Below are 57,671 nucleotides of genomic sequence, written 5' to 3'. Positions count from 1 at the left end.
AGGTCGAGCAGCAGCTCGGCGTTGCCGGCGAGACCGTGGCACTGTGCCGCCCCGCTGCGGCCGGCGGCGGCCAGCACCGCATTGCCGGCGCGCCGGGCGTACCGGCCGAACTCCTCGTCCCCGGTGACCCGGTGCAGCCGGGTCAGGAAGGTGCCGACGCCTGCCGCTCCGTGGCACCAGTGCGGGGCGGTGGCCTGGTCGCCCGTCCCGGCACCCCACTGCACGAGATCGCCGGCCGGGATGGCGTGGCCGAGCAACGCCTTGCCGACCCTGCGGGCCACGTCGAGGTAGTCCGTCCGCCCGGTCGCGGTCGAGGCGACCAGCAAGCTGTAGGCCACCCCGGAGCTGCCGTGCGCGAAACCGTAGTAGCGGCGCCCGGCGAGCTGGGACAGGTGTTCGGCCGGGGTGCCCCAGCTCAGCCCGTCCGGCCCGTCCTCGGCCGCGGCGACCAGCGCATCGGCCGACTCGATCGCCTTGGCCAGCAACGTTTCGTCCCCGCTGAGGCTCCACAAGTGCAGCAGCGTCAGCACGATTCCCGCCGTGCCGTGCGTGACGTCCGGGTTGACGGAGGCCGCGGGTAGCCCCCGGGCGGCTTCCAGCCCGGCGTCGGCGAGCCGGTCGGCGCCGATGGCCACGCCCGCGTCGTACAGCGCCCAGGCCATGCCCGCGGTGCCGAAGTACAGGCCGGGCGGACGGCCGGGCGCGTCCCGCCGCGCGACGATCCAGTCGCCGATCTTCCCGACTCCCGGCCGGAGCCGCTCGTCCGCACTCGCCCCCGTGACCACCGCGCGGGTGAGCGTGCCCAGCACCCCCGCCGCGCCGTGCTGCACGCTGCACGGATCCGGAGCACCGTGTGCGCACGAGAGGGGCCACAACCGCTCCTCGTCCGGGGACATGGTGTCCAGCAGGTGCCCGATCACGCCGTCGACGTCGTCGCGCCAGTCGCTGTCGGGAAACCGGACCGCCCCCGGCGACCCGGGATTCGCCGCGCGCGTGACCATGCCCGACAGCACCTCCCTGGCCCGCCCGGAATCCGGCCGGCGACCGGGATCGGGGTGCATCAGCCCCAGGATCAGCTCGGCCAGCTCGGCGGGCATCCCGGTGTCCGGCCATCGTTCGGTGAGCCATTCGGTGAGCGCGGGACGAGGCGGATCCGCGGCGGGAACGTCGTCGGCCTGGTACGGGACCGTCCCCAGCACGAGAAAGCACAGCGTCGCACCCAGGCTGTAGTAGTCGGCGGCCAACGCGGGTGCGGCACCGCCGAGCTGCTCCGGCGCACTGAACCCCGGTGTCCCGACGTGCCGTACCGCGTCCCCGGCATGCTTCGCCCGCACCGCCAGTTCGAGATCGATCAGCCGCAGCTCGCCGTCCGGCCGGACGATGATGTTGCTGGGATTGAAATCGCGCAGCACCAGGCCCGCCCGATGGGCCCGGGTCATCAGCCGCACGACCCGCATCGCCACCGGCAGCGCCGAAGGTACCCCCGCCCGCCAGCCGTGCGCCCGGATCCGGTCCGGTACCCAGTCCCGCAGCGGACTGCCCGGAACTTGTTCCTCGGCAAGGAAAAGATGGCCGGCCTGTTCGAACAGCCCCAGCAGCTCCGGCGCGGCCGCGCGCCCGCCGAGCAGTTCCAGCGCGGCCGCCTCGGCGCGCAGCCGGTCCTGCTCGTCCCGGCCGTCCCGGCCGGTGCCCACGTGCGGCCGGGCCTCCTTGAGCACCACGGCAGCCCCGTCGGAGTCCTGCGCGCGGTACACCCCGCCGCGATTGGTGTGCCGGATGGCCTCGCGGACCAGGAACCGTTGTCCCACCAGCACTTCCCGCGCCTCGGTGGTCCCGCCCGGGCCGCGGGCGTCCCGGGGGAACGGGCTGACCACCCACGGCGGCGGCGTGTACCGGCCGGTCCGCCGGTCCTCGACGAGGTTGCCGTCGGGATCCTCCAGCACCCAGGAGTAGAAGCCGTCGGGGGTGAGCAGCCGCCGTTCCACGAAGGCGCCGTAGCGGTAGTGCACCAGGCTCCCCGGCCGGTAGGGCCGGTCGGACAGGATCCGCGGCCCGGCGAGGCCGGTGGTCACGCGGTCCAGCTGCTCGGCAAGCCGCACCGCGGTTTCGTCGCTCTCCGGGTACACGGTCAGGAACTTGCCCGAATGCCCGCGGGCGGTGTGCCGGGCGTTCAGCAGCGCCACCTGGTCCAGCGTGGCGGCGAACTTGAACGGCGAAGCCTCCTTCAGCAACACCGGCAGCGCGCGGGCAAGCACCTCCCCTGCCGACGCGATGGTCGCCGAGACGTGCAGCTTCCAGCCCTGTTTGCCCCGGAAACCGGCCACCGGGTCCACCGAGCACCACGGCGAGCCGATGCGCAACGCCCACCTCTTGCCCGCCCCTCCGGATCGCAAGCCCCGGCGGGCCACCTCGATCAGCACCGAACTCCCGAGCGAATCCGAACCGACCGCACCGATGACACTGAAGTCGAACTCAGCCATCACGCCTCGCCATCCCACGCCGCGGACCATCAGCACAACCGACCGGCACCGTCGGCTGTGCTGCGCAACGTTAGGAACCGGGCTGCCCCATCGCCTTACGGTCGGCTTAAGGCCCGCCGGACGGACGCGGTGCCCCGGTCCGGCGAAGCAGGTCAGCCCGCCGGAAACGACGGCAGTCGGCTGTTCAGGTGAATCCGGGCAACCGCGTCTCCGGGCCTCAGGAAAGGCCGAGCTCGTCGTCGAGAAGGCGGAAGACGTCGTCGTCGGTGGCCTGCTCGAAGTCGAACTCCGGGGTTTCCCCGCCGGGCTCGGAAACCCGGCGGGAAGCCCACTGGGTGCGGAGGACGTCCAGCCGTCCTTCGATCTTCTTGAACAGCTGTTCGTCCACCTCGTCCACTGTCGCCGCGGCGAAGGCGGTTTCCAGGCGGTCGAGTTCCCCGATGAGGGACGTGGTTCCGGTGCCGGTGGTGCCGAGCTCGCCGCGGAGGTACCCGACCAGTTCGGCCGGAGTCGGGTAGTCGAACAGCAGCGTGGCCGGCAGGCGCAGGCCCGTGGCGGTGTTCAGCCGGTTCCGGAATTCGACCGCGGTCAGCGAGTCGAAGCCCAGGTTCCGGAATTCCCGATCGGGCTCGATGCCGCTGTGGCCGGCGTGGCCGAGCACCAGCGCGGCCTGGCTGCGGACGAGATCGAGCAGCACCTCGTCACGGCCGGCGTCGTCGAGGCCCGCCAAGCGGCTGGCCAGGGTCTCCGCGGTGACCTGTCCGGCCGCTGCGGAACGCCGTGCCGTCCGGATCAGCCCGCGCAGCAGGGCCGGGACCTCGCCCTGTGCGCGCACCGCGGCGAGGTCCAGCCTGGCCGGCACCACGGTGGCCGCACCGGTGGTCAGGGCCGCATCGAAGAGCGCGACACCTTCTTCCGGCGAGAGTGCGGGCATTCCGGACCGCCGGAGCCGCGCGAGGTCCGAGTCGCTCAGCGACGCGGTCATTCCCGAACCGTCGGCCCACGGGCCCCAAGCCAGCGACAGCCCCGCCAGGCCGTCAGCCCGGCGCCGGACGGCCAGCGCGTCGAGGAACGCGTTCCCCGCGGCGTAGTTGGCCTGGCCGGCACCGCCGAAGGTCCCGGCGACCGAGGAGTACGCGATGAACGCCGCCAGCGGCCACTCGCGGGTCAGCTCGTGCAGGTTCCACGCAGCGTCGACCTTCGGCCGCAACACGGCGGAAATCCGTTCCGGTGTAAGCGATTCGACGACACCGTCGTCGAGCACTCCGGCGGTGTGCACGATCGCGGTCAGCGGGTGCCCGGCAGGCACGCCGGACAGCAGCGCGGCCAGTGCAGCTCGATCAGCCACGTCGCACGCCGCCACGGTCACGTCGGCGCCTTGTTCGGTCAGCTCCTCGACCAGTGCCTCGACGTTCTCGGCGGCGAGGCCGCTGCGGCTGGCCAGCAGCAGGTGGCGAACCCCATGCTCGGCGACGAGATGCCGGGCCAGTACCGCGCCCAGCCCGCCGGTGCCGCCGGTGATCAGCACGGTGCCTTCCGGGTCCCACTTGGGAGATTCCCCGGCGGCAACCCGGACCAGCCGTCCCGCCAGTACCGTCCCGCCCCGCACGACGACCTGCGGCTCGTCCGCACCGAGCGCGGCCAGCAGCACCGGCCCGGACGCCGGGCCGCAGTCCAGCAAGCCGAACCTGCCCGGATGCTCGGACTGGGCCGAGCGCACCAAGCCCCACACCGCTGCGGCCGCGAGATCTCCGCCGTCGACGGCGCCCTCGGTCGCAATGACCAGCCGCGAAGCCGCGAACCTCTCGTCGGCGAGCCACTGCTGAACCAGGGCCAGCACGCGCGACGACAACTCGTGGGCCGAAGCGGGCACGTCGGCCGCGTCGCCGCGGACCGGAAGCACGACGACCTCGGGTACCTCGCGGTCCGCGAACGCCGCCAGGTCCGCTACTGCGCACACGTCGTGGCCGCTCAACGCCTCGACGAACGCGGAGCCCTCCGTGCCGAGTACGGCGATTGCCCCCGGAAGCACCGGATCCGCGGCCACCGAGACCCAGTCCACCATGAACAGCGCGTCGTCCCCGGCATTGCGGAGCTGCCCGGCGGGGACCGCCCGGACGCGCAGCGAGTCCACTGACAGGACCGGGTTTCCGGCGGTGTCGGCCACCGCGATGGCCATCGATTCGGTCGAGGTGCGGGTGAGCCGTACGCGCACCTCGGACGCACCGGATGCTTGCAGCGCAATGCCTTCCCAAGAGAACGGCAGCCCGCCGCCCTCATCGGCGGCAAGCAGCGAGGCGTGCAGCGTGGCATCGAGAAGCGCCGGATGGATCCCGAACGCGGCCGCGCCGGGCCCGGCCGCCTCGGGTAACGCGACGTCGGCGAAGATCTCCTCGCCGCGCTGCCAGACCGCGCGCAGGCCCTGGAACGCTGGCCCGTACGCGAATCCGGCGTCGGCGAACTCCTCGTAGCAGTCCGTCAGCGGCACCGCGGCGGCGTCGGCGGGCGGCCACTCGGTCACCGCAAAGCCGGGCGAACCGGTCTCGACGCTCAGCATCCCGCTCGCATTCTCGGTCCACCCCAGGTCGCCGTCGAGCCGCGCGTGGACGGTCATCGGACGGCGGCCGGAATCGTCGGCGTCGCCGACCCACAGCTGCAGCTGCACCGCACCCGAGGCAGGCAGCGCCAGCGGCGCGGCGAGGGTCAGCTCGTCGACCCGGGCGCACCCGGTCTCCTCGGCCGCCCGCAGTGCGAGCTCGACGAACGCGGTACCGGGCACGAGCACGGTATCCAGGACCACGTGGTCGGCGAACCAAGGGTGCGTGCGCAGGGAAAGCCTGCTGGTGAACAACATCCCGGCGGTTCCGGCGAGTTCGACGGCGGCGCCGAGCAGGGGGTGCCCGGCCGCACCGAGCCCGGCGGCGATGACGTCGCCCCCGGCGAAGCCCGGCGCCGGCCAGAAATGCTCGTGCTGGAAGGCGTAGGTCGGCAGGTCGACGCGCCGGGCGCCGGGGAAGAACGCGGAGAAGTCCACTTCGGTACCGCGGACGTGCAGTCCGGCCAGCGCCGAGGTCAGTGCCCGCACCTCGGATCGGTCCTTGCGCAGCGCCGGAAGGGCGACCTCACTGCCGGAGAGGGTTTCGCGCACCATTGCGGTCAGCGCAGCATCCGGTCCCAGTTCGAGGAAAACCGTGACCCCGTTGCCCGCCAACGCTTCGACCCCGTCGGCGAAGCGCACGGCCTCGCGCACATGACGGACCCAGTAGTCCGGGGTGCACAGCTCCCCCGGCGCCGCGGCACGGCCGGTCAGGTTCGAGATGACCGGGACCGCAGGTTCGGTGAAGGACACCCCTTCGAGAACCGTCCGGAAGCTCTCCAGCATCGGCTCCATCAGCGGTGAGTGGAAGGCGTGGCTCACCGGCAGCCGCTTGGTGCGCCGTCCGTTGCTCTCGAAGCGCCGCGCAATCTCCTCGACCGCGCCGGTCTCGCCGGACACCACGACCGACAGCGGCCCGTTGACCGCGGCAATCCCGGCTTCCTTCTCGTGCCCGTCGAGCATTGCGGCGACCTCGGCTTCGGACGCCTGGACCGCCAGCATCGCCCCGGTGGCCGGGAGCTCCCGCATCAGGCGCGCTCGCGCGGCAACCACCGCGCAGGCGTCCTCGATGGTGAACACTCCCGCGGCATACGCGGCGGTGAGTTCGCCGATCGAATGCCCGGCGAACTGGTCGGCGGTGATCCCGAAGGAGTGCACCAGCCGGAACAGCGCGACCTCGACGGCGAAGAGCGCGGGCTGGGTCCAGCCCGTGTCATCGAGCGCGCCGGCGTCCTCGCCCCACATCACTTCGCGCAGCGGGCGGTCCAGATGCCGGTCGAGTTCCGTGGCGACCGCGTCGAAGGCCTGCGCGAATGCCGGGAACCGGCTGTACAGCTCCCGGCCCATGCCGAGCCGCTGCGATCCCTGGCCGGAGAAGAGGAACGCGGTCTTCCCGCTGACGGCCGATCCTTCGATCAGCCCGGGGTCCGGCTCTCCCGCCGCGAGCGCGGTGAGGCTGCGCACGGCGTCCTCGTGGTCCTCCGCCAGCACCACCGCACGGCAGCCGAAGCGCGACCTGTTCCCGGCGAGCGACCATCCGACGTCGACCGGGCGCAGACCGTCCACTCGCGACAGCAGACGTCCGGCCTGCTGCCGCAGCGCCGCCGGGGTCCGGGCCGAGAGCACCCAGGGCACGAGCCCGTCCGCAGCGGCCTCCGCGGGGTCGAGGGGGGTAGTGGGTTGTTCGATGATCGTGTGGACGTTCGTCCCGCTGATGCCGAACGACGAGATCCCGGCCCGGCGCGGCCGATCGGCCTGCGGCCACGTGACCTGCTCGGTGACGAGCTCGACGTCGCCTGCCGCCCAGTCGACTTCACCCGACGGCGTGTCCACGTGCAGTGTCTTCGGCACCACGCCGTGCCGCATCGCCAGCACCATCTTGATCACGCCCGCCACCCCGGCCGCCGCCTGCGTGTGCCCGAAGTTCGACTTCACCGACCCCAGCAGCAACGGGGTTTCCCGGCCCTGTCCGTACGTCGCCAGCAGAGCCTGTGCTTCGATGGGATCGCCGAGAGTCGTGCCGGTGCCATGCGCTTCCACCACGTCAACGTCCGAAGTGGACAATCCAGCACTGGCCAGGGCCTGCCGGATCACCCGCTGCTGCGACGGACCATTCGGCGCCGTAAGACCATTCGACGCCCCATCCTGATTCACCGCCGAACCCCGCACCACGGCAAGAACCTCGTGCCCATTGCGCTCCGCGTCCGACAACCGTTCCAGCACCAGCATGCCGATGCCCTCGGCCCAGCCGACGCCGTCGGCCGCCGCCGCGAATGCTTTGCAGCGCCCGTCCGGTGACATCCCCTTCTGCCGGGAGAACTCGACGAAGGTCCCGGGGGTCGACATCACTGTCACCCCACCGGCCAGCGCGAGCGAGCACTCGCCACTGCGCAGCGCCTGCGCCGCCCAGTGCATAGCCACCAGCGACGACGAGCACGCCGTATCCACCGTGACCGCGGGGCCTTCCAGCCCGAAGGTGTAGGAAACCCGGCCCGAGGCAATGCTTCCCGCGCTGCCGTGGCCCTGGTAGCCCTCGTATTCCTCCGCCGGCAACGCTGTGCTGTAGTCGTTGTACATGACTCCGGCGAACACCCCGGTCTGACTGCCCCGCAACGAAACCGGGTCGATCCCGGCCCGTTCGAATGCCTCCCACGACACCTCGAGCAGCAAGCGCTGCTGCGGATCGGTGGTCATCGCCTCGCGCGGGCTCATCCCGAAGAAGGCCGGATCGAACTGCCCTGCGTCGTGCAGGAACCCGCCCGAACGCGTATACGACGTACCCGGGTGGTCCGGATCGGCGTGATACAGCCCCGCCACGTCCCAGCCGCGGTTTTCCGGGAACCCGGAGATCGCGTCGACGCCGCCGGTGACCACCTGCCACAGGTCTTCCGGCGAGCCGACCCCGCCCGGGTACCGGCAGCTCATGCCGACGATGACGATCGGGTCGTCGTCGATCGGCGCGAGTGCCTGCGGTCCGGCCGGGGCCTCGCCGCCGAACAACGCGCCGAGCAGGTGCCCGGCCAGTGCGCCCGGTGTCGGGTAGTCGAAGACCAGCGTCGCGGGCAGCTTGAGCCCGGTACCGGTGTTCAGCCGGTTGCGCAGCTCGACGGCGGTCAGGGAATCGAAACCCAGGTCGCGGAAGGCACGGCCGGGATCGATCTCGTCGCCGCCGTCGTGGCCGAGCACGATCGCGACCTGCGTGCGCACCAGGTCCAGCAGGTCGGCGCGCCGTTCGGCTTCGCTGCGCCCGGTCAGCCGCCGGATCAGCCCGGCCGCGGTGGCCGGTCCGGCCGCGCGCCGGGCCGGAGCCCGGATCAGGCCACGCAGCAGGGTCGGAATCTCGTCCTGGGCACGCAGCACCGGGAGGTCGAGGCGGACCGGGAGGACGAGCGACGCGCCGGTGGCCAGTGCCGCGTCGAACAGCTCGACCCCGCGTTCGGCAGACAGCGGCGGGATGCCCGCGCGGGCGATCCGCGTCAGGCCCGCCGCGCTCAGGTCGCCGGTCATCCCTGCGGTCTGGTCCCACGGCCCCCAGGCGAGCGACACCCCCGGCAGTCCGGCGGCCCGCCGCCGCTGCATCAGCGCATCGAGGAAAGCGTTGCCGGCCGCGTAGTTTCCCTGTCCGGCACTACCGAAGACACCGGCGATCGAGGAGAACACCACGAAGGCCGACAGCGGCAGGTCCCGGGTCAGCTCGTGCAGGTGCCATCCGCCGTCGACCTTCGGCCACAGCACCGAGTCCATCCGCTCGGGCGACAGCGAGCCGATCACCCCGTCGTCGAGGACGCCCGCGGTGTGCACGACTGCGACCAGCGGATGCTCGTCGGGGATCGCCGAGAGGAGGCCCGCCAATGCGGTGCGATCCGCGACGTCACCGGCCTCGATGCGCACGTCCGCGCCAAGGCCGGTGAGGTCCGCGACCAGCTCGGCAGCGCCGTCGGCGGCCGAGCCGCGCCGGCTCAGCATCAGCAGGTGCCGGACACCGCGTTCGGCCACGAGATGGCGGGCGAGGACGGCACCGAGACCGCCGGTGCCGCCGGTCAGGAGCACGGTGCCGTCCGGGTCCCAGTGCCCGGCGGGCAGTTCGGGAGCGATCCGGGATAGGCGTCCCGCGAGTACCGCTCCGTCGCGCACCATGACCTCGGGTTCCCCGGAACACAACGCCGCGGCCAGGAGCTCGCCCGGCTCCCCGGCGAGGTCGACCAATCCGAACCGTCCCGGGTTCTCCGCCTGTGCCGACCGGACGAGCCCCTGTACCGCAGCAGCGGCGACGTCTTTGCCGGAGCTCGCGCCACGGCTCACGAAGACCAGCCGTGCCTCGGCGAACCGTTCCTCGGCAAGCCATTCCTGGACCAGCAGCAAGGCTTGCGAAGCCGTCGTGTGCACCGACTCGGGCACCTCGCCGGGGGCAGCCGCGAGAGACACCAGCACCGGCCCGGCCGGGGAACCGGCCGAAGCCAGGTCGGCGTGCTCCGCCACCGGGATGCCGCCGGCCCGCAGGGTCGCGGCGAGCCCGAAGGGATCTGCGCCGAGCACGATCGGGGTACCGGGGCCGCCCGACGCTTCCACCGGAACCCAGCCGAGTCCGAAGAGCGAATCGCGATCGACGGTGGCACTGCCGAGCTGTTCAGCGGAGAGGGGCCGGACGCGCAACGCGCCGATCGACGCGACCGGCGCGCCCGAGTGGTCGGCCACTGCGATCGTCCGCGCGCCGTCGGCGTCCCAGCCGAGGGTGACGCGGATTTCCCTGGCTCCCTTGACATGCAACGACACGTCGGTCCACGAGAACGGTACCGACCCGTTGTCGGCAGACCGGCCGTCGAAAGCACCGGCATGCAAAGACGCGTCGAGCAACGCGGGATGCAGGCCGAACGTCTCGGCACCGGCACCTTCGGGAAGCGCCACCTCGGCGAAAACCTCGCTGCCGGAACGCCACACCGCTTGCAAGCCCTGGAACATCGGGCCGTACTCGAAACCGTCCGCGGCGCGCTCGTCGTAGAAGTCCGCCAATGCCACCGGTTCCGCCCCTGCGGGCGGCCATTCGCGGTCCGGGGTGGCGAACCCGGCGTGGTACTCGTCCACGGCCAGCATCCCGGAAGCATGCTGGGTCCACGGCTCGTCTTCCGCCTCTTCGGGCCGTGAGTAGATGCGCACCGCGCGCCGCCCGGACTCCTCCGGAGCCGCGACCGCGACCTGCAGGTGCACGCCGCCCGCGTCGGGCAGGATCATCGGCGCGGCCAGGGTCAGTTCCTCGACCCGGCCGCAGCCGACCTCGTCGCCCGCCCGGATCGCCAGTTCCAGCAGCGCAGTGCCAGGCACGAGCGTCGAGCCGAGCACGACGTGGTCGGCCAGCCAAGGATGGGTGCGGGTGGAAACGAGACCGGAGAACAGCACGGTATCGGACCCGGCTACCGGTACGGCTGCGCGGAGCAGCGGATGCTCCGGCGCACCGAGTCCGGCAGCGCGCACGCCGCCGGGCGATGTTCCCGCGCCGGACGGCCAGAAACGCCGATGCCGGAAGGGATAGGTGGGCAGATCGACCCGGCGTGCGCCCGGGAAGAACGACGTCCAGTCGACCGCTACCCCGTGCACATGCAGCCGGGCCAACGCGCTGACCGCCTCGAACTCCTCGGGTCGATCCTTGCGCAGCAACGGAACCACCACGGCGTCCTCGGCCACCGACAGCCCCACCATCGCCGACAACGCACCATCCGGACCCAGCTCGACGAACTTCGTCACCCCCGCACCGGCCAACGTCCGGACCCCGTCGGCAAACCGCACCGGTTCGCGGACCTGCCGCACCCAGTACTCCGGCGAACCCAGCCCAGCCGACACCTCACCGGTCACCGTCGACACCACCGGGATGCGGGCGTCGCGGAACGACAACCCCGCCACCACTGCCCGGAACTCCGCCAGCATCGGATCCATCAACGGCGAATGAAACGCATGACTCACCCGCAACCGCGACGACCGGCAACCCAACCCAGCCACCAGAGCCAGCACGGCATCCTCACCGCCGGACACCACCACCGACCGCGGACCGTTCACCGCCGCAATCGACACTCCCGTACCCACCAACGGCACCACTTCGTCCTCGGCCGCCTCAATCGCCACCATCGCCCCACCCGCAGGCAACTCCCCCATCAACCGCGCCCTCGCCGACACCAACGCACACGCATCCTCCAGCGAGAAAATCCCCGCCACGTGCGCCGCCGCCACCTCCCCGATCGAGTGCCCGGCAACAAAATCAGGCCGTATCCCCCACGAGTCCACCAACCGGAACAACGCCACCTCGACCGCGAACAACGCAGGCTGCGCCCATTCCGTCCGGCTCAGCAACGCCGCATCGGAACCCCACATGACTTCCCGGATCGACCCATCCAGCGACTCCGCAACCTCGTCGAACGCGTCCGCAAACACCGGGAATCGGGCGTACAGCTCCCGTCCCATCCCCAACCGCTGTGCGCCCTGCCCCGAAAACACCAGCGCCACCTTGCCCGCCACCACCGAACCCTCGATGACAGACGGGTGCGGCTCCGGTGCCGAGTCCGGGGAAACGAGCACGACGGCCCGGTGGTCGAACACCGAACGCGTGGTGGCCAAGGAGAACCCGATATCCGCCGCCGAGGCGTCCGGCCCGGGCTCGGGCAGCCGGGCGGCTTGCGCCCGCAGCGCGTCCGGCGTCTTGCCCGACAGGGGCCACGGGACCAGGTCCGGGGCAGCGTCCGGGGCGGGCGCGGGCGGCGGAGGAGCTTGTTCCAGAATGGCGTGGACATTGGTACCGCTGATCCCGAACGCCGAGACCGCCGCGCGGCGCGGACGTCCGGTGTCCGGCCACGCGGTCTCCTCCGCCAGGAGTGTCACCTCGCCGCTCGACCAGTCCACAGTGGACGACGGAGTTCCCGCGTGCAGTGTCTTCGGCGCCACGCCGTGCCGCATCGCCAGCACCATCTTGATCACGCCCGCCACCCCGGCCGCCGCCTGCGTGTGCCCGAGATTCGACTTCACCGACCCCAGCAGCAACGGCGTCTCCCGGCCCTGCCCGTACGTCGCCAGCAGAGCCTGCGCTTCGATCGGGTCACCAAGTTTCGTACCCGTGCCATGGGCCTCGACGACATCGACGTCCGAAGTGGACAGTCGAGCATTCGCCAGTGCCTGCCGGATCACCCGTTGCTGCGACGGGCCATTCGGTGCTGTCAGGCCATTCGACGCCCCATCCTGATTCACCGCCGAACCCCGGAGCACCGCCAGCACCGGATGACCGTGGCGCTTCGCATCGCTCAGCCGTTCCAGCACCAGCATGCCGATCCCCTCGGCCCAGCCGACGCCGTCCGCGTCGTCCGAAAAGGACTTGCAGCGGCCGTCGGCGGACAGGCCACGCTGGCGCGAGAACTCGACGAACGTGCCCGGAGTCGACATCACCGTCACTCCACCGGCCAAGGCGAGCGAGCACTCTCCGGACCGCAGTGCCTGCGCGGCGAGGTGCACGCCGACCAGGGACGACGAGCACGCCGTATCCACCGTGACCGCCGGGCCTTCGAAGCCGAAGGTGTAGGAAACCCGGCCCGAGGCAACACTTCCCGCGCTGCCACTGCCCTGGTAGCCCTCGAACTCCGCACCACCGAGGAGGGAACTGTAGTCGTTGTACATCACCCCGGCGAACACCCCGGTCTGGCTGCCCCGCAACGAAACCGGGTCGATCCCGGCCCGTTCGAGCGCCTCCCACGACACCTCCAGCAGCAAGCGCTGCTGCGCGTCGGTCGTCATCGCCTCGCGCGGGCTCATCCCGAAGAAGGACGCATCGAACTCACCGGCATCGTGCAAGAACCCACCCGAACGCGTATACGACGTACCCAGGTGGTCCGGATCGGCGTCATACAGGGCGCGGAGGTCCCAGCCGCGGTCGTCGGGGAACGCCGAGATCGCGTCTGTTCCGTCGGCGACAAGCTGCCACAGGTCTTCCGGAGAGCCAACCCCGCCCGGGTAGCGGCACCCCATCCCCACGATCACGATCGGATCAGCGGAGACCGGCGAGAGGGCCGGTGCAGGCGCGACGGGTGCGGCGGCCGGGCCGTCGAGCCGGTCCTGCAGATGTGCGGCGAGCGCGGAAGCGGTCGGGTAGTCGAAGACGAGCGTGGCCGGAAGCGGCAACCCGGTTGCGGTGCCGAGTTTGTTGCGCAGTTCGACGGCGGTCAGCGAATCGAACCCGAGTTCGGTGAACGCCCGCGCCGGATCGATTTCGGCGACCCCGGCGTGCCCGAGCACCAGCGCGACCTGCGTGCGCACCAGATCGAGCAGGACCTCGGCCCGTTCCCCGGCCCCGAGCCCGGCCAGGCCGGGACCGGTCGCTGCCGCCTTACGGTCCGAGCCCCGGATCAGGGCCCGCAGCAGCTCCGGGACCGGGCCACGGGCGCGCAGCGCGGCGAAGTCGAGCCTGGCGGGCACGACGACGGCGTCGTCCCCGCCCATCGCGGCATCGAAGAGTTCCATGCCTTGCTCTGCGGTCAGCACCGGCATCCCGGAGCGCGCAATGCGGTCCAGCTCGGCTTCGGTGAGGGTGCCGGTCATCCCGCCGGTGCGCGTCCACGGCCCCCAGGCCAGCGACAATGCCGGAAGGCCGAGCGCGTGCCGATGCCGGGCGAGCGCGTCGAGGAACGCGTTTCCGGCGGCGTAGCTGCCCTGGCCGGCGGCGCCGAACGTCCCGGCGGCCGAGGAGTAGGTGACGAACGCGGTGAGCCCGTTGTCCCGGGTGAGTTCGTGCAGGTTCCACGCCGCGTCGGCTTTGGCTTTCAGGACCGGGCCGAGGCGTTCCGGCGAGAGCGAGCCGACCATCCCGTCGTCGAGGACTCCGGCGGCGTGGACGACTGCGGACACGGGGTACCGGGTCAGCAGGTCCGCAAGTGCGGCGCGATCGGACACGTCGCAGGCGGCGATCCGGGCGTCCGCACCCAGCGCGGCGAGTTCGGCGACGAGCTCCGCGACGCCGTCGGCCTCGCCACCCCGGCGGCTGACCAGCAGGAGGTTCCGGACGCCGTGCGCACCGGCCAGGTGGCGCGCCAGCACGCTGCCGAGTCCGCCGGTGCCGCCGGTGATCAAGACGGTGCCGTCGGGGTCCCAGCGGTACCCCGGCCCGGCGGCCGGCGCCCGGTCGAGGCGCGCGGCGAAGATCTCACCGCCACGGATCGCCAGGTTCGGCTCGGCCGACGCCAGTGCCCGCGGCAACGCGGGCAGCGAAGCCTCGTCGTCGTCCAGATCGATCAGCCCGAAGCGGCCCGGGTTCTCGCTCTGCGCCGACCGGACGAGCCCGGCGGCAGCGGCTGCGGCCAGGTCGGCACCAGTGTTGGCGCCCTTGGTCACGAAGACCAGGCGAGAGTCCTCGGCAAGCCACTGCTGGAGGTGCCCGAGTACGGCGGCGGTCACGGAATGGACGGCCGCAGGCAGGTCCGTGCGGTCGCCGCCGATCGGGCAGAGCACGACCGGCGCGTGGTCGTCGCCGAGCCGAACCCCGGCGGACCGCACGGCGTCTTCCAGGCCGAATCGGTCTGCCCCGAGAATCGACACCGGGCCGTCGGCCGGTGCCGCGCCCGCCACCGGAACCCAGTCGAGCCGGAACAAGGCATCGGCGGCAAGGCCGGTGGTCAGCCGTTCCGGCAATGCACGGACGGCCAGCGCCTCCGCCGTCGCGACCGGGCCACCGGTGGTGTCGGCGACCGCGATGGACACGGTGTCGTTGCGGGTGCGGACGAGCCGCACCCGTACCGAAGACGCACCGGTGGCGTGCAGGGAGACACCCGTCCAGGAGAACGGCAATGCACCGGCTTCGATGTCCAGCCCGGCCGGGGAAATCGCGTGCAATGCGGCGTCGAGAAGCGCCGGGTGCAGGCCGAATCCGGCAGCGTCGGCGTCCTCGGGGAGGCGCACCTCGGCGAAGGCCTCGTCACCGCGACGCCAGACTGCGCGCAGCCCCTGGAAGACCGCGCCGTAGTGGAACCCGCCCTCGGCAAACTGGTCGTAGCAGCCGGAAATGTCGACGGGAACGGCGCCTTCCGGCGGCCACGTGGTCGCGTCGAAGCCGGGATCCGGCGGCACGGTTCCGGACAGGAGACCGGCCGCGTTCCGGGTCCAGGTACCGCCGGTCGCGGGCCGCGAGTGGACGGCCACCCGGCGGAACCCGGCGTCGTCCGCCGCGGCGACCGAGACCTGCACCTGAAGCGACCCCTGCTCCGGCAGCACCATCGGCGCGGCCAGCGTCAGCTCCTCGACCCGGCCGCAGCCGACCTCGTCCCCGGCCCGGATCGCCAGTTCCAGCAGCGAGGTGCCGGGCACGAGCGTCGAGCCGAGCACTACGTGGTCAGCCAGCCACGGATGCGTCCGCACTGAAAGGGCGCTCGTGAACAGCAGACCGCCGTTGCCGTCGGCGAGCTCGACCGAGCCCGTGAGCAGCGGATGGCCGGGAGAAGCGAGGCCGAATGCAGACGCGTCACCCGCCTCCGGCCGCGCGTCCGGCCAGAACCACGTGCGCTGGAAGGGGTAGGTGGGCAGCGGCACCCGGCGGGCACCCGGGAAGAACGACGACCAGTCGACCGCCACCCCGTGCACATACAGCCGGGCCAACGCGCTGACTGCAGCTTGCTCCTCCGGAACATCCTTGCGCAGCAACGGAACCACCACCGCGTCCGCAGACACCTGTAGCCGCACCATCGCCGACAACGCACCACCCGGACCCAGCTCGACGAACTTCGTCACCCCCGCATCGACCAGCGTCCGGACGCCGTCGGCAAACCGCACCGGCTCCCGCACCTGCCGCACCCAGTACTCCGGCGAACCCAGCTCAGCCGACACCTGCCCGGTGACCGTCGACACCACCGGAATTCGAGGTTCCCGGAACGACAACCCCGCCACCACCGCCCGGAACTCCGCCAGCATCGGATCCATCAGCGACGAATGAAACGCATGACTCACCCGCAACCGCGACGACTTGCGCCCCGACCGAGCCACCAGCGCCGCAACCTCGTCCTCGGCCCCCGAGACCACCACCGACTCCGGGCCGTTCACCGCCGCAATCGACACACTCCCGCCCAGCAGCGGCACAATGTCGTCCTCGGCCGCCTGCACCGCCACCATCGCCCCACCCGCAGGCAACTCCCCCATCAACCGTCCCCGCGCCGACACCAACGCACACGCGTCCTCCAGCGAGAGAATTCCCGCCACCTGCGCCGCCGCAATCTCCCCTACCGAATGCCCGGCAACAAAATCAGGCCGTATCCCCCACGACTCCACCAACCGGAACAACGCCACCTCGACCGCGAACAACGCCGATTGAGCGTGCCGCGTGGCATCGAGCGCCTCCGGATCCTCGCCCCACACGACTTCCCGGATCGAACCGTTCAGCAACTCCGCAACCTCGTCGAACGCCTCCGCGAACACCGGGAAGCGGGCATACAACTCCCGTCCCATGCCCAACCGCTGCCCACCCTGCCCCGAAAAAACCAGCGCCACTTTCCCCGCCACCACCGAACCCTCGATGGCCCCGGTTCCGGTCAGGATCTCCGTTGCGCGGTCGCGGTCCCCGGCCAGCACGACCGCCCGATGGGCGAACGCCGGACGGGTGGTGGCAAGGGAAAACGCGACGTCCCCGGCCGCGAGATCAGGGTGCGAATCCAGGTGCCCGGCCACCCGTTCGGCCTGCGCCGCGAGTGCCGCCGGGGTCTTGCCGGAAAGCAGGTACGGGACCAGGCCGGTACCCGCCGGACGCTCGGCTTCCGACAAGACTCCAGTCACCCCCGGTCCCTGTTCGAGGATTACGTGGGCATTGGTGCCGCTGATCCCGAAGGACGACACCGCCGCTCGCCGCGGGCGCCCCGTCTCCGGCCACGCGGTGCGCGCGGTGAGCAGCTCGACCGCTCCGGCATCCCAGTCCACGTGGGAAGACGGCGTCTGCGCGTGCAGGGTCTCCGGCAGCACTCCGTGCCGCATCGCCAGTACGGTCTTGATCACACCCGCCACCCCGGCCGCGGCCTGGGTGTGCCCGAGATTCGACTTCACCGACCCCAGCAGCAAGGGGATTTCCCGGTCCTGGCCGTAGGTCGCCAGCAGTGCCTGCGCCTCGACCGGGTCGCCCAAGGTGGTGCCGGTGCCGTGTGCTTCGACACTGTCGATGTCCGAAGTGGACAGTCCGGCGTTCGCCAGCGCCTGCCGGATGACCCGTTGCTGCGACGGGCCGTTCGGCGCCGTCAGCCCGTTGGACGCGCCGTCCTGGTTCACCGCGGAGCCACGGAGCACCGCGTGGACCTCGTGCCCGTTGCGCCGGGCGTCGGAAAGCCGCTCCAGCACGAGGATTCCCACGCCCTCTGCCCAGCCCACGCCGTCCGCTTCGTCCGAAAAGGACTTGCACCGGCCGTCGGCGGACAGGCCGCCCTGCCGCGAGAACTCGGCGAAAAGGTCCGGAGTGGACAGTACGGTCGCGCCGCCTGCCAAGGCAAGCGAGCACTCACCGCTGCGCAGCGCTTGCGCCGCCCAATGCATCGCCACCAGCGAGGACGAACAGGCAGTGTCCACGGTGACCGCCGGGCCTTCCAGCCCGAGGGTGTAGGAGACGCGCCCGGACGCCACACTCGGCGCGCTGCCGTTGCCGCGGAATCCCTCGAACTCATTGCCGGACAGCAGATGGCTGTAATCGCTGTACATGATCCCGGCGAACACCCCGGTCCGGCTGCCGCGCAGGGACCCCGGCTCGATCCCGGCCTGTTCGATCGCCTCCCACGACGTCTCCAGCAGCAAGCGCTGCTGCGCATCCGTCGCGAGTGCTTCCCGCGGGCTCATCCCGAAAAAGCCCGCATCGAACGCGCCCGCGTCGTACAGGAATCCGCCCGAGCGCGAAGTGCCGACCTGGCCGAGGTCCCAGCCGCGGTTGTCCGGGAAGGCCGAAATCGCGTCGGTGCCACTCTCGACGAGCCGCCACAGGTCGTCCGGCGACTGCACAGCTCCGGGGTAGCGGCACGCCATCCCGACGATGGCGATGGGATCGTCGTCCGCCGGCGGCAGCGAAGCAACGGGGACGTCCGCGGGGGCCGAGCCGAACAGTTCCCCGAGCAGATACCCGGCCAGCGCGCCGGGGGTCGGGTAGTCGAAGACGAGCGTGGCGGGCAAGTGCCTGCCGACCGCGGTGCCGAGCCGGTTCCGCAGATCGACGGCAGTGAGCGAATCGAACCCGAGCTCCTGGAACGACCGCTCGGCGTCGATCGAGCCCGGCCCGGCGTGCCCGAGCACCAGTGCGGCCCGGCCGAGCACGAGGTCGAGCAGCACCTCCCGGCGGTCCGCCGGGGCCATCCCGGCCAGCCCGCTGATCCCGGCCCCGGCCGCCGTCGCCCGGCGGCGGCGCACCGGGACGAGCCCGCGCAGCACTCCGGGTACCTCGTCCTGGCCGGCGAGCACCGGGACATCCAGCCGGACCGGCGCCACCACGGCTTCGCTGCTCATCGTCGCGACGTCGAACAGGGCAGTCCCCTGCTCCGGCGTCAGCGGCGGGACGCCGGACCCGGCCATCCGCTCGAGGTCGGCCCCGGTCAGGCCGCCGGTCATGCCCGCCTCCCGGCTCCACGGCCCCCATTGCAGGGAGAGTCCGGGGAGGCCGAGGTTTTGCCGGTGCTGGGCCAGGGCGTCGAGGAAAGCGTTGCCCGCCGCGTAGTTTCCCTGGCCGGCCGCGCCGAAGGGGCTCGCCACCGAGGAGAACAGGACGAACGCCGAAAGCTCGCCGGCCAGTTCGTGCAGGTGCCAGGCCGCATCCACCTTGGGCCGCAACACGGTTTCGATCTGCTCCGGCGTGAGCGAGGCGACGGTTCCGTCGTCGAGTACCCCCGCGGCGTGCACCACCGCCGTGACGGGATGGCTCGCGAGCAGTGCGGCGATCGCATCCCGGTCGGTGAGGTCGCAAGAGGCGATGGTGACCTCGGCGCCCTGCCCGGAGAGTTCGTCGCGCAGCTGGACAGCTCCCTCGGCATCGAGCCCGCGGCGGCTGGCCAGCACGAGCTTCCGCACGCCGCGCGCCACCAGGTGCCGGGCGAGGATGCTGCCGAGACCACCGGTGCCGCCGGTGATCAGCACCGTGCCGTCCCATCCGGCCGGCTCCGGGGTAGCGGGCAGCGGCTCCAGCCGCGGGGCCAGCATCGTCGCCCGGTGGATGCGCAGGTTCGGCTCAGCCGAGGTCACGGCCTGCGGCAGCGCATCGGCAGACGCCGTATCGGCGTCGAGATCGATCAGGCCGAAGCGCCCCGGATGTTCGGTCTGGGCCGACCGGACCAGACCCCAGACCGCGGCGGCGGCAAGGCTTTCGCCGGTGGTCGCGCCCCGCGCGACGAACACGAGCCGGGAACCGGCGAGCCGTTCTTCGGCCAGCCAGCGTTGCAGCAGGTCCAGTGCACCGGCGACCTCCGCGGGTACGGCTTCGACCGGCGCCGAGTCCGTCCCGGCCATGGTGACCAGCACTACGTCCGGTACCTCGCCGGCCGGGTTCGCCAACAGCGCGGCGAAGTCTTCGTGCGGCACCACGAAGTCACGGAGCCCCAGCTCGTCGGTTCCGAGTAGCGCCACCGATGCGACCGGCGCCTCGGCGGGCGGCGCTGGCACCCATGCGGTCCGGAAGAGACTGTCCTGATGCGCTGCGGCCTGCTGCTCCGCCGGGATGGTCCGGAAGACCAGTGAGTCGACCGAAGCAATCGGCGCACCGGCTGCATCGACGAGGGCCAGCGACACGGTGTCGTCACCGACGGGCCGCAGCCGCACCCGGGCCGAGGTCGCTCCGGCAGCGTGCAGTGAGACGCCTTCCCACGAGAACGGCATCCCGCTGCGGCCGTCTTCCCCGCGCTCAGCCAGCGCTGCCGCCTGAAGTGCCGCGTCGAACAGCGCCGGGTGCAGGCCGAACGCTTCGGCCTCCTCGACGTGACCAGGCAACTCGACTTCGGCGAACACGTCGGCACCACCGCGCCAGACCGCGCGCACTCCGTGGAACGCCGGGCCGTATGCGAAGCCGCCCTCGGCGAACCACTCATAGGCGCCGTCGAGGTCGACCGGTTCCGCTCCTTCCGGCGGCCAAACCGCGGTGTCGAACGGGTCGCCGGTACGGGCTGCTGCGGACAGCACACCAGAGGCGTGCTGCACCCAGGACGCGCCTTCGGGCCGGGCGTGGATCGTGAATGTCCGGCGGCCCGATTCCCCGGCCGCACTCACGCGCAGCTGGAGCTGGATGCCCTCCTGCTCGGGCAGGACCAGCGGGGCCGCGAGGGTCAGGTCTTCGAGCCGGTCGCAGCCGACCTCGTCGCCCGCGCGGATCGCCAGTTCGACGAAGGCCGTACCGGGCAGCAATACCCGGCCCCCGACCACGTGATCGGCCAGCCATGGGTGGGAACCGAGCGACAGCCTGCTGGTCAGCACTACGCCGTCGGCATCGGCCAATACGACGGCCGCACCGAACATCGGGTGCCCGGCCGCATCGAGACCGGCCGCAGTGACGTCCGCCGGGCGGCCGGCCGCGTTGTCCGGCCAGAACCGTTCGTGCTGGAAGGCGTAGGTCGGCAGGTCCACCTGGCGCCCGCCGCGGACCAAGGTGGTCCAGTCCACTGCGACGCCACGGACGTGCAGCTGCGCCAGCGCATCGACGGCGGCGGGTTCCTCGGCGCGGTCCTTGCGCAGCAAGGGAATCGCGGCCGCCCCGGCAGGCGCCGATTCGTGCGTCATCGCCGACAGCACGCCGTCGGGACCCAGCTCCACGAACGTCCGGGTCCCTTCGGCGGTCAATGCCCGGATGCCGTCGGCGAACCGGACGGTTTCCCGGACCTGGCGTACCCAGTAGTCCGGCGTACCCAGTTCGCCGTCGGCCGCGACCCGGCCGGACCGGGTCGACACGACCGGAATTTCCGGCCGGTGAAAGGACAATTCCGCCACGGTCGTGCGGAACTCGGCCAGCATCGCGTCCATCAGCGGAGAATGGAACGCGTGCGACACCCGCAGCCGCGAGGTCTTGCGGCCCTGTCCGGTGAACCGCGCGGTCACCGCGGCGACCGCGGCTTCGGCACCGGACACGACGACCGAGGCGGGTCCGTTGATCGCGGCGATCGAGACACTGCCGGTCAGCAGCGGAAGTACCTCGCTCTCGGCCGCCTGGATCGCGGCCATGGCCCCGGAAGCAGGCAGCGCCTGCATGAGCCGGGCCCGGGCCGCGACGAGCTGTGCCGCGTCCCGGAGCGGGAAGACCCCGGCGACGTGCGCGGCCGCGATCTCGCCGATCGAGTGGCCCGCGACGAAATCCGGCGTGACCCCCCACGACGTCACCAGCCGGTGGAGCGCGACCTCGACGGCGAACAGCGCGGGCTGCGTCCAGCCGGTTTCGTCCAGGAGCCCGGCATCGGCCCCCCAGACGACCTCCTCCAGCGGACGCTCCAGCAGCGGGCCGAGTTCCGCAGTCACCGCATCGAATGCTTCGGCGAAGACCGGGAACCGCTCGTAGAGCTCGCGGCCCATGCCGAGGCGCTGCGAACCCTGGCCGGAGAACAAGAACGCGGTCTTGCCACCGGCCACCGCTCCTTCAGCGAGCGCTGGGTCGGGTTCGCCATCGGCCAGCGCCGTCAGGCCGCGCAGTGCGCTGTCGCGGTCACCGGCCGCGATCACCGCCCGGCAGGAAAACCGGGAACGGCCCAGGGCCAGCGAAGCAGCGACGTCGGCAATGGGCACGTCCGGCCGCGTCCGGAGGTGGGAGAGCAGCCGCGCGGCTTGCCCGTGGAGCGCCTGCGGCGTCTTCGCGGACAGGATCCAGGGCACCACGGCACCGGCGGCGGCACCCGGCGCGGGTTCGGTTTCCGGGGCCTGTTCGAGGATGACGTGGGCATTGGTCCCGCTGATCCCGAACGCGGAAACTGCGGCCCGGCGCGGACGGCCGCCGACCGGCCACGCCTGCCGCCCGGTCGCCAGTTCCACCGCGCCCGAACTCCAGTCGACGCTGGTCGTCGGCGTCTCCGCGTGCAGAGTTTTCGGCACCACGGCTTCCTGCAGCGCGAGTACCATCTTGATCACCCCGGCCACCCCGGCCGCGGCCTGCGCGTGCCCCAGGTTCGATTTCACCGAGCCGAGCAGCAGGGGGCGGGCCCGGTTCCGGCCGTAGGCCGCGATGAGTGCCTGTGCCTCGATCGGGTCGCCGAGGCTCGTGCCGGTGCCGTGTGCCTCCACGACGTCGATCTGGTCCGGCGTCAGCCGGGCGTTCTCCAGCGCCGCACGGATGACCCGCTGCTGGGACGGACCGTGCGGCGCGGTCAGCCCGCTGCTCGCCCCGTCCTGGTTGACCGCGGAGCCGCGGACGACGGCGAGCACCCGGTGTCCCCGGCGCTGGGCGTCGGAAAGCCGCTCCAGCACGAGGATGCCGGCGCCTTCGCCCCACGCCATCCCGTCGGCGCCCTCGGCAAACGCCTTGCACCGCCCGTCCCGCGACATGCCCCGCTGGCGCGCGAACTCGACGAACGCACTCGGGGTCGCCATCACCGTCACCCCGCCGGCCAGTGCCATCGAGCATTCTCCGCTGCGCAGCGCCTGCTCCGCCCAGTGCAGCGCCACCAGCGAAGACGAACACGCGGTGTTGACCGTGACGGCCGGCCCTTCGAGACCGAGGAAGTACGAGACCCGGCCGGACAGGACACTGGCCGCCGTGCCGGTCAGCACGTGGCCCTCGGCGGTTTCCGGCAGGCCCGCGGCCGCGCCGTAGGTCGATTCGACCGCGCCGACGAAGGTGCCGGTTTCGGTGCCACGCAAGGACTGCGGGTCGATCCCCGCGTGCTCGATCGCCTCCCAGGTCACCTCGAGCAGCAACCGCTGCTGCGGGTCCATCGCCAGCGCCTCGCGCGGCGAAATCCCGAAGAACCCCGGGTCGAACGCCGCGGCGTCGCGGAGGAAGCCGCCCTCGACGACGTAGGTCTTGCCGGGCCGGTCCGGGTCGGGGTCGTAGATCGCGGCCGCGTCCCACCCGCGATCGGCGGGGAACACGGAAATCGCGTCGGTGCCGTCGAGCAGCAGCTGCCACAGCTCCCCGGGCGAGTGCGCTCCCCCGGGGTAACGGCAGCCCATGCCGACGATCGCGATCGGCTCGGTCTGCTTCGCCTCGGCCGCGCCAAGGCGCTGCCGGGTCTGCCGCAGGTCGGTGGTGACCAGCTTGAGGTAGTCGCGGAGCTTGTCTTCGGTGCTCGTCATGCGGGTACTGCCTCCGGGTGAGGGACGCTCAGCTGCGCCCGAGCTCCTGGTCGATGAACGCGAACATCTCGTCGTCGCTCGCCTCGGCGAGCCCGTCGGAAGTGCCGGTGCCCGGCTCGCCGTCGGCCAGCCGCCACTGCAGCGCGGACAGTCTCTTGGCCAGGAGCGCTCGGGTGGCGGCGTCCGGTTCGGCGCCCGAAACAGCCGCTTCGAGCCTTTCGAGCTCGGTCAGCAGCGGGCCCGGCCCGGCGTCCGCGCCGAGTTCCGCCCGGAGGTGCCGGGCCAGCGCGATCGGCGCCGGATGGTCGAAGATCAGGGTGATCGGCAGCCGGATGCCGAGGTCGGCGGCCAGCCGGTTCCGCAGCTCGACCGCGGTCAGCGACGTCATCCCGAGTTCGAGGAACCCGCGTTCGGCCTCGACCTCGTCCGCAGAGCCGTGCCCGAGCACCGCGGCCACGTGCCGGTTCACCAGCCCGAGCACCAGGTTCTCCTGCTCCGCCACGCTGCGGCCGACCAGGCTCAGTCCCGCCGGACGGCCGGTTTCGCGGTCCCCGGTCCGCCGCGCCGGTGCCCGCACGAGCCCGCGCAGCAGCGGCGGGACCGGCCCCTGGGACACCGGCCGCAGCTCCAGCGGCGCCGTGACGACGAGTGATTCGTCCACAGTGGACGCCAGATCGAACAGTCCGAGGCCCTGCTCGGCCGTCATCGCCAGGATGCCTTCGCGGCGGAACCGGGCGAGGTCGGTCGCTTCGAGCCGGCCGGTCAGTTCGCTGCGCTGTTCCCAGAAGCCCCAAGCCAGCGAGGTGGCAGGCAACCTGGCGGCCCGGCGGTGCTGGGCCAGCGCGTCGAGGAAGGTGTTAGCTGCGGCGTAGGCTGCCTGCCCGGCCGCGCCGGAAACCCCGGAGAACGACGAGAAGAGCACGAACGCCGACAGGTCCTGATCGCGGGTGAGCTCGTGGAGGTTGAGCGCGGCGTCGACTTTCGGTTCGAGTACCCGGTCGACGCGGTCGCCGGTCAGCGCGTCGAACACGCCATCGTCGAGCACCGCGGCCAGATGGACGACGGCGCTCAGCGGGTGCTCGGCCGGAACTCCGGCCAGCACTGCAGCCAAGTCGTCGCGGTTCGCCGCGTCGCAGGAGACGATGTCCGCCGTTGCCCCGAGACCGGCGAGTTCGTCGCGAAGCACGTCGGCCCCGTCGGCGGCCGGGCCCCGCCTGCTGATCACCAGCAGCCGCCGGACCCCGAGCTTCCCGGCGAGATGGCGGCAGACGAGCGAGCCGAGCGTGCCGGTGCCGCCGGTGACGAGCACGGTCCCGGAACCGGTGGGGTCGAGCTGCCATCCCGCCGGTCCGTCCGGTTCTACGCGGGCGAGCCGGGGCACGGTGGCAGTGCCGCACCGAAGAGCGAGCTGCGGTTCATCGGCCGCGACGGCATGGGCGATCGCGGTGACGAACGCCTTCGCCGAGCTGTGTTCTTCATCGATGTCGGCGAGAGTGATCCGGCCGGGGTTCTCGGACTGGGCAGAGCGCACCAGGCCCCAGACCCCCGCGTCGGCGAGGCCCTCGACGTTCTCGTCCGGCGTGGTGGCCACCGCCTGGCGGGTCAGCACCACCAGGTGGGAGTCGTCGAACCGGCGCTCGCGCAGGAAAGTCTGCACCGCGGCCAGTACGTCGCGGACCGCCGGATGAGCCGCCGCAGCGAGATCGCCGGTAGTCTCCGAAGCGACCGGCAGCACGACCAGATCCGGTACCGGCTCCCCTGCCGCACCGAGCTTGTCCAGGCCCGGCGCCGTCACCACCATTACCCCGCCGCGTTCCACTGCAGACACCACAGGTCCGCTCCCGGCCACCGCCCAGCGGCCGGGCGGCACCGCCGATCCCGTCGGCGCCGGTACCCAGTGGAGCCGGAACAGCGAGTCGCGGTGCGCGGGCGCGGAGGGCGCGAGCAGATCGGCGGAGATCGTTCCCCGCCGGACCGATTCCGCAGTCAGCACCCGGGAACCGGTGAGGTCGTCGGCGGTCAGGGATACGCCACCCCCGCCGTCCGGCGAGAGGTGCAGCCGCAGCGCAGTCGCTCCCGTGGCGTGCACCTGGACCCCGTGCCAGCTCGACGGCAGCGCGAGCTCGCCCGGCGTCGCGAGCGCGGCGGACAGCGCGGTCTGGAGAAGCGCCGGGTGCACCGCGAACCGCGCCGCCGCCGGATGGAGTTCTTCGGGAAGCTCGGTCTGTACGAACAGGTCTTCGCCGTGCCGCCATACCGCGACCACGTTCCGGAACGCCGGACCGGCCACATGCCCGGCCGCATCGAGGAACTCGTCGACATCGACTGCATGTGCACCTTCGGGCGGCCATGGCGACGACTCCGCCGGACCCGCCGCAGCAGCCGACATCCTCGCCGTGGCATGGCGGATCCACGGTGCGCCGCCTCCGGTCCGGGAATACACCTCGACGGAGTCCGGGGGCCCGGCGACGACCTGCACCTCGACGCGCCCGTCGAGGACCAGTGGCCGTTGCACGATCAGTTCGTCCAGCACACCGCAGCCGATCTCGTCGCCTGCCCGCACCGCCCACTCGACGAACGCGGTGTCCGGGACGACGACCGAGCCCAGCACGACGTGCTCCCCGAGCCACGGGTGCGAGTCCGGCCCGATCCGGCCGGTGAGCACGACTCCGCCGGTGCCGGGCCGGACCAGCACGGCACCCAGCATCGGATGGTCCACCGGCTCCAGGCCGAGGTCCGCCGCATTCGCCGCGCCCGGCCGCGGTTCGAGCCAGTGCCGTTCGCGCTGGAAGGCGTACGTCGGCAGGCGGCCGCGCCTTCCCCCGGAAACGAGGTCGCGCCAGTCGACCGGCACGCCGTGGACATGTGCCTCGGCCAGTGCGGTCAGCAGCCGGGCACGGCCGCCGTCGTTGCGCCGCAACGTGCCGAGCACCACCGCGTCGGCCTCGTCGATCGTCTCCTGCAGGCCCGCCGCCAGCACCGGGTGAGGGGAGGCTTCGAGGAATACGTCGTGCCCGCTGCCGAGCAGGGAACGCACGGCGGCCTCCAACCGGACGGTGCTGCGGAGGTTGGTGAACCAATACGCCGCACCGAGTTCGGCAGTGTCGATCCATTCTCCGGTGACAGTGGAAAAGAACGGCACCTCGCAGCTGCGCGGCTCGATCGGGGCGAGCGCCGCGGCCAGTTCGTCGTGCAAGGTATCGACCTGCGCCGAGTGCGAGGCGTAGTCGACCGCGATCCGCTTGGCCCGGACGCCGTCGGCCGCACAGGACTCGACCAGTTCGCCGAGCGCGTCGGCCGCACCGGAAACGACCACAGTGGACGGTCCGTTGACCGCGGCGACCGACACCTTCCCGTCCCAGCGCTTCAGGCGCGCCAGCACGTCTTTCTCGCTCGCGGTCACCGAAACCATGCCCCCGTGCCCGGACAGCGTCCGGGCGATGACCTGGCTGCGGACGGCCACCACCCGTGCACCGTCCGAAAGGGACAGTCCACCCGCGACACAGGCGGCGGCGATCTCCCCCTGCGAGTGCCCGATGACCGCTGCGGGCTCGACCCCGTGGGCACGCCAGACCGCAGCCAGCGAGACCATCATCGCCCAGAGCGCGGGCTGCGCCACGTCGACCCGATCGAGGTCGGCCGCGTCCTCGGCACCCTGCAGCACCGCGGTCAGCGACCAGTCGACAAACGGGCGCAGGGCGTCCTCGCACTCCGCGATCCGGGCGGCGAACACCGGTGACGCGGTGAGGAGTCCGGCACCCATGCCCGCCCACTGCGAACCTTGGCCGGGGAAGACCAGTACCGCACCGCGAGCGCGGGCCGCGGAACCGGCGACGAGGCCCGGCGCGGGGTCCCCTTCGGCGAGCGCCCGCACTCCGCCGACCAGCTCTTCGCGGCCGGTACCGACGACGACGGCCCGGCGATCGAGCGACGCTCGGGTCGTGGCCAGCGAGAACGCGGTGTCGGCGGGCGGCTCTTCCGGCGCTTCGGCGAGATGGACGAGAAGAGACCGTGCTTGCGCCCGCAAGGCACGCTCGGTGCGACCGGACAGCAGCCAGGGCAGGACGTCTTCCGCACCGGCGGCAGGCCCGGCGTCGGCCGCCGGGGGTGCCTGCTCCAGGATCACGTGCGCGTTGGTGCCGCTGATGCCGAACGACGAGACCCCGGCCCGGCGCGGACGGCCGGTTTCCGGCCACGCCATCCGTTCGGTCAGCACGGATACCCCGCCGCCGGACCACTGCACATGGGTGCTCGGCGCGTCCACGTGCAGCGAGGGCGGCAGGGTCCCGTGCCGGATCGCCATGATCATCTTGATCACGCCGGCCACCCCGGCCGCCCCCTGGGTGTGCGCGAGGTTCGACTTGACCGAGCCGATCCACAATGGACGGTCCGGGTCGCGGCCGGGTCCGTACACCGAGACCAGCGCCTGTGCTTCGATCGGGTCCCCGAGCGTGGTCCCGGTGCCGTGGCCCTCGACGGCGTCGAGGTCGGACGGCGTGAGCCCGGCGGCGGCGAGCGCGGCGGTGAGCACCCGTTGCTGGGAAAGGCCGTTCGGCGCGGTCAGGCCGTTCGACGCGCCGTCGGAGTTGACCGCGCCGCCGCGCAGCACCGCCAGCACCTCGTGCCCGTTGCGCTGCGCGTCGGAAAGCCGCTCCACCACCAGCACACCGGCTCCTTCGGCCCAGCCGGTGCCGTCGGCCGCGTCCGCGAAGGACTTGCACCGCCCGTCCGCCGCCAGCCCGCCCTGGCGGGTGAACTCGACGAACGCGGACGGGGTCGCCATCACGGTCACCCCGCCGGCCAGCGCGAGCGAGCATTCCCCGTTGCGCAGTGCCTGCGCCGCCAGCTGCAGCGAGACCAGAGAGGACGAACAGCCGGTGTCGATGGTGAGTGACGGTCCCTCGAAGCCGAACGAGTACGAGATCCGGCCGGAGAGCACACTCGCGAGCAGACCGGTGGCCGCGTGGGCATCCGTTTCCGCACCCGCCGCCGCCACGAGCCCGCCGTAGTCCTGGCCGACGGTCCCGATGAACACGCCGGTCCGGCTGCCGCGCAACGGCTGCGGGTCGATCCCGGCGTGTTCGAGCGCTTCCCAGGTCGTCTCGAGCAGCACCCGCTGCTGCGGGTCCATCGCCGCGGCCTCGCGGGGCGAGATCCCGAAGAACCCGGCGTCGAAGTCCGCGACGCGGTCGAGGAAACCGCCCTCGCCCGTCCCGCTACGGTCCCGGCCATCGCCGGCGAGCGCGCCGAGATCCCAGCCGCGGTCGGCGGGAAAGGGCCCGACGGCGTCCCGGCCTTGCCCGACCAGGCTCCAGAGCGCCTCGGGGGACGTCACCCCGCCCGGGAAACGGCACCCGATCCCGACGATGGCCATCGGTTCCACCGAGGCGGCGACCAGCTGTTCGTTCTGCCGGCGCAGCCGCTCGACCTCTTTGAGCGCCTTCCGCAGCGCCCCGACAAAGGGCTCGTCCGTCATCAGTCCACTCCAGCGTCAGTTCGTCGTGCTCTCGGCGGCAAGCCGCAGCAGGCCTTCGGCGTCCAGGTCGTCGATCGAGCCGCCGGGCGCGGGGTCTCCGTCGCTGTCCTCCCCGCCGGACGAGCCGGACAGGCTGAGCAGAAGGTCCAGCAGCCCCGCTTGCCGCAGCCGGCTGACCGGGATGGCGGCCAGCGCCCGCCGCACCCCGGCCTCCCCGGCTTCCCCGTTCTCGGGCGGCTCCGCGGCGCCGTCCGGGAAGAGCTCGGCGAGCAGGTGGGTGCTCAGGGCGCGGGTGGTCGGATAGTCGAAGACGAGCGCGCCGGGCAGCGCCAGCCCGGTCAATCCGGCGAGCCGGTTGCGCAAGGCCACCGCCACCACCGAGTTGAGCCCGAGGTCGCGGAACGCGTCGTCCGCGGGGACGGTCGCGGGCGACGAGTGCCCTAGCGCCACCGCCGCCTCCGCGCGGACGACCTCCAGCAGCGCGCGGCCGCGTTCGGCGGCAGGCAGGCCGAGCAGCCGCCGTTTGAGAGCAGGTTCTCCAGCAGTGTCCGCGGCCGGTGCAACGGCGGCCTCGGGCAGCGCGGACAGCAGCGGGCTCGGCCGCAGCGCGGTGAACTGCGGGAGGAACCGGGTCCAGTCGATCTCCGCGACCGTCAGTGTCGTTTCACCGGCCTCGATCGCCTGCGAGAGTGCAGTGATCGCCAGGTCCGGGTCCATCGCGCCGACCCCGGCCCGCCGAAACCGTTCCTGCGCACCGGTTCCGGCCGTCATCCCGATCCCTGCCCACGAGCCCCATGACACCGAGGTCGCCGGAAGTCCTTGCCCCGCCCGCAGTTCGGCAAGACCGTCGAGATAGGCGTTCGCCGCCGCGTAACCCGGCTGCCCGCCACTTCCCCAGATCGCGGCGCCCGACGAGAACAGCACGAACGTTTCGAGACCGGTCGTGAGCTCGTGGAGGTTGGCTGCGCCCGCCATCTTCGCCCGGAGCACCGTGGCGAGCGCGGCCGGGGTCAGGTCCACGATCGCGTCGTCGTCGGGCACGCCCGCTGCGTGGAACACCGCGGTCAGCGGGAACTCCGCCGGGATCCTGGACAGCAGCCCGGCGATCGCCTCGCGGTCGCCGACGTCGCAGGCTTCCACGGTCACGCGCGCGCCTGCGTTCTCCAGTTCGGTACGGAGCTCACCGGCTCCCGGCGCGTTGTCTCCGCGACGACCGGCCAGCACGATGTTCTCGGCACCGTTCCCGGCAACCCAGCGGGCCACCCGGGCACCCAGACCGCCGGTTCCGCCGGTGATCAGCACGGTCCCGCGCGAACGGCGCGCGGCGCCATGGCGGTCCGTGGCCGGGGCGTGCACCAGGCGGCGGCCGAACACGCCCGCCGGCCGGATCGCCACCTGGTCTTCGTTGCCCGCTCCGGACAGCACCCCGGCGAACCGGGCCGCCGCACGGTCGTCGAACACCTCGGGCAGATCGATCATCCCGCCCCAGCGCGACGGGTGTTCGAGGGCGGCGACCCGGCCGAAGCCCCACAACGCGGACTGGACCGGCCGCACCTCGCCCGGACCGGTGGCGACCGCTCCCCGCGTCACGCACCACAGCGGCGCTTCGACGCCCAGGTCCCCGAGTGCCTGCACCAGCTCGACCGTGCCGGCCAGGCCACGGGGAACATCGGCCGCGGCGGGAGGCCGGTCGTCGGCGAGACCGAGCAGCGAAACGATCCCCGCCGGGGTGACCCCGTCAAGCGCGGATTTCACTTGCCCGGCAACGAGTTCCCGGCCGTCCGCGCTGATCACCTGGCGAACGACGGTGGCACCGGCCGCGGCGAGTGCCACAGCCAGCTGGTCACCGAGGTGCATTGCGGGGGATTCGGCGAGCAGCCAGGTCCCGCTCAGCCGGGCACCGGAAACGGTTACCGGGGACCACTGGATGCGGTAGCGCCAGCCATCGACCGTCGAACGCTGCTGCGACCGGGCATGCCATGCCGACATCGCCGGAAGCACCGTTTCGAGTGCGGCGCATTCGCCGTCCAGCGAGAGCTCCCCCGCCAGCGATTGCACGTCACCGCTGCGGACCAGGTCCCAGAACGCCGAGTCGGGCGCGGTTCCCGCCGGTGCGGCCGGCGCCTGGTCCACCCAGAACCGGCGGTGCTGGAAGGCGTACGGCGGCAACGCGACCGTCCGCGGCTCGCCCTCGGCGAACACCGTGGTCCAGTCCACCGGTACGCCGTGGACGTGGGCCTCGGCAAGTGAGGTCAGGAACCGGCGGGTGCCCCCGTCTTCCCGGCGCAGCGAGCCCAGTACCGCACCCGCGTCCTCGCCCTCGATGGTTTCCTGAAGCCCGCTCAGCAGCACGGGATGGGGGCTGGTTTCGACGAACACCCGGTGCCCGGCGGCCATCAGCGTGCGGGTGGCCCGGTCGAGCTGCACCGGCTGCCGGAGGTTTGTGTACCAGTATTCGGCGCCGAGCTCGGACGTATCGAGCCTCGTGCCGGACACCGTGGAGTAGAACGGCACGCTCGAGGGCAGCGGCCGGACCGGGGCGAGGACGCACAGCAGTTGCTCCCGGACGGCCTCGATCTGCGGGCCGTGCGAGGCGTAGTCCACTGCGATGCGGCGAGTGCGCACGTCCTGGCGCGTGCATTCCGCGATCAGCGCGTCCAGTGCGGCGGGCGTCCCCGACACAGCCACCGACGACGGTCCGTTGACCGCGGCGAGCGACACAGCGTCGCCCCACGGCGCGAGCAGTTCGGCCACCCGCTCGGCGGAAGCCGCGATCGAGACCATCCCGCCGAGGCCGGACAGGTCCAGCAATGCCCGGCTGCGCAACGCCACCACGCGGGCGGCGTCGTCGAGCGAGAGTGCGCCGGCCACATACGCCGCGGCGATCTCGCCCTGCGAATGCCCCATCACGGCGGCGGGTTCGATGCCGTGCGAGCGCCACACCGCGGCCAGCCCGGCCATGACCGTGAAGAGCGCGGGCTGGACGACGTCGACCCGGTCCAGGATCTCGGGGTCGCCGATCCCGGCGACGACGTCGTGCACCGGCCAGTCCACGAACGGCGCGAGTGCGCCGGCACAGGATTGCACGGTCTCGCGGAACACCGGCGAGGCGGCCAGGAGCTCACGGCCCATCCCCCACCACTGCGAACCCTGTCCGGGGAAGACGAACACCGGCCCGGCCTCGCTGCCCGCCCGGCCCAGCACGACGGACCCCGACGGCCCGCCGTCCGCGAGCGCGGCCAGGCCGTCGAGGAACTCCTGCCGGGTTTCGCCGAGCACCGCCGCCCGATGCGCCAGCGGCGAGCGGGTCGTCGCGAGTGACCAGCCGACGTCGATCGGGGCAACCTCCGGCGCACCGTCCACAATGGACCGCAATCGTGCGGCCTGTGCGCGTAAGGCGGGCTCGGACGCTGCCGAGAGCACCCAAGGCAGTACCCCGGCGGTCGCGGCCCGCGGGGCCGGCTCGGCGGGTACCGGCGCCTGTTCGAGGATCACGTGCGCGTTGGTGCCGCTGATGCCGAACGACGACACCGCCGCACGGCGGGGACGGTCCAGCCCCGGCCACCTCGCTTTCTCCGTCAGCAGTTCCACCGCGCCCGCGGTCCAGTCGATGTGCGAGCTCGGCCGGTCTGCATGCAACGTCTTCGGCATCACGCCCTCGCGCAGCGCCAGCACTGTCTTGATCACCCCGCCGACGCCGGCCGCCGCCTGTGCGTGGCCGAGGTTCGACTTGAGCGAGCCCAGCTTCAGCGGGCGGTCCCGGTCCTGGCCGTAGGTGGCGAGCAGCGCTTGCGCTTCGATCGGGTCGCCGAGTTTCGTCCCGGTGCCGTGCGCCTCGACCAGATCGACCTCCGCCGCGGACAGCCCGGCGTCGGCCAGCGCCGCCCGGATCACCCGCTGCTGCGAAGGACCGTTGGGGGCCGTCAGCCCGTTCGAGGCGCCGTCGGAGTTCATCGCGGTGCCGCGGACCACGGCCAGCACGTCGTGCCCACGGCGCCGGGCCTCCGAAAGCCGTTCCAGCACCAGCATTCCGGCCCCTTCGGCCCAGCCGGTGCCGTCGGCGTCGTCGGAGAACGCGCGGCACCGCCCGTCCGGCGACAAGCCGCCCGCGCGAGCGAACTCGCGGAAGCTGTCCGGGGTCGGCATCACCGTCACGCCACCGGCAAGCGCCAGCGCGCACTCACCGCTGCGCAGCGAACGGACGGCCAAGTGCAGCGCCACCAGCGAAGACGAGCACGCGGTGTCGACAGTGACCGAAGGGCCTTCGAGGCCAAGCGTGTACGACAGGCGGCCGGACATCACGCTGGAGGTGTTGCCGGTGAGAATGAGGCCTTCCAGTTCACCGGCGGCACCGCCGAGCGTCTCGCTGTAATGGGTGTGGCTGGCTCCGATGAACACTCCCGCGGGGCTGCCTTTCGCGGTGTGCGCCGCAATGCCCGCGTTCTCGAGCGCCTGCCAGGTGGTTTCCAGCAGCAGGCGCTGCTGCGGGTCCATCGCCAGCGCCTCGCGCGGGGCGATCCCGAAGAACTCGGCGTCGAAACCGGCGACGTCGTCGAGGAATCCGCCTTCGCGGGTTTCGCTGCCGCCCGGACCGCCTCCGGCGAGCACTGCGAGGTCCCAGCCCCGGTCGGCCGGGAACCCGGAGATGGCGTCGGTGCCGGAATCGACGAGCTGCCAGAGGTCTTCCGGCGATTCGACCCCGCCCGGGAAACGGCAGCTCATCCCCACGATGACCACGGGATCTTCGGCGGCACCACCCGGCGCGGCGGCTTCCGGGTGCGGCTCGGCCGGGTCCGTGCCGACGACCTCGCCGAGCAGGAGCCCGGCCAGCTGCACCGGGGTCGGGTAGTCGAACACCAGGGTCGACGGCAGCCGCAGGCCGGTGATCCCGGCCAGCCGGTTGCGCAGTTCGACGGCGGTCAGCGAGTCGAAGCCGTGCTGCCGGAACTCGTGCCGGACATCGATCGATCCGGGCGACGAATGCCCGAGGACCGCGGCAGCTTCGTCCCGTACGAGGTCCAGCACGAAGCGGTGCCGTTCGGCCGATGGGCGGTCGGTGAGCTCTGCCGCGAACGTCGAAGCCGGTACGGCTGCGGATTTCGCGGCGGTGCGGCGGACGCCACCGGCCAACCCGCGTAGCAGCGGCTGGAGTTCGCGGCTGGCCCGCAAGGCAGGCACGTTGATCCGCGAGGCCACGACGAGCGCCTCGTCGGCCGCGAGCGCCGCGTCGAACAGGGCAAGGCCTTGCGCCGCAGTCACCGGCGGCAGCCCCGCATTGTCCATGCGGCGCAGGTCGAGGCCGGTCAGCCCACCGGTCATGCCGCTGCTTTGCGCCCACGGCCCCCAAGCGATCGACGTCGCGGGCAGTCCGTCGCGTTTCCGTTGCCGGGCAAGGGCATCCAGATACGTGTTCGCGGCAGCGTAGTTGCCCTGTCCCGGGCTGCCCAGCACCCCGGCGATCGACGAGAACAGGACGAACGCCGCGAGCGGGAGACCGCGCGTCGCTTCGTGCAGGTGCCAGGCGGCATCGACCTTCGGCTGCAGCACGGCGTCCAGCCGCTCCGGAGTCAGCGACTCGACGAGCCCGTCGTCGAGCACGCCCGCGGTGTGGACGACCGCGGTCAGCGGATGCTGCACGGGGACTCCCGCCAGCAACTCGGTGACGGCGCCGCCGTCGGAGGTGTCGCAAGCGGCGATCGTGACCTCGGCGCCTTGGGACACCAGCTCGTCCCGCAGTTCCGGCGCGCCCGGCGAATCCAGGCCGCGGCGGCTGGCCAGCAGCAAGTGCCGGACGCTGCGCTCGGTGACCAGGTGCCGGGCGAGCAGGCGGCCCAGCCCGCCGGTGCCACCGGTGACGAGCACGGTGCCTTCGGGGTCCCAGGCGCGCGGCATCGTCAGCACGATCTTGCCGACGTGCTTGGCCTGGCTCAGGTACCGGAAGGCGTCCCGTGCCCGCCGGACGTCCCAGGTCGTGACCGGCAGCGGCGTCAGCACCCCGCGCTCGAACAGACCGGCCAGCGCACGCAGCATCTCCCGGGTGCGATCCGGTCCGGCGTCGGCCACATCGAACGCCCGGTACGTGATGCCGGGCAGCTCGGCGGCGTCACGGAGGTCGGTCTTGCCCATCTCCACGAACCGGCCGCCGGGCGCGAGCAGGCGGACCGACGCGTCGAGGAGCTCGCCGGTCAATGCGTTCAGGACGACGTCGATACCCCGGTCCGGTCCGGCGGCGCGGACGGCAGCCTCGAACCCGGTGGTCCGCGAGGAGGCGATGTGGTCATCGGGGATCCCCATCCCGCGCAAGGTGTCCTGCTTGCTTTCGCTTGCGGTGGCGAAGACTTCGGCACCGAGGTGCTTCGCCAGCTGGATCGCGGCCATGCCGACTCCGCCGGTCCCGGCATGGATCAGGATCGACTCTCCCGCCCGCAGGCCGGCCAGGTCCACCAGCGCGTAGTACGCGGTCAGGAACACCAGCGGCACCGATGCCGCGGTCTCGTCGGTCCAGCCGTCCGGGACCACCGTCAGCATGCGTTCGTCGGCGACCGCGGCCAGGCCGATTCCGCCGGCGACCATGCCCATGACCCGGTCGCCCGGCCGCAGGTCCGTCACCTCGGGGCCGATCTCGGCGACCGTGCCCATGGCTTCGGCACCGAGCGGGCCCGGTTCCCCCGGATACATCCCGAGCGCACTGAGGACATCCCGGAAATTGAGCCCCGCCGCGCGCACCCGCATCCGGACCTCGCGGCCGGTCAACGGTCCGGCGGCGCGCGGAGCCTGCTTCAGCTCGAGGCCGTCCAGGCTGCCGCGGCGGCTGGTCACGAGGTGCCACGGCACGGCACCGGACGGCGGGACCAGCGCGGGACCGGTGACAAGCGGGGCCAGCCGGGCGTGCCGCACCTGCCCGTCCCGGACCACGAGCTGCGGTTCGCCGGACGTGATCAGGCCCGGCAGAATCGCTGCGTCGGCGGCACTGCTGTCCGGGTCGAGGTCGATCAGCAGGAACCGCCCCGGATTCTCGGCCTGCGCCGAGCGGACGAGGCCGCACACCGCGGCAGCCGTGAGGTCCGGCGCATCCTCCCCGTCCGCCGAGACGGCGCCGCGGGTGACAACCACCAGCCGCGAATCGGCGAACCGGTCCCCGGCCAGCCACTGCTGCAGGATCCGCAGCACCCGGCCGGTCACCGCGTGGACGTCCGCGGGGCCGGGGTGAGCACCGGTGACCGGCATGAGAACGGCACCGGGTACCTCGGTCAGCTCGGTCAGTTCCAGTGCGACGGGGGCGCCGAGCGTCGCGGCCACCCCGAGTTCATCCGGTCCGAGCACCGCCACGGTCGCCGGTGCCTCCCCGGGATCTGCCGCGGACCGGACCCAGCCGACCCGGGAAAGCGAGTCCGGGGCGCCGGTGACGGCGGTGGAATCGGGGGAAGCCGCGCGCAGCACCAGCGAGTCCACGGTGATGACCGGCGCACCCTCGACGTCGGCGGCGGTCAGCGTGATCGTGTCCTCGCCGATCTTGCGCAGCCGGACGCGGAGGTGCCCGGCGCCCTCGGCATGCAGCGAGACACCGTTCCAGGAAAAGGGAAGCAGCTGCTCGTCCGCGCTGCCGAGTCCCGTGAGGGCCGCCGCGTGCAATGCCGCGTCGAGCAGCGCCGGGTGCATCGCGAACCGGTCGCCGGCCTCTCCGGGCAGCTCGATCTCGGCGAAAACCTCGTCGCCCCGGCGCCACGCCGCCCGCAGTCCCCGGAACACCGGGCCGTAGGCGAACCCCCGTTCCTCGGCGTCCTCGTAGAAGCCCTCCAGGTCGACCGCGGACGCGTCCTCGGGCGGCCAGACCTCGGCGCCACCGGTCGCGGTCTGCTGCCTCGCGACCACGACTCCGGTCGCATGCCGGGTCCACGGCGCGGCCACCTCGGCGGCCGGGCGCGTGTGAATGCCGACCTCGCGCCGTCCCGACTCGTCGGGACCGCCGACGGTGACCTGGAGTACGACCGCGTCCTGCGGCCCGAGTACCAGGGGGGCGGCCAGGGTCAGCTCTTCGACGCAGTCACCGCCGGCTTGGTCTCCCGCGCGGATGGCCAGCTCGAGGAATCCGGTGCCGGGAAACAGCACCGTGCCGCCGACGGCGTGATCGGCAAGCCAGGGGTGCGCCGCCACGGACAGCCTGCCGGTGAACAGCTCACCCTCGCTGCCCGCCAGCGAAACACCCGCGGACAGCAGCGGATGCCCAGCGGCGACCAGCCCGGCCGCTGTCACGTCGCCCGCTTCCGCGGGTGCTTGCGGCCAGAGATGCTGGTGCTGGAAGGCGTACGTCGGCAAGTCGACCCGGCGCGCACCGGTACCGGCGAAGAACGGCGACCAGTCCACCTCGGCACCGGCGACGTGCAGCCGGGCGAACGCCGAGAGCACCGCGTCACCTTCGGGGCGGTCCTTGCGCAGCAACGGAACTGCGACAATCTCGGGGTCGTCGGCCAAGATGTCGAGCGTCATCGCCGACAGAGCACCGCCGGGCCCGGCCTCCACGAACCCGTTGACCCCCGCGGCACGCAACGTCCGCACTCCGTCGGCGAACCGCACGGGTTCCCGCACCTGGCGCACCCAGTAGTCCGGCGAGGACAGCTCCCCGGGACCGGCCACCTTGCCAGTCACGGTTGACACCACCGCGATCCGCGGTTCCGCGAACGACAGACCGGCGATGGCGTCAGCGAAATCGGCCAGCATCGGGTCCATCAGCGGCGAATGGAACGCATGCGACACGGCGAGCCGTTTGCCTTTGCGGCCCTGCGCCTCGAAGACTGCCGCGACCCGGCCGGTCGCTTCGGCGGTACCGGAGATCACCACCGCCGCCGGGCCGTTGATCGCCGCGAGGGAAACGTCTTCGCCGAGCAGCGGAACGACCTCGTCCTCGCTCGCCGGCAGGGCCACCATCGCGCCGCCCGCCGCCGCTTCCATCAGGCGCGCCCTCGCCGCCACCAGCAGGCAGGCGTCCCGCACCGAGAACACCCCGGCCACGTGCGCGGCGGCGACCTCGCCGATCGAATGACCCGCGACACAGCCGGGTTCGATCCCCCACGACCACGCCAGCCGGAACAGCGCCACCTCGATCGCGAACAACGCCGGCTGGGCGAAACCGGTCCGGGTGAGCGCATCCTGGTCGTCGCCCCACATGACCTCGCGCAGCGGCCGGTCGAGCAGGCCGTCGAATTCCGCGAGGATCTCGTCGAGGGCTTCGGCGAACACGCCGGACCACGAGGAGAGCTCCCGGCCCATCCCGGCCCGCTGGCTGCCCTGTCCGGGGAACATCATCGCGAGCGAACGCTCCGCGGCCACCCCGCGGACGACCTCGCCGCCGAGCAGGACCACCCGGTGCTCGAAGGTCGAACGGCCCGTGGCCAGCGAGTAGCCGATGTCCAGCGGAAGAAGGTCCGGCTCACTGTCCACAACGGACTCCAGCCGGGCGAGCTGGGCGTCCAGCGCGGCGGCCGACCGGCCGGACACCAGCAAGGGCACGACCTCCGGCGAAGCGGCCGGCGCCGGGAGCTCGGCCGCCGGGCCTTGCTCCACGATCACGTGCGCGTTGGTGCCGCTGACCCCGAACGACGAAACCCCGGCCCGGCGCGGGTGATCCACCGCAGGCCAGGCGACCGGCTCGGTCACGAGCTCGACCGCGCCTTCGGTCCAGTCGACCTGCGCGGACGGCGTACCCGCATGCAAGGTTTCCGGCACGACGCCTTCGCGCATCGCCAGCACCATCTTGATCACCCCGGCCACCCCGGCAGCGGCCTGGGTGTGCCCGAGGTTCGACTTCAGCGAACCCAGCAGCAACGGCCGTTCCCGATCCTGCCCGTACGTCGCAAGCAGCGCCTGTGCCTCGATCGGATCGCCGAGCCGGGTCCCGGTGCCGTGGGCCTCGACCACCTCGACCTCGCCGGCGGACAGCCCGGCGTCGGCCAGCGCGGCCCGGATGACGCGCTGCTGGGACGGCCCGTTCGGCGCGGTCAGCCCGTTCGACGCGCCGTCGGAGTTCACCGCGCTGCCCCGCAGTACGGCGAGTACCGGATGTCCGTGGCGCTGTGCGTCGGAAAGCCGTTCCAGTACCAGGATTCCGACGCCTTCGGACCAGCCCACCCCGTCGGCACCGGCGGAGAAGGACTTGCACCGGCCGTCGGCGGCGAGCCCGCCCTGCCGCGAGAACTCGACGAACACCTCCGGTGTCGCCATCACCGCGACCCCGCCCGCGAGCGCCAGCGAGCACTCCCCGCCGCGCAGCGCCTTGGCGGCCAGGTGCATCGTCACCAGCGACGACGAGCAGGCTGTGTCCACGGTGACGACCGGGCCTTCGAGACCCAGGGTGTAGGCCACCCGGCCGGAAGCGATGCTCGGCGCGCTGCCGTTGCTCCGGAAGCCGTCGAACTCCACGCCCTTGAGCACAGTGGCGTAGTCGCTGTACATCACCCCGGCGAACACTCCGGTCCGGCTGCCCCGCAAGGACATCGGGTCGATCCCGGCGCGCTCGACCGCCTCCCAGGAGACCTCCAGCAGCAGCCGCTGCTGCGCGTCCATCGCCAGCGCCTCGCGCGGCGAGATGCCGAAGAACTCCGGGTCGAATTCCCCTGCGCCGTGCAGGAATCCGCCGAAGCGGGTGTACGAGGTGCCGGGCTGCGTGGGATCCGGATCGTACAGGTTGTCGAGGTCCCAGCCGCGGTTCACCGGGAACCCGGAGATCGTGTCGGTCCCGTCGGCCGCGACCCGCCACAGGTCCTCCGGCGAACCGATCCCGCCCGGGTACCGGCAGCCCATCCCGACGATGGCGATCGGCTCGCGGGCGCGTGCCTCGAGTTCGTGGACCCGTTCCCGCGCACCGCGAAGATCAGCGGTCACGCGGCGCAGATAGCCGACGATCTTGTCCTGCTGCTCTTCCACTGGCTTGTCCTCATCCGATCGTCGTCGCGGCAGGGGTAGGGGCCCGGCCTCAGCCGAATTCGTCGTCGATGATCCCGAGCAGCTGGTCGAGGGACGCCGAAGCGATGTCTCCCTGGGGCGCCGGGGAATTCCCGTCCTCCGATCCCGCGGGACGCCGCAACCGGGCAGCCAGCTCTTCGAGCCGCTGGGCGACCACTGCAAGCTCGGAGTCGTCCGCCTTCAGCGCGGCCTCGAACCGGGCCAGTTCCTCGAGTGCCGGACCCGGCTGCCGGGCACCGTCGCCGGGGAGCCGCGCCGAAAGGTACGTGGCTACGGCCTCGGGCGTCGGGTGGTCGAACACCAGCGTCGAGGGCAACCGCAAGCCGGTGGCGGTGGTCAGCTGGTTCCGGAGCTCGACCGACGTCAGCGAATCGAAGCCGAGGTCCCGGAAGTCCCGCGTGATGCCGATCGAGGCCGGGGAGGAATGGCCCAGCACGGCGGCCACCTCGGTGCGCACGAACTCCAGCACGAACCGCGCCCGCTCGCCACCGGAGAGCCCCGCGGCCCGCTGGACCACCGTCTCCGCCGTCCGGGCCACTTCCGGGCGGCTCGCCGGGACCAGGCTCTGCAGCAGCCGCGGTACTTCCCGCCGGGCCCGCAGGGACGCGGTGGCAAGGCGGGCAGGCACGACCACGGGTTCGGCCGAACCCGCCGCGAGGTCGAACAGCGCCAGCCCCTGCTCCACCGGAAGGGCAGCCACACCGTCCCGCTCGAGGCGGGCGAGGTCCGCGCCGGACAGGTTCGCGGTCATTCCGGTGTGCTGCTCCCACGGCCCCCACGCCAGCGACACTGCGGGCAGCCCCTCGTGTTTGCGGTGCCGGGCAAGGGAATCGAGGAAGGTGTTCGCGGCCGCGTAGTTGCCCTGTCCGGGGCTGCCCAGCACGCCCGCGATCGACGAGTACAGCACGAACGCGGCGAGATCGAGCTCACGGGTGACCTCGTGGAGGTGCCACGCCGAGTCCACCTTCGCCCGCAGGACGTCCTCGACCCGGCCGGGGGTCAGCGCGCCGAGTACGCCGTCGTCGAGTACTCCGGCGGTGTGCACGACCGCGGTGAGCGGATGACCGGCGGGGATGGCGCCGACCAGTGCGCGGACGGCGTCGATGTCCGCGACGTCGCAGGCGACCACGGACACGTCCGCGCCCAGTTCGGCCAGTTCTGCCACGAACTTTTCCGCCTCCGGCGCGGCGGGGCCGGACCGGCTGGCCAGCACGAGCCGCCGGACATCGTGCCCGGCCACCAGATGCCGGGCCAGCAAGCGGCCCAGTCCCCCGGTACCGCCGGTGATCAGCACGGTGCCGCCGGGGTCCCAGCCGAGCGGCCGTGGCTCGGGCGGCTTCCGCACGAGGCGCGCGGCGGAAACCCCGCCCTCGCGGATCGCGAGTTGCGGTTCGTCCGCGGTCAACGCCGTCCCCAGTGCGGCGAGGTCTCCGTGCGGGTCGAGATCGATCAGCCCGAAGCGGTCCGGGTGCTCCGACTGCGCAGTGCGCACGAGCCCCCACGCAGCCGACGCCGCGAGGTCTTCTCCGCTCGTCACGCCGCGGGTGACGAAGACCAGCGACGACCGGGCGAACCGCTCGGTGGCGAGCCACTCCTGAAGCAGGCCGAGCGTGCCGGTGCTCAGCGCGTGTGCGGAGTCCACCGGCCGATCGGGGTCCCCGGCGAGGCAGGCCAGTACGACGTCCGGGACCTCCGCCATCGAGGTCAAGCCAGCGCTTTCGCTTACCACGGAACCGGAAGCCCGCAGGACACCGGCCACGCCGAACGGGTCTCTACCCAGCACAGCGACCGAACCCGGCGGCGCGGACACCTCGGTGGACAAGGGTGTCCAGTCCACGCCGAATACCGCGTCCCCGGCAGCCGCACCGGCAGCACGGAGCTGGGTGCCCGAGAGACGACGCGAGATCAGCGACTCGACGGTGGCGACCGGACGCCCGGCCGGATCGGTGATGGTGATCGACATCGTGTCCGCACCGGTCGGCACCAACCGGACCCGCAGTGCCGACGCGCCCGTCGCGTGCAGGGAAACCCCTTCCCACGAGAACGGGACCGGACCCGTCCGGTCCTGGCCTGAACTCCGGACCAGCCACGGGTGCAGCGCGGCATCGAGCAGCGCCGGGTGCAGCCCGAACGTGCCCGCCTCCGGTACGTCCTCGGGCAGCCGCACTTCGGCGAACAGCTCGCCGTCGCGGCGCCACATCGCTTGCAGGCCCCGGAAGGACGGGCCGTACTCGAAGCCGAGACCGGCGAAGTCCGCGTAGCAATCCGTCACCTGGACCGGCTCCGCCCCGGCCGGAGGCCAGACCGCGTCGTCGGCCGCCGGAGCGGGCGCCGCACAGGACAGGTGGCCGGAGGCGTGCTGCTGCCAGGATGCGTCGCTGTTCCCGGCCGGCCGGGAATGGATCAGGACCGCGCGGCTGCCGGTGCCGGTGGGTGCGCCCACCGACACCCGCACCTGTACGGCGCCCTGATCGGGCAGGACCAGTGGCGACTCGAGAGTGAGCTCCTCGATCCGCGGGCAGCCTGCCTCGTCGCCGGCCCGGATCGCCAGCTCGGCGAAACCCGTGCCGGGGAACAAGACACTGCCCTGCACCACGTGGTCGGCGAGCCACGGATGGGAACGCGAGGACAGGCGGCTGGTGAACACCACGCCCGCGTCCCCGGCCAGTGCGACGAAACCGTCGAGCAGCGGGTGCCCGGCCGGCGTGAGGCCGACGGACTCGGCGTCGCCTGCCTCGGCGGCCGGGGCGAGCCAGTAACGGCTGCGCTGGAACGGGTAGGTCGGCAGGCTGACGTTTCCCGCTGCGCCGGCGAACAACGAGGTCCAGTCGACCCCGACCCCGCTGACGTGCATCCGGGCCAGTGCCGAGAGGAGCGCGGCCTGCTCGCCCCGATCCCGCCGCAGCGCGGAAACCACGGTCACTCCGGCCGGGTCGACGAGGTCGAGAGCCAGTCCGGCGAGCACCCCGCCGGGACCGAGCTCCAGAACGGTGTCCACGCCTTCATCGATGAGGGTCCGCACGCCGTCGGCGAACCGAACGGGGTCCCGCACCTGCCGCACCCAGTAGTCCGGCGAGGACAGCTCCCCGGGACCGGCCACCTTGCCAGTCACGGTCGACACCACGGCGATCCGCGGTTCCGCGAACGACAGACCGGCGATGGCGTCGGCGAAATCGGCCAGCATCGGCTCCATCAACGGCGAATGAAAGGCATGCGACACCGCCAGCCGCTTGGTCTTGCACCCCTTTTCCTCCAGCTGCCGGGCAATTGCCGACACCGCATCCTCGGTACCCGCGAGCACGACCGACTCCGGCCCATTGACCGCGGCCATCGACACCGTGGTCTCGTGCCCGGCCAGCAGGGGCAGCACGGCGGCCTCGGTCGCGGCGACGGACACCATCGCTCCCGCATCGGCCGGAAGCGCCTGCATCAACCGGGCCCGCGCCGACACCAAAGTGCAAGCGTCGGCCAGCGAAAGGACTCCGGCGACGTGCGCGGCCGCGATTTCGCCGATCGAGTGCCCCGCCACCCGGGAAACGCGCACCGCCAGCGACTCCAGGAACCGGAACAGTGCGACCTCGATCGCGAACAACGCGGGCTGGGCATACCCCGTCCGATCAAGCAGGTCGGCGTCCTCGCCCCACATGATCTCGCGCACCGGACGGTCCAGGTCCCGGTCCAGTCCGGCGGCCACCGCGTCGAACGCGTCCGCGAAGGCGGGGAAATGCTCGTAGAGCTCCCGGCCCATCCCGAGCCGCTGGCCGCCCTGTCCGGAAAACACCACCGCGACGGAACGTTCCGCCGCCAGCCCCCGGACCACGGACGAAGTCCCGGCCAGCACCACGGCCCGGTGGTCGAACACCGCACGGCCGGTGGCGAGGCCACGGCCGATGCCGGCCGCCGGGATTCCGGGGTTGAGCTCCGAGAATTCCGTCAGCTGCCGGATCTGCGCGGTCAAGGCCGCCGCCGACTTGGCCGACAGCAGCCACGGCACCACGGAATCCGCACTGTCCACAGTGTCCAGAGCAACCGGCGGGGCTTGCTCGACAATCACGTGCGCATTAGTGCCACTGAGCCCGAACGACGACACCCCCGCCCGCCGCGGACGCCCCACCTCCGGCCACGACACCTGCTCAGTCAGCAACGACACCGACCCAGCCGACCAATCCACCCGCGACGATGGTTCAGTAACGTGCAGCGTCTCCGGCAAGATCCCGTGCCGCAACGCCATCACCATCTTGATCACCCCAGCCACCCCCGCCGCAGCCTGAGTGTGCCCAAGATTCGACTTGACTCCCCCCAACCACAACGGAATCTCCCGGTCCTGGCCGTAAGTCGCCAGAATCGCCTGCGCCTCAATCGGATCCCCCAACACCGTCCCCGTCCCATGCGCCTCCACCGCATCAACATCCGAAGCAGACAGACCAGCACCCGCCAACGCCTGCCGAATCACCCGCTGCTGCGACGGACCATTCGGCGCCGTCAACCCATTCGACGCCCCATCCTGATTCACCGCCGAACCCCGCACCACCGCAAGAACCTCGTGCCCATTGCGCACCGCGTCACTCAACCGCTCGACGACGAGGACACCAGCACCCTCAGCCCACCCGGTGCCGTCCGCATCATCCGAAAACGCCTTACACCGGCCGTCCGGAGCCAACCCACCCTGACGGCTGAACCCGGCGAAACCGGTGGCCGTCGACATCACGGTCACCCCACCGGCGAGCGCCAGCGAACACTCACCCGACCGCAATGCCTGTGCGGCCCAATGCAACGCGACCAGAGAAGAAGAACACGCCGTGTCGACAGTGACTGCCGGACCTTCGAAACCGAAGGTGTAAGAAATCCGCCCGGACACCACACTCGCCGCCAACCCGGTGGTGGCATGGCCTTCGACGTCCTCGGGAGAGTTCTGCACCAGGTTCGCGTAGTCCTGGCCATTGGTGCCGATGAACACTCCGGTGGAGGTTCCCCGCAGGGCTGCCGGGCTGATCCCGGCCCGTTCGACCGCCTCCCACGACGTCTCCAGCAGCAACCGCTGCTGCGGATCCATCGCCAGCGCCTCCCGCGGAGACACCCCGAAGAACTCCGCATCGAACCCCGCGACGTCGTCGAGGAATCCGCCCTGTCCGGTGACGCTGTTCCCCCGGCCGTCCCCCGCCAGCGCATCCAGATCCCAGCCACGATCCACCGGGAACCCCGAAATCACCTCACGCCCCTCGGCCACCAACCGCCACAGATCCTCCGGCGACGCAACCCCACCCGGGAAACGACACCCCATCCCGACGATCGCGATCGGCTCGTCCACGACCTCCGGCCGAGGGGGCACGACCGGCCGCGGCCGGGCACCGTCCAGCAGCTCCCGCAGCAGGTGCTCGGCCAGTTCCGCAGGCGTCGGATAGTCGAACACCACCGTGGCCGGCAGCGCCACTCCGGTGGCGACGGCAAGCTGGTTGGCCACTTCGACCCCGGTCAGGGAATCGAACCCGAGGTCCCGGAAGGCGGCACCGGCGCGGACCGCAGCCGCCGAACCATGGCCGAGCACGGCCGCGGCGTGGGTACGGACGATCTCCAGGAGCATCGCGGACCGGTCGGCTTCGGGCAGTTCGCCCAGCTGCCCGCGCAGTCCGGCCCCGGCGGACGGCTCGTCCGGCGCAACCCGGCGGGCTTCGGGCAGCTCCGCAAGCAGCGGGCTCGGCCGCAGCCCGAGCAAGGTGTTCAGCAGCAACGGATCACGCAGATCGGCGACCACCGGATTCCCCGCCGCCTCGGTGACGGCCCGGCTCAGCGCGGCGAGCGCCGGTCCCGGTTCGAGCGAAGCGCCGCCCAGCCGCCGGGCGCGATCCGACGCACCGGCCGCCATTCCGTCACCGGCCCACGCCGCCCACGCGATCGACGTGGCCGCGAGCCCGTCGGCGCGCCGCCGCTGGGCAATCGCGTCGAGCACGGCGTTGGCCGCCGCGTAGTTGCCTTGTCCCGGGCTGCCCACCGCACCGGCAATCGACGAGAACAGCACGAACGCCTCGAGACCGAGGTCCCGGGTCAGCTCGTCCAGCACGAGCGCCGAGGTGACCTTCGCCCGGAATACCGGGTCGAACCGATCCGGAGTCAGCGCGTCGAGCACGCCGTCGTCGAGCACGCCCGCGGTGTGCACGACCGCGGTCAGCGGGAACTCGGCGGGAAGCCCAGCCAGCAGGTCCCGGACCGCTTCCCGGTCCGAGACATCACACGCGCACACCGTGACCTGCGTACCCAGTGCCGTCAGTTCGTCGCGCAACTGCGCCGCTCCCGGCGCGTCTGCTCCGCGACGGCTCGCCAGCACTACGTGCGGAACGCCTTTCGCAGCCAGGTCCCTGGCGACGTGCGCACCCAGCGCACCGGTGCCGCCGGTGATCAGCACCGTGCCGGTGGGCCGCCATCCCGGCCGGTCGTCGCCGGGGGGTGCGGGCACCAGACGGCGGCCGAACACCCCGGACGCCCGGACGGCGATCTGGTCTTCGGCAGCGTCCGCGAGCACGCCGCGGAACCGGCCCGCGGCCCGCTGGTCGAGCACGTCCGGCAGGTCGATCAGGCCACCCCACAGCTGCGGGTACTCCAGCGCCGCCACCCGGCCCAGCCCCCACACCCCGGCCTGCGCGACGGCCGTCGGCGGATCGGCCCGGCCGGTGGAGACCGCTCCGCGGGTCACCGCCCAGACCGCAGCGGTGCTCCCCACCTCGCCGAGTGCCTGGAGCAGCCCGGCGGTCGCGGCCGCGCCGGACTCGGCGAAAGCCAGCAGTGACACGATTCCGGCCAGCCGATCGGGGGCCAGGTCGCTCAGCTGCGCGGCCAGCTCGGCCCGCCCGGTACCCGCGGCGTCGAGCCGGATCGCCGCCGGGCCGAGCGCTTCGACCACCGACTCGATCCACGCGTCCTCGAAGTGCGCCGGTGGCACGACCACCAGCCAGCAGCCGGGAAGTCCGGGCGAAGCCGGACCGGGCAGCGGCAGCCAGGTTTCGCGGTACCACCATGAGTCCACTGTGGACTCGTCCCGGTACTGCCTGCGCCGGGCCGACAACGCCGGGACCACCTCGCCCAGTGCCGCACCGGTGACCCCGAGCTCCCCGGCCAGCACCTCGGGATCCGCGTGCTCCACTGCTGCCCAGAACCGGTCGTCCGCAGCCGGTTCCGGGGAATCCGGCCCGGGTTCGGGCCAGAACCGCTCGTGCTGGAAGGCGTAGGTCGGCAGATCCACGCTGCGGGCGCCCCTGCCGCTGAAGAACTCCGGCCAGTCGATCGGCGTTCCCAGTACGTGCAGCCCGGCGAGCGCGGCGACGATCGACGTCTCCTCGCTCCGATCCTTGCGCAGTGCCGGGATCACCACTGCTTCGGCGGGAAGATTGTGCCGCGCCATGGCGGAAAGCACGCCGTCCGGGCCGATTTCCAGGAAACCGGCCGCGCCTGCGTCGCGCAGGGCCGCGACCGTATCGGCGAACCGCACCGTTTCGGCCACCTGCCGGACCCAATAGTCCGGTGTGCCAAGGATCTCGGCTCCGGCGAGGGCGCCGGTCACGGCCGAAACCACCGGAAGCCGGGGCAGGCGCAGGTCGAGTCCTTCCACCACACCACGGAATTCGGCCAGCATCGGTTCCATCAGCGGCGAGTGGAACGCGTGCGACACCGGAAGCCGCCGGATCTTGCGTCCTTGTGCGGCGAAGGTGGCGGCAATCGCCGAAACCGCACTTTCCTCGCCGGAGAGCACCACCGCGTCCGGACCGTTCACCGCGGCAAGGGAGACCGTGCTCTCGTGACCGGCCAGCAGCGGCCGGACCTCGGCTTCGGCCGCCTGCACCGACACCATCGAACCGTTACCCGGCAACGCCTGCATCAACCGGCCCCGTGCCGTCACCATTGTCCCGGCATCGGCCGCGGACAAAACACCGGCGACGTGCGCCGCGGCGATTTCGCCGATCGAGTGCCCGGCGACGAAACCCGGGCTGACCCCGAAGGATTCGAGGAGCCGGAACAGCGCGACCTCGACCGCGAACAGCGCAGGCTGCGCCCAGCCCGTCTGCTCGAGCAGGTCGTGGTCGTCGCCCCAGACGACGTCGCGCAGCGGGCGGTCCAGTCCGGCGCCGAGCTCCGCCGCGATCTCTTCGAACGCCTCGGCGAACGCGGGGAACCGAGCATGGAGTTCCCGGCCCATGCCGAGCCGTTGCGATCCCTGACCGGCGAACAGCATCGCCACCGGACCGGTGGCCGCGGCCCCGCGGGCGATTTCCCGTACTCCGTCCGGCCCCGGCAGCAACGCGGCGCGGTGCCCGAAGACCGAGCGATGGGCGGCCAGCGAGTAGCCGATATCCGTTGCCGTCAGCTGCGGATTGCGCTCGGCAAAGGAGGTGAGCCGGTCGACCTGGTCCGCCAGTGCTTCCTCGGTCTTCGCCGACACCAGCCACGGCACCGGCCGTGGTGCCGGTGGCTCCGGCAGCGCTTCGGGGACCGGAGGTTCCTCGACGATCACGTGCGCGTTGGTCCCGCTGATCCCGAAGGACGAGACCCCCGCCCGGCGCGGGACGTCGCTCACCCAGGCGACCGGTTCGGCGAGCAGGCCGACCGAGCCCGCCGACCAGTCCACCCGCGACGACGGGGTACCGGCGTGCAGGCTGCGCGGAAGTTCGCTGTGCCGCATCGCCATGATCATCTTGATCACGCCCGCGACCCCGCCCGCTGCCTGCGGATGGCCGAGATGGGACTTCACCGATCCGAGCCACAGCGGGCGCTCCCGGTCCTGCCCGTAGGTCGCGAGCAGTGCTTCCGCTTCGATCGGGTCGCCCAGCGCGGTCCCGGTGCCGTGCGCCTCCACCGCATCGACGTCCGAAGTGGACAGACCGGCCCCCGCCAACGCCTGCCGGATGACCCGCCGCTGCGCCGAACCGTTCGGCGCGGTGAGCCCGTTCGACGTCCCGTCGGAGTTCACCGCGCTGCCGCGGAGCGTGGCGAGGACCCGGTGACCACGGCGCCGGGCGTCGGAAAGCCGCTCCAGCACGAGCATTCCGGCCCCTTCGGCCCAGCTGGTCCCGTCCGCATCCGCGGAAAACGACTTGCACCGGCCGTCCGCGGCCAGCCCGCCCTGCCTGCTGAACTCGACGAACATCGACGGTTCCGCGAGCACGGCCACGCCGCCGGCCAAGGCGAGCGAGCACTCCCCCAGCCGCAGGGCTTGCGCGGCCGAGTGAAGGGCGACCAACGACGAGGAGCACGCGGTGTCGACGGTCATCGAGGGGCCTTCGAGGCCGAAGGCGTAGGAGATCCGGCCGGACATCACGCTCGCCGTGTTCCCGGTCAGGACGAACCCTTCGGCGCGGCTGGCCTCGGGCAGCAGTACCGCGTAGCCGCTGGCCGAGGCACCGATGAACACTCCGGTGGCCGTTCCCGCGAGCGATCCGGGAACGATCCCGGCCGCTTCGAACGCCTCCCACGACACTTCGAGCAGGATCCGCTGCTGCGGGTCCGCGGCCAGTGCCTCGCGCGGGCTCATCCGGAAGAACCCGGCGTCGAACCCGGCCACGCCGTCGAGGAACCCGCCCGAGCGGGTGATCGACGTCCCCGGCCGGAGCCCGTCCGGGTCGTAGAGCCCGGCGAGATCCCACCCTCGGTCGGCGGGGAAACCGCCGATCGCGTCGCGGTCCGAGGAAACCAGGTCCCACAGGTCGTCCGGCGAGCGCACCCCGCCGGGGTAGCGGCAGCTCATCCCGACGATGACGATCGGGTCGGCAACCGCCGTCGCAGCCGGGGCGGGACGCGCCGGGGCGGGCTTCTCCGCCAGTTCGGCGAGCAGGTGCGCGGCGAGGGCCCGCGGGGTCGGATGACTGAAGGCCGCCGTCGGAGTGAGCCGGAAACCGGTCGCCGCGGCGAGTTTGTTCCGCAGTTCCACCGAGGTCAGCGAATCGAAGCCGAGGTCCTTGAACGCACGGTCCGGTTCGACCTGCCCGGCTCGGGCATGCCCCAGCACCGCGGCGGCCTCGTCCTGGATCAGCTCGACGAGCAGGCGTTCACGGTCCGGTCCGGGCAGTTCGCGAAGGCGGGCGGCCAGCGGTGCCGCCGCGGCAGGGGCGGCGGCGACCGAGCGGCGGACCGGGGCCCGCACGAGTCCGCGGAGTACGTGCGGCACCTCGTCGCGGTGCCGGGACAGGTCCACGGTCGCCGCGACGATCACCGGCGCGGCGGAGCCGAGCGCGGTGTCGAACAAAGAGAGCGCCCGGTCTGCCGTGAGCGGGGGAAGGCCCGCATCGGCAAAGCGGGCGAGATCGGGGCCGGACAGCGCCGCGGTCATTCCGCTGCCCGGTGCCCAAGCGCTCCAGGCGAGTGCGGTGGCCGGGAGACCGAGGTCGCGGCGGTGCTGGGCGAGCGCGTCCAGTCCGGCGTTCGCGGCCGCGTAGTTGCCCTGTCCGGGGCTGCCGAACGTGCCCGCGACGGAGGAGAACAGGACGAACGCGGCGAGGTCGCGGTCCGCGGTGAGTTCGTGCAGATGCCACGCAGCGTCCAGCTTCGGGGCGAGCACGGTGTCGAGGCGGTCCGGGGTGAGCGAGGTCAGCAGCCCGTCGTCGACCACGCCCGCGGCATGGACGACCGCGGTCAGCGGATGCTTCTCCGGCAGACCGGCGAGCAGAGCCGCAACTGCGGCGCGATCGCTTACATCGCAGGCGACCGCCGAAACCCGGGCGCCCGCCTTTTCCAGTTCGGCAACGAGTTCCGGCGCGCCTTCGGCCTCGGGGCCGCGGCTGCTCGCCAGTACCAGATGCCGGACCCCGCGCTCGGTCACGAGATGACGCGCGAGCAGGCTGCCGAGCCCGCCGGTGCCGCCGGTGATCAGGACGGTGCCCTCCGGATCCCAGGCACCCGGCATCCGCAGCGCGACCTTGCCGACGTGCCGGGCCTGGCTCAGGTACCGGAACGCCTCCGGCGCCCGCCGCACATCCCAGTCCTCGACCGGCAGCGGCGCCAGCACCCCGGCGGCGAACAACTCCACCAGAGCGGCCAGCATTTCCCGGATCCGGTCCGGACCGGCTTCGGACAGGTCGAAGGCCCGGTAAGCCACCCCGGCCGGCTCGCGGATGTCGGTCTTGCCCATTTCGAGGAACCGGCCGCCGGGGGCGAGAGTGCGCAGCGAGGCGTCGGTGAACTCGCCCGTCAGCGAGTTCAGGACCACGTCCACGCCCCGTCCTCCGGTCGTGGCAAGGAAACGCTGCTCGAAGCCGGTCGTCCGGGAAGAGGCGAGGTGGTCCTCGGCGACGCCGAGCGCCCGGAGGGTGTCCCACTTGCCTTCGCTCGCCGTCGCGAAGACTTCCGCGCCGAGATGCCGGGCGTACTGGATCGCGGCCATGCCGACGCCACCGGCCCCCGCGTGGATCAGGACGGACTCGCCGCGACGGAGCCCGGCGAGGTCGCCCAAGGCGTAGCAGGCGGTCAGGAAGACCAGCGGCACCGCCGCCGCGTCCACTTCGGACCAGCCGGACGGCACCGCGATCAGGAACCGTTCGTCGGCGACGGCGGCAGGACCGAAAGCGCCGTCCACCATGCCCATGACCCGGTCACCCGGTTCCAGGTCGCGGACGTCCGGTCCGGTTTCGGCCACCACCCCGGCCGCTTCCGCGCCGAGCGGGCCTGCTTCGCCCGGGTACATGCCGAGCGTGGTGAGCACATCCCGGAAGTTCACGCCGGCCGCGGTGACCCGCAACCGCACTTCCCGGCCCGAAAGCGGGACGGTGGCGACCGGAGACAGGGTCAGCTCGTCCACGCTCCCCGGCCGCGGGCTCGCCAGCTGCCACGGGGTCTCCCCCGCCGGCGGAAGCAGACCGGCCGCCGCGGATCCGGTGAGCCGGGTGAGCCGGGCAGCCCGGGCTTCCCCACCGCGGACGATCGCCTGCGGTTCACCGGAAGCCACCAGCCCGGCGAGGACTGCGGCCGAGGTGGCGATGCCGGTCGCGCCGTCGAAGTCGGCGAGGACGAGCCGGTCCGGGTGTTCGGCCTGCGCCGATCGGATCAGGCCCCACACCGGCGCGGCGGCCGGATCGGTGACGGGTTCCCCGGCGCACTGCAGTGCCCCGCGGGTGACGACCACCAGCCGGGTGTCGTCGAACCGGGCATCCACCAGCCAGGCACGCACGGTCGACAGGGTCTCGGTGAGCGCGGCCCGGTAGCCGGCCGTCCCGTCGACCGGCAGCACGAAGACCGTCGCGCCGTCGGCACACGGATGAGCGTGGCTCTCCACCGAATTCGCGGCCTCCCGCAGACCGTTCGCCACGTCCCAGCGGTCGGCGCCGAGCACGGTGAAACAGTCCTGTGCGTCAGCGTCGACCGGCAGCGGAATCCAGTCCAGGGCCCAGAGATGGTCGGCGGCCCCGTCGACGGCACCGGGGAACGACGGCGGGCGCAGCACGAGCGACGCCGCCGAAAACACCGGGGTACCAGCAGGATCGGTCGCCAGGATCTGCACTGCGTCCGCACCGGCCGGGCGCACGCACACCCGCAGCGCCGACGCGCGGCCGGCATGCAAGGCGACGTCGGTCCAGGAAAACGGCACGGTGGCCGGGCCGGAGCCGACCGCGGCCGGCGCGTGCAGCGCGGCGTCCAGTAGTGCCGGATGCAGCCCGAAGGTCTGCGGCGCAACGGAATCGGGCAGCCGGACCTCGGCGAAGATCTCGTCCCCCCGCTGCCACGCCGCGGTCAGCCCGCGGAACGCCGGGCCGTACTCGAGACCTGTGTGCGCCAAGCGGTCGTAGCACCCGGACAGGTCGATCGCCGACGCGCCGTCCGGCGGCCACTCGCCGGCGAATTCGAACGCGGGCGTACCCGGGGCGAGTACCCCCGAGGCATACCGGGTCCAGTCCGCCGTGCCCTCTTTCCTGGCGTGGACGGCGACCGGCCGGGTACCGGCTTCCCCCGGCGTGCCGGCCGTCACCTGCACCTGGACGACGTCCGCCGCATCGACGACGAGCGGAGCCTCCAGGACGAGCTCGGACACCCGGGCGCAGCCTGCCTCGTCCCCCGCCCGGACGGCCAGCTCCACCAGCGCGGTACCCGGGACGACGACCCGGCCGAGCACCCGGTGGTCACCGAGCCAGTCATGGGTGCGCGAGGAGATCCGGCCGGTGAAGATCGTCTCGCCGGTCGCGGCCAGATCGGCGGCGCCGTCGAGAACCGGATGGTCCACAGTGGACTTGACGCGTCCTGGTGCGGACCAGAACCGGCGGTGCTGAAAGGGATACGTGGGCAAATCGATCCGGCGGGCGCCGCGACCGGCGAAGAACCGCGACCAGTCCGGTCCGGCGCCGCGGACGTGCAGCGCGGCCATGGTGGCGACGATCGAGGCCGCCTCGTCCTCGCCGGCGCGCAGGACCGGCGCCGCGAAGCTGTCCACGTCCGCAAGGATCTCGGCAGTCATCCCGGACAAGACGGGGCCGGCGCCGAGTTCGAGCACCGAGGTGACCCCGTCGGCGCCGAGGGTGGCGACGGCGTCGGCGAAGCGCACCGGCTCACGGGCCTGGCGCACCCAGTATCCGGGGGTGCCGAGATCCTCGGCAGCGGAGACGGTGGAGACGATCGGGAGGTCCGGCTCCCGGTAGGTCAGCACCTCGGCGACCCAGCGCAGGTCGTCCAGCGCGGGCTCCATCAGCGACGAGTGGAAGGCATGGCTGACCCGCAGCGGCGTGCACTTGATGCCCTGCCCGGACAGCTCCGCCGACAACGCCAGCACGTCGGCCTCCGGTCCGGAAAGGACCACGGCTTCGGGCCCGTTGACCGCCGCGACGCACACCTCACCGGGGCGCGCGGAGAGAAGTTCGCGAACCCGGTCCTCGGTCGCGCGGACCGCGACCATCGCGCCGCCCGCGGGCAAGTCCTGCATCAACCGGCCGCGATGCGCGGCGAACGCGGCGGCGTCCGGCAGCGACCAGATCCCGGCGACGTGTGCCGCGGCCACCTCGCCGATCGAATGGCCGGTGACGACGTCCGGCCGCACTCCCCACGACTCCAGGAGGCGGAACAGCGCCACCTGGAAGGCGAACAGAGCCGGCTGGGTGTACTCCGTCCGGACCAGCAACGCGGCTTCGGCCGAGCCCGGCTCGGCGAACACCACGGACTTCAGCGGCCGGTCGAGGTACCGGCCGGCTTCGGCACACGCGTCGTCGAAAGCCTCGGCGAACACCGGGAACCGGGCATGCAGTTCCCGTCCCATGCCCGGCCGCTGTGCGCCTTGACCGGGAAAGACGAACGCGAGCCGTCCGTGCTGAGCGGTCCCCTCGCGGACCGCCGCGTGCTCTTCGCCCTCGGCCACCGCGGCGAGACCGCCCGACCCGGCGTCCAGGACCACCGCGCGGTACGGCAGCGCGGCACGGCCGTCAGCCGACGAGAACGCGACGTCCAGCGGCCGGGCGCCGGAAAGCACCACGTCGCGCAGCCGCGCGGCCTGGGCACGCAGCGCGGACCGGCTGCGAGCCGACAGCACGAGCGGCACCGGGCCGCCCGGATCGGGGACCTCGGCCTCCGCGGTACCGCGACCGGGGGCCTCCTCGAGGACCACGTGGGCATTGGTGCCGCTGAAGCCGAACGACGAGACCGCGCACCGCCGCGGCTCCTCGTGTCCGGGCCATTCCTGTTGCCGGGTGAGGAGTTCCATGGTGCCCGCGGCCCAGTCCACGTGCGGGGTGGGCGGATCCGCGTGCAGGGTCCGGGGCAGCAGCCCGGCTCCCATCGCCGAGACCATCTTGATCACGCCGAGGATCCCGGCGGCGGCCTGGGGGTGGCCGATGTTCGACTTGACCGAGCCCAGCAGCAGCGGCCGCCCGGCGTTCCGCCCGGCGCCGTACACCGCTTGCAGCGCGGCACCTTCGATCGGGTCGCCGAGTGTCGTGCCGGTGCCGTGTGCCTCCACCGCGTCCACTTGCGACGGACGGAGGCCGGCATCGGCCAGTGCCTGCCGGATGACCTGCTGCTGCGCGAGACCGTTCGGAGCGGTGAGGCCCGCACTGGCGCCGTCGGAATTCACCGCGGAACCCCGGAGCACCGCCAGCACCCGGTGCCCGCGCTCGGTCGCCGTGGAGAGGCGTTCCACGAGCAGCATTCCGGCACCTTCGCTCCAGCTCGTGCCGTCGGCACCCGCGCCGAATGCTTTGCAGCGCCCGTCCTCGGCCAATCCGCGGACCCGGCTGTAGGCGAAGAACGAGCCGGGAGTGGCCATCACCGCGACGCCGCCCACGATCGCCTGGACGCACTCCCCCTGCCGCACGGCCCTGGCGGCGACGTGCAGCGCCACCAGCGACGAGGAGCAGGCCGTGTCGATCGTGAGCGCGGGACCGTGCAGGCCGAACTCGTAAGCGATCCGGCCGGACGCGATACTGGCCGCGGTACCGGTGATCAGGTGCCCTTCCGCACCGTCCTGCGCGTCCTGCAGGCCGGGCCCGTACTCGTGGTTCTCCACGCCGACGAACACTCCGGTGGGGCTTCCGGCGGCCGACAGCGGGTCGATCCCGGACCGTTCGAAAAGCTCCCACGCGAGTTCCAGCAGCAGGCGCTGCTGGGGGTCCATCGCCTCTGCCTCCCGCGGGGAGATCCCGAAGAACTCCGCGTCGAATCCGGTTGCCCCGTCGAGGAAACCGCCGAACCGGCAGTACGTCCGCCCTGGCCGGTCGGGGTCCGGGTCGTAAGCGCCTTCGAGGTCCCAGCCCCGGTCGGCGGGGAAGCTCCCGATGACGTCCTCGCCGTCGAGGAGGAGCTGCCACAGCTCCTCCGGGGAGGAAACACCGCCGGGTGCGCGGCAGGCGGCGCCGACGATCACCACCGGGTCCGCGCCCCCGGCCCCGGCATCCGCCACCTCCGGCTCTGCCGGTTGCGTGCCCTGCAGATGCCCGGCGAGGCACCGGGTCAGGTCGTGTGCCGTGGGATGGTCGTAGACATCGGTGAGCGGGAAGGAAATCCCGAGCTCCGCCTGGACCAGGCGATGCAGCTCCACCGCCGCCAGTGAGCCGAAGCCGAGATCGGCGAAGCGGCGGAACGGATCTTCGACCGCCGAAGCGTCGACCCCCAGCGCGGTGGCGGCAGCCCGCCGGACGATCGCGAGAAGCTTCCGGACGAGGTCACCGCGCGGCTCGCGAGCCGCCTCGGGAGCACCGCCGGTCGCGGAGACATTGCCTGCGTCGCTGGACATCTCGCCGCGCCACCACCCTTCGAGCCCGGAACCGGAAACTGGCTTCGACGCCGATCGTAGGAGCCTGCGTCCTGTACTTTTTCCTAGAGCACCACGGAGATCCGCCCCCTCCGGCGGCATTGTCTGGGGATTTCCCGCATCCGGGCAGGGGAGGCTGCGGCGACCCCCGGCGTTCTCTTCGGAGAGGCAACCGCGATGACCTTGGCCAGCCCGCATCCGATGACCATGTTCGGCCCGGACTTCCCCTTCGGCTACGACGACTGGCTGACCCATCCGGCCGGTCTCGGACGGCTGCCGGAGCACCGCCTCGGCACCCCGGTGGCCGTGGTCGGCGGCGGGATCTCCGGTCTCGTCGCCGCTTACGAGCTCATGAAGCTCGGCCTGCGACCCGTTCTCCACGAGGCCGGTGAGCTGGGCGGGCGGATGCGCTCGGCCGCCTTCCCCGGCCATCCGGATTCCTTCGCGGAGCTGGGCGCGATGCGTTTCCCGCCCTCGGCGAGCACCCTGTTCCACTACATCGGCCTGCTCGGCCTCGCGACCCGGCCCTTTCCCAATCCGCTCTCGGCCGCCGCGCCCAGCACGGTGATCGATCTCGGCGGGGTGGTCCACCGGGTGCGGACCGCGGGCGAACTGCCTGCCGACTACCTGCAGGTCGCCGACGCCTGGGACAAGGTGCTGCAGGACCGTGCGGAACGCTCGTCGATGGAGGACGCCATCCGGCGGCGCGACGTCCGTGCGATCAAGGCCCTCTGGAACCGGCTGGTGGCCGAGCTGGACGACGAGTCGTTCTACGGTTTCCTGGCGTCCTCGTCGGCGTTCGGGTCCTTCCGTTCCCGGGAGATCTTCGGGCAGATCGGCTTCGGCACCGGCGGCTGGGACACCGATTTCCCCAACTCCATCCTGGAGATCCTGCGGGTCGTCTTCACCCACGCCGACGAGGACCAGGTCAGCATCACCGGCGGCGCCCAGCGGCTCCCGGCCGGATTGTGGACCCACGCACCGGAGAACCCGGTGCACTGGCCAGCCGGGACGACCTTGTCGTCGCTCAACTCGGGCGCCCCCCGCCCGGCGGTGACGCGGCTGCGCCGTTCCGGCGAGGCCATCACCGTCGAAGACGCCTCCGGTACCCGGCGCGACTTCGCCGCCGCCGTGTTCACCCCGCACGTGTGGACTCTGCTCGGCCACGTCGACTGTGCCCCCGAACTGCTCAGCAGCCCGCAGTGGACCGCGATCGAGCGCACCCACTACATGGGCTCCTCCAAGCTTTTCGTCCTCACCGACCGCCCGTTCTGGCGGGACCTCGACCCGGCCACCGGCCGGGACGTGATGGGCATGACCCTGACCGACCGCAGCCCCCGCGGGGTGTATCTCTTCGAGGACGGGCCCGGCCGGCCGGGCGTGATGTGCCTGTCCTACAGCTGGAACGACGATTCGGCGAAGGTGCGCACCCTCGGCGCCGCCCAGCGGATGGACGTCGTCCTGCGGCAGCTGAAGGCGATCTACCCGGACGTCGACATCGCCTCGCACATCATCGGCGGCCCGATCGGCATCACCTGGGAGCACGAGCCGCACTTCCTGGGTGCCTTCCGCGCCAGCCTCCCCGGCCACTACCGCTATCAGCGCCGGCTCTTCACCCAGTTCATGCAGCGCGGGGAACCCCGCGCGCAACGCGGGTTCTTCCTCTGCGGTGACGACATTTCGTGGACGGCGGGGTTCGCCGAGGGTGCGGTGACGACCGCGCTCAACGCC

At 72.2% G+C, this 57,671-nt stretch carries 6 protein-coding genes (2 of these 6 only partly in view); 1 reads left to right on the top strand and 5 read right to left on the bottom strand.

Annotation, left to right across the window (positions count from 1 at the left end; genetic code table 11):
• The 5 genes from lanL to OO71_RS52075 all read right to left on the bottom strand — a co-directional run.
• Positions 1-2,480, bottom strand: partial view of a class IV lanthionine synthetase LanL gene (gene lanL, locus OO71_RS09620; RefSeq protein WP_063740042.1) — the 5' portion only. 238 nt of this gene lie to the left of the window's left edge; the window shows 2,480 of its 2,718 coding nt (coding positions 1-2,480); its start codon is at positions 2,478-2,480; the stop codon falls past the left edge of the window.
• A 217-nt stretch (positions 2,481-2,697) separates the two neighbouring features.
• Complete coding sequence (locus OO71_RS09615; RefSeq protein ID WP_033289321.1) at positions 2,698-23,304, bottom strand: type I polyketide synthase; 20,607 nt, start codon at positions 23,302-23,304, stop codon at positions 2,698-2,700.
• 28 nt (positions 23,305-23,332) lie between these two features.
• Positions 23,333-28,783, bottom strand: a complete 5,451-nt coding sequence (locus OO71_RS47240) for a type I polyketide synthase (protein ID WP_084144832.1) — start codon at positions 28,781-28,783, stop codon at positions 23,333-23,335.
• Positions 28,784-28,795: 12 nt separating this feature from the next.
• Complete coding sequence (locus OO71_RS46250; RefSeq protein WP_051791386.1) at positions 28,796-39,700, bottom strand: type I polyketide synthase; 10,905 nt, start codon at positions 39,698-39,700, stop codon at positions 28,796-28,798.
• Between the two features lie 49 nt (positions 39,701-39,749).
• Entirely contained in the window at positions 39,750-55,922 is a 16,173-nt protein-coding gene (locus tag OO71_RS52075; protein WP_051791385.1) for a type I polyketide synthase, read from the bottom strand.
• A gap of 195 nt (positions 55,923-56,117) precedes the next feature.
• On the opposite strand from OO71_RS52075, the gene OO71_RS09600 reads away from it, so the two are divergent.
• A protein-coding gene (locus tag OO71_RS09600; protein ID WP_033289320.1) for a flavin monoamine oxidase family protein crosses the window boundary here: on the top strand, positions 56,118-57,671 show its 5' portion. It continues 102 nt past the right edge of the window; the window shows 1,554 of its 1,656 coding nt (coding positions 1-1,554); its start codon is at positions 56,118-56,120; its stop codon lies off the right edge, out of view.

Origin of the sequence: Amycolatopsis jejuensis (genome assembly GCF_000717335.1) — a bacterium.
GTDB classification, from domain to species: domain Bacteria; phylum Actinomycetota; class Actinomycetes; order Mycobacteriales; family Pseudonocardiaceae; genus Amycolatopsis; species Amycolatopsis jejuensis.
This window is presented reverse-complemented; position numbering and strand designations above follow the sequence as displayed.

Bases quoted from the DNA above. Each gene is read 5' to 3' on its own strand.
- OO71_RS09615 (WP_033289321.1), bottom strand. From the start codon at position 23,304: ATGACGAGCACCGAAGACAAGCTCCGCGACTACCTCAAGCTGGTCACC.
- OO71_RS52075 (WP_051791385.1), bottom strand. From the start codon at position 55,922: ATGTCCAGCGACGCAGGCAATGTCTCCGCGACCGGCGGTGCTCCCGAG.